Below are 57,020 nucleotides of genomic sequence, written 5' to 3'. Positions count from 1 at the left end.
TCCACGGCCGCGAGAGCGCGCCCGAGCCCGCGTCCGCCCCGGCGGCGGTCAACGGCTCCGCCGACCTGCTGAAGAAGCCGGACACGCGGGACGACCGGGGCCCGGTCGAGCGCCCTCCGTACGACTCGGACGCCACCTGACGACGGCCTGTCACCGCCTCGCTCCTCAGCGGTGGCTATCCTCCCTCTGTTGACGGAACGAGGAGGCGGCCGAGATGAAGACGACGAGTCGGGTGGAAGCCGATGGCTTTCTGCGCGCACCCTTCGCCTGGTACGGGCTGGACGAGGCGTTCACCGGTCCTCGCCGGCTGATGCAGATCGGCACGGCGGCGGACGGCACCGTCCAGCACGGATCGATGGGACACGGTGACGAGCCGTCGATAAGGTCCGAGGCCGCGGGCGCGGAGAAGGAGCGCTTCACCGTCGTCGTGACGGTCGCCGCGCACCCCGTGCGCCGCACCGGGGACGGCACCGGCGTCCTGGACGCCACGACGGTCTCCTCCGCCGCCTGGCTGGCCGGCTCCGGGCTCCTCGCCCACACCTGGCCCGCCTCGCTCGACCACGCGCGGCGGGACCACTGGCTGGACCAGCAGACGGAGACGGCGTTCGAGCTCGCCGACGACCTCGACGGGCCGGACTGGGCGGCCCTGTCGCTGCCGGTGGACGGCGTGCCGGTGCCGTTCCACTACCGGGAGTCCGAGTTCGGCTGGGTCCTCGCCGGCTCCGCCGGGGACGTCCACATCGGGGCGTACGGGCGGGGGATGAGCGCGTACGGGCTCGGGTTCTCGCAGGTGAAGGACCTCGGCGTCTACGGCGCCTAGCGGCCGGGCGGCCGCCGGCCCGCGAACACCGGAGGGCGCGCCCGCACCGGAGAACGCCGAAGGGCGCCCCCACCGGGGGCGCCCTTCGTACTGCCTCAGAACTTGTTGCGCGGCGTGATGCCCAGGCTCATGCCCGACAGGCCCCGCTGGCGGCCGCCCAGCTTGCCGGCGATCGCGCGGAGGGCCGCGCCCGCCGGGGAGTCCGGGTCGGAGAGCACGACCGGCCGGCCGTCGTCGCCGCCCTCGCGGAGCCGTACGTCGATCGGGATCGAGCCGAGGACCGGGACCGTCGCGCCCGTGGTCTGCGTCAGCCCGTCCGCGACCTTCTGGCCGCCGCCCGAGCCGAAGACGTCGACCATCTCGTCGCAGTGCGGACACGGCAGGCCCGCCATGTTCTCCACGACGCCGACGATCTTCTGGTGCGTCTGGACCGCGATCGAGCCGGCCCGCTCGGCCACCTCGGCCGCCGCCTGCTGCGGGGTGGTGACGACGAGGATCTCCGCGTTCGGGACGAGCTGCGCCACCGAGATCGCGATGTCGCCGGTGCCCGGGGGCAGGTCGAGCAGGAGGACGTCCAGGTCGCCCCAGTACACGTCCGCGAGGAACTGCTGGAGCGCGCGGTGCAGCATCGGGCCGCGCCAGACCACCGGCGCGTTGCCCGGGGTGAACATGCCGATCGAGATGACCTTCACGCCGTTCGCCGACGGCGGCATGATCATGTTCTCGACCTGGGTCGGACGGCCGTCCGCGCCCAGCATCCGCGGCACGCTGTGGCCGTAGATGTCGGCGTCGACGACACCGACCTTCAGACCGTCGGCGGCCATCGCCGCGGCCAGGTTCACGGTCACGGACGACTTGCCGACGCCGCCCTTGCCGGACGCCACCGCGTACACCCGGGTCAGCGACCCCGGCTGCGCGAAGGGCACCTCGCGCTCGGCGCCCGTGCCGCGCAGCGCCGCCGCCAGCTCCTTGCGCTGCTCGTCGCTCATGACGTCCAGCGAGACGTCGACGCCGGAGACGCCCTCGACCCGGGAGACGGCCTCGGTCACGCGCTGCGTGATGGTGTCGCGCATCGGGCAGCCGGAGACCGTCAGGTAGACCGTGACGGCCACCCTGCCGTCCGGGTCGATCTCCACCGACTTGACCATGCCGAGCTCAGTGATCGGCTTGTTGATCTCAGGGTCGTTCACCGTCGCCAGTGCTTCGAGCACCGCGTCTTCCGTAGCCATACCGACGATGGTACGGCGCGGACCACCGGCCCATGAAAGGGCTGTCAACGGTCGGGTACGTCACGTCCCCGGTCGTCGCCGGACGGGAATAGATCCCGCCGCTCCTCCAGCTCCTTGATCAGGTCCTGGAGCTCCGAGCGGATCCAGTCGCGGGTCGCCACCTCGCCGAGGCCCATCCGCAGCGCCGCGATCTCCCGGGTCAGGTACTCGGTGTCCGCGATCGACCGCTCGTTCTGCTTCCGGTCCTGTTCGAGGTTGACCCGGTCCCGGTCGTCCTGCCGGTTCTGGGCGAGCAGGATCAGCGGCGCCGCGTACGAGGCCTGGAGGGACAGCGCCAGCGTCAGGAAGATGAACGGGTACTCGTCGAACCTCAGCGACGAAGGCGCGAAGATGTTCCACCCGATCCAGACGACGACGGTCAGCGTCATCCAGACGAGGAAGCGCCCCGTCCCCAGGAAGCGAGCGATCCGCTCCGAGAGCCGGCCGAAGGCCTCCGGGTCGTACTCCGGCAGCAGCCGGGCCCGCCGCTCGCGCGGCTGGTCGAGCCTGATGCGGGGCACCGACCGCTCGCGCTCCCGGTCCTGCGTGCGCTCAGCGGCCATGCCGCGCCCCCTCCTCGTGGAACTCGGTCTCCCGCCAGTCGTCCGGCAGCAGGTGGTCGAGCACGTCGTCGACGGTGACCGCGCCGAGCAGCGAGCCGCTCTCGTCCACCACCGGCGCGGCGACCATGTTGTACGCGGCGAGGTAGCTGGTGACCGCCGGCAGCGGGGTGTCCGGGCCGAGCGGCGGCAGGTCGCTGTCCACGATCGAGCTGACCAGCGTGAACGGCGGGTCGCGCAGCAGCCGCTGGAAGTGCACCGTCCCCAGGTACTTGCCGGTCGGCGTCTCGTCCGGCGGCCGGCACACGTACACCTGCGCGGCGAGCGCCGGCGACAGGTCCTGCTGGCGGACCCGGGCGAGGGCGTCCGCGACGGTGGCGTCCGGCCGCAGCACGATCGGCTCGGTCGTCATCAGGCCGCCCGCCGTGCGCTCCTCGTACGCCAGGAGCCGGCGCACGTCGGCCGCGTCGTCCGGCTGCATCAGGGTCAGCAGCCGCTCCTGGTCCTCCTCGGGCAGCTCGGACAGCAGGTCGGCGGCGTCGTCCGGGTCCATCGCCTCCAGGACGTCGGCGGCCCGCTCCTCCTTCAGCTTGCCGAGGATCTCGACCTGGTCGTCCTCCGGCAGCTCCTCCAGGACGTCGGCGAGCCGGTCGTCGTCGAGGGCGGCGGCCACCTCGACGCGCCGCTTGGGGGAGAGGTGGTGCAGGGCGTTGGCGAGGTCGGCGGGCCGCAGCTTCTCGAAGGTCGCGAGCAGGCTCTCGGCGCCCTGCCCGTGCTCCTCCAGGGAGAAGCCGGTCACGGCCGACCACTCGACGGTCAGCGTCTCGCCCTTGCGGCTCAGCACCCCGCCCTTCCCCTTGCGGACGAAGACCTTGTCGATCTCCCAGTCGCGGCGGGCGGGCAGCTGCTGGATGGCGACGTCGAGGACGGTGACCTGCTCGTCCGACTCCACCAGGGTCACGCGCCGGTCGAGGAGCTCGCCGAGGACGAGCCGCTCGGTGGGGCGCCGCTCGAAGCGCCGCATGTTGACGACGCCGGTGGTGATGACCTGGCCGGAGGCGACCCCGGTGATCCGGGTCATGGGCACGAAGACCCGGCGGCGGCTCAGCACCTCCACGACCATGCCGAGCAGCCGGGGCGGCCGGCGGCCGACGCGGAGCATGGCGACGAGGTCGCTGACCCGGCCGACCTGGTCACCGACGGGGTCGAAGACGGGGACTCCGGCGAGATGGGAGACGAAGATCCGGGGGGCGCCTGCCGCCATGCCACGCGCCTCCTCGGTGCCGCACGATTCGAGTCGTCCATGCGAGTCGTCACGGAGCTCCGCCGTCGGATGCGGAGCGATGCCGGGTTCAGGCTAGCCCGTGCCGTTCCGCACCGCCCCGGCAGGGACTCCGTACGGCTGCCTGCGGGGCCTTCCCCCTCTCCCGGGTACGCTGCGGTCTGCCGTTCCCCCCTCGGCCCCGGCACCGGACCCGGCGCTTCCGCCCGGCCCCGGACGCGGCCACCCCTCGGCATCCCGTACGGGCCAGGCCCGTCGCCCCCCTATGACACGAGAGGCAGCGCAGATGGCCGTTCGCACCCCGTCATCGCGTATCCGCAGGGCGGTCACGCCCCTGGCGCTCTGCGCCGGACTGACCGTGGGGCTCACGGCCTGCGGCGCGGATCCGGACGAGGGGACGAACGGGGTGGGGAGACTCTCCGCACCCGAGATCGAGCAGAAGGCGCAGACCGCGGCCGACGCGGCGAAGGCCGTACGGCTGTCCGGCACCCTGGTCAGCAAGGGCGGCACCTTCAAGCTCAACATGCGCCTCAAGCAGGACGGCGCCACCGGCTCGGTGACGACGAAGAACAGCACCTTCGAACTGCTGCGGGTCGGCGACGCGCTCTACCTGAAGGCCGACGCCGGCTTCTGGTCCCACGACGACAAGGCGACCGACGCGCCCACGGAGGCGGACACCGAGGCCGCCGACACGCTCGACGACAAGTACGTGAAGGTCCCGCAGGGCGACCCCTCGTACAAGCAGCTGCGCGGCTTCACCGACATGGGCTCCCTCCTCGACGGGCTGATCGGCCTGCACGGGGAGAAGGTCAAGGGCGACCGGAGCCAGATCGGCGGCGTGCGCACCGTCAAGGTCAAGGGCGGCGCCGACGGGGAGGGCGGCACCCTCGACGTGTCCCTGGACGGCGAGCCGTACCCCGTGCAGTTCGCGCGGGGCGGCGGGGCGGGCGTCCTGGTGCTCTCGGAGTGGGGCAAGGACTTCCCGCTGACGGCGCCGTCCAAGGAGGAGACCCTCGACTACGGCAAGCAGCTGCCGCGCACCTAGGGCGTGTCGTCACGCTCCCTAGCGGGTGCGCTTGCGGAACAGCAGCTTGGGCAGTGCCGCGGGGACCGGGCGGCGGGTGTTCGCCGCCGTCGGCAGCGGGACGGCCGCCAGGGAGCCGTCCGGCAGCTCCGTGGTCGAGGACCGGGGGTCCAGCCGCACCACCCGGCACTCGCGCGCCCAGCGGGCCGGCACGGCCTCGCCGTCCGGGGCGTTGAGCCGCTTGCCCTTCAGTTCGGCGACCGCCGCGTCCCACTCCTCCGTACCGGGGGCGAGTTCGCGGACGGCGGCGGTCCAGGCGACGAGCCGGCCGCCCTTGTCCTTGCTGCGGACGGTCACCTCGGCGGTCCCGCCGTCGACCAGCCCCGGCAGCGGCTGCTCGCCGGGTCCGTCGCCGACGACGTGCGCGGCGCCGTCGTGCCAGACGTGCCAGAGCGCGCGGGCGGGTCCGGTGCCGCGCACCCATACCAGGCCGGACTTCTTGGTGGCCTCCTCGACGAGGGCGGTCCCGAGCAGCTCTTCTGTCATGGCCCGAAGCCTAGCGGGCGGGTTCCTACAGCCAGCCGTTGCGCTTGAGCGTGCGGTGGATGGTGAAGCAGACCGCGATGATGCCGGTGAGCACCATCGGGTAGCCGTACTTCCAGTGCAGCTCCGGCATGTGGTCGAAGTTCATGCCGTACACGCCGCAGACCGCCGTCGGGACGGCGACGATCGCCGCCCACGAGGTGATCTTGCGCATGTCCTCGTTCTGCGCGACGGTCGCCTGCGCCAGGTTGGCCTGGAGGATCGAGTTGAGGAGCTCGTCGAAGCCGACGACCTGCTCCTGGACCCGGGCGAGGTGGTCGGCGACGTCGCGGAAGTACTTCTGGATGTCGGGGTCGACGAGCCGCATCGGCCGCTCGCTGAGCAGCTGCATCGGGCGGAGCAGCGGAGTGACGGCCCGCTTGAACTCCAGTACCTCGCGCTTGAGCTGGTAGATCCGGCCGGTGTCCGTGCCGCGCGTGGAGCCCTTCGCGGCGGGCGAGAAGACGTCGATCTCCAGCTGGTCGATGTCCAGCTCGACCGCGTCGGCGACCGCGATGTAGCCGTCGACGACGTGGTCGGCGATGGCGTGTAGGACGGCCGAGGGGCCCTTGGCGAGGAGCTCCGGCTCGCCCTGGAGGCGGTGGCGGAGGTTGCGCAGGGAGCCCTGGCCGCCGTGCCGGACCGTGATGACGAAGTCGGGGCCGGTGAAGCACATGACCTCGCCGGTCTCGACGACCTCGCTGGTCGCGGTGAGCTCGGTGTGCTCGACGTAGTGGATGGTCTTGAAGACGGTGAAGAGGGTGTCGTCGTACCGCTCCAGCTTGGGCCGCTGGTGGGCGTGGACGGCGTCCTCGACGGCGAGCGGGTGCAGTCCGAACTCGGCGGCGATGACGGCGAATTCGGCCTCGGTCGGCTCGTGCAGGCCGATCCACGCGAAGCCGCCGCTGTCCCGCACCTGGCGCATCGCGCCGCGCGGCGTGAGGCACTCGCTGTCGTCGATCCGGCGCCCGTCGCGGTAGACGGCGCAGTCGACCACGGCGCTGGCGGCCGAGGGGTCGCGGGTGGGGTCGTACGCGGTGTACGTGGTGGGGGTCTTGCGCAGGGACTGCCGCAGGCTCGGGCGGACGGCGGCGGTGAGGTCACGGATCATCGACATGGGCGTGCTCCTTCACGGATCGGCCGTCGGCGAGCGTGGCACAGCCCGGAATGGGGACGGGGAGGTACGTCGTCCACAAAGCGGGCGGCACCGAGGGATCGCGGTGACGGCGGTCGCTACAGACTGGGAAAGGCGAAGATGCTCTTCCGTCGAGCGAAACCGGAGGGCGGGTCCGAGCCGGACCCGGACGTCACCGGAAGAAGCGCACCGGGCGGGGGTGCGGAGCGGCGGAAGAGCGGCTGGTACTGCCCGACCGACTTCGGTCCATCGCAGTCCCACCTCCTCCGGCCGGTCCCCTGTCGGGGATGACGTGTGACGAGCAGTCGGGAATCCCGACCAGTGGCCAACACTATCAGCCGACAGAGGGTCAATCCCTTACTTTGCCCGTTCCATACGCGATCTATGCTCCCGGCATGGGAGAAGTTCTTGCACTGGTCGAGGCCCGGCTGCGGACGGCACTCGGCGAACCGGACGCGCGGGCCGCGGTGACCTTCCTCGGCACGGACCGGATCGAGGTGCTGCGCTTCGTCGACGGCGACCTCGTGCGGTACGCGACGCTCGGGATGTCCGCGCAGCCGATGGCCGATCCGACCTCCGCGCTCGCCGACCCGGTGAAGGGCCCGCGCGCGGAGCTCGTCCTCACGGTGCGGGCCGGGCTCGCCGACACCGACAAGGTGCTGCGCCCGCTCGCGGTCCTCGCGGCCACCCCGCAGGTCGAGGGCGTGATCGTGGCCCCCGGCGCCTCGCTCGACGTCGGCGACCCGCTCTGGCCGGGCGCCGCCTTCAGCTCGGTGCTGGTCGCCGAGTCGGGCGGCCTGGTCGAGGACCTGGAGCTCGACGCCCCGATGGATCCGGTCCGCTTCCTGCCGCTGCTGCCGATGACGTCGAACGAGGCGGCGTGGAAGCGCGTGCACGGCGCCCAGGCCCTGGAGGCGCGCTGGCTGGACCGGGGGACGGACCTCCGCGATCCGCTGCGCAGGTCGGTGGATCTGGACTGACCCCGGTCCGGCCGGTCCTCGGGGTACGGACGCCCGGCCGGGGTCCGATCCGGCTCCGGCCGGTCTGCGCGGGTGCGGACGCCGGGTCGGGGGCTGATTCGACTCCGGCCGGTCTGCGCGGGTGCGGACGCCGGGTCGGGGGCTGATTCGGCTCCGGCCGGTCCCCGCGGGGCGGACGCCCGGTCGGGGTCTGAGTCGCGTCCGGCCGGTCTCCGGTCGCACGGAAGCCCGGTCGGGCCCGGTCGAGGACCGGCCGGCTGCCCTGGGTGACGGTCCCGGGCCGGACGGGTGATCGTGTGTGACCGTCCTTGACGCGGGGCGGAAGAGCTAGGACCGTTGGGCCCTATGAGGGGCGAACCCAGTTGTCCGAAGTGCGGTGGCCGGGTCAGGGCGCCCGGTCTCTTCGCCGACTCCTGGCAGTGTGACGTGCACGGCTCGGTGCACCCGCTCCAGCCCGTGATCCCGCCCAGCGTCGAGGGCCTCGGGGTCGTGGTGCACCGGTCCCAGGTCCCCGTGTGGATGCCGTGGCCCCTGCCCGTCGGCTGGCTCTTCACCGGAGTCGCCTACGCCGGGGACGACCGCAGCGGCGGACGCGCCACCGCCGTCGCCTGCTCCGGGCCCGGCCCGCTCGGCGGCATCGGCGAGCTGCTCCTGGTCGCCGAGGAGCTCGGCGTCGGACTCGGCGCGCGGTACGCCGGCATCGACGGCCTCGATCCCGGCTCCGGCATGGCCATCGACAAACCGCCCCAGGCGAAGGTCCTCGCCGCCGGGCGGCCCACCCCCCTCTGGCACGTCACCGGCGCCCCGCAGGACCGCGCGGTCTTCGCGGGCGAGGCGCGCGGCCTGTGGCTGTGGGCGATCGTCTGGCCCGAGCAGTCCGGCCTCCTGATGTACGACGAGCTGGTCCTCACGGACCTGCGGGACGCGGGCGCCGAGGTCGACCTGCTGCCCTGCGGCGCGCTCACCCCGAGGCTGCTCGGCTAGCGGCGCGCGGTGACGTTCCGTACGGGCGTGTTCGATTCGCCCGTTATGCTGGAGCGTCCCCTGCCCGTGCCGAGCCCCTGGAGTACCGCGTCGTGCGCATCGACCTGCACACCCACTCCACGGCCTCCGACGGTACGGACTCCCCGGCCGAACTCGTCCGGAACGCGGCCGCGGCCGGACTCGACGTCGTCGCGCTGACGGACCACGACACCACCCGCGGCCACGCCGAGGCGATCGCCGCCCTGCCCGCGGGGCTGACCCTCGTCACCGGGGCCGAGCTCTCCTGCCGGATGGACGGCATCGGGCTGCACATGCTCGCGTACCTCTTCGACCCGGAGGAGCCGACGCTCCTCGCCGAGCGCGAACTGGTCCGTGACGACCGGGTGCCGCGCGCCCGCGGCATGGTCTCCAGGCTCCAGGAGCTCGGCGTCCCCGTCACCTGGGAGCAGGTCGCCCGGATCGCGGGCGACGGTTCCGTCGGCCGCCCGCACATCGCCGAGGCCCTCGTCGAGCTCGGGGTCGTCCGGGACGTGTCCGGCGCGTTCACCCCCGAGTGGCTCGCCGACGGCGGCCGGGCGTACGTCGAGAAGCACGAGCTGGACGCCCTCGAGGCGATCCGCCTCGTCAAGGCGTCCGGCGGCGTCACCGTCTTCGCGCACCCGCTCGCCGTCAAGCGCGGCCAGGTGCTGTCCGAGGCCTCGCTGGCCAGGCTGGCCGATGCCGGACTCGACGGCGTCGAGGTCGACCACATGGACCACGACGAGGCGACGCGGGCCCGGCTGCGCGGGCTCGCGAAGGAGCTGGGTCTGCTGACCACGGGCTCCAGCGACTACCACGGCAGCCGCAAGACCTGTCGCCCCGGCGAGTACACCACCGACCCCGAGATCTACGGCGAGATCACCCGCCGTGCGGCGGGTGCCTTCCCGGTCCCCGGCGCCGGGGGAGCGTTCTAGGGGTCTCCCGTCGATCCGGGGCCGGGCTCGCCGAGCCGCTCCGGCCCTGCCGACACGACGTTCCCCGTCCCTCCGGGTCCCTTCCCGCCGCCCTCGTGCCGGCGGCCGGCCGCCGTGCCCGCCGCCCGGACGGAGCGGCGTGCGTACCCACCGCCTTCCCGTCCCACGCCACCCGTGCGGCTCCCTGCCGTGCGCGGGGCGGCGTCCCTCCTGCCCCGGCGGCGGAATCCCACATTCCGCCGCGCTCGGGCAGGCCCCACCGATCCACCTCTCCCGCAAGGCACCCCACCGTGTTCGACGTCGCCGTCTTCGGCTCGCTGTTCCTCACCCTCTTCGTGATCATGGATCCCCCCGGGATCACCCCGATCTTCCTCGCGCTCACCTCCGGCCGCCCGGCCAAGGTGCAGCGCCGGATGGCCTGGCAGGCCGTCGCCGTCGCCTTCGGCGTCATCAGCGTCTTCGGCCTCCTGGGCCAGCAGATCCTGGACTACCTGCACGTCTCCGTCCCCGCGCTGATGATCGCGGGCGGTCTCCTGCTGCTGCTCATCGCGCTCGACCTGCTCACCGGCAAGACCGACGAGCCCAAGCAGACCAAGGACGTCAACGTCGCCCTCGTCCCGCTCGGCATGCCGCTGCTCGCCGGGCCGGGCGCGATCGTCTCGGTCATCCTCGCCGTGCAGAACGCCCACGGCGTGGCGTCTCAGGTCTCCGTTTGGACCGCCATCGCCGCCATGCACGTGGTGCTCTGGCTGACCATGCGGTACTCGCTGGTGATCATCCGCGTCATCAAGGACGGCGGCGTCGTCCTGGTGACCCGGCTCGCCGGCATGATGCTCTCCGCCATCGCGGTGCAGCAGATCATCAACGGCGTCACCCAGGTGATCCAGAACGCCTGAGCCCCGCGCGGGAAGCACTGCGCCCCCGTACGGATTCCGCTGTGGCGAAGTCCGTGCGGGGGCGCGGTGCGTGGTGTGGCACCCGGCCTGTTACGAGGCCGAGGTCTCGGCGGGGCGGATCCAGATGCGCTGGCCGATCGAAGCGGCCTGCTGCACGATCCGGTTGACGGAGGCGGCGTCCACGACGGTGCGGTCGACGGGCGTGCCGTCGATGTCGTCAAGTCGCAGGATTTCGAAGCGCATGGGCTTCTCCCTTCGTCTGAGTTGATCCTCCGTACGGAGAACTGCGTTACACAGGGTCCAACGACGTGCACCCTGCAAACATTCCTTACGCTAAAGAAAATTTTCGATTGTCTAACTACCGACGGGTAGGGGAGTGTGGCGGACCGACCCCCGGCGGCGGAGAATGAGCCCCGTATGAACGACGCACGCACCCCCCACGCGACCGAGACCACCCCCCGAGCGGCCGATACCGACGCGCACGCGGCCGATACCGACGCCCTCGCGGCCGACGCCCCGCTGCGCGCCCGCCTGGAGCGCACCAACGAGCTCCTCCAGCGGATGCTGGCCGAGGTGGCCAAGACCCCCTCCACCCACGCCATCTTCGTCGACGCGGGTTACGTCCATGCTGCGGCCGGGTTGCTAGTGGCGGGCACCGAGGACCGGCGCTCCTTCGACCTCGACGCCGAGGGCCTCATCGAGGCCTTCATCGACAAGGCCCGCACGATCTTCGCGGACAGCCGGCTCCTGCGCGTCTACTGGTACGACGGGGCCCGCCGCCGGATCCACACCCCCGAGCAGCAGGCCATCGCCGAGCTCCCCGACGTCAAGGTCCGCCTCGGCAACCTCAACGCCAACAACCAGCAGAAGGGCGTCGACTCCCTCATCCGCACCGACCTGGAGTCCCTCGCCCGCCACCGCGCCATCAGCGACGCCGCCCTCGTCGGCGGCGACGAGGACCTCGTCTCGGCCGTCGAGGCCGCCCAGGGCTACGGGGCCCGCGTCCACCTCTGGGGCATCGAGGCCGCCGAGGGGCGCAACCAGGCCGAGGCGCTGCTCTGGGAGGTCGACAGCCAGCGCACCTTCGAGCTCGACTTCTGCCGCCCCTACGTCACGCGCCGCCCCGTCACCACTTACGAGAACGAGGGCGAGCCGCCGCCCTCCCGCGAGGAGGTGCGCTTCGTCGGCGCCCAGATCGCCGCGACCTGGCTCGGCGAACGCGGCCGGGACCGGCTCGCCGAACTCCTGCCCGGCGCCCCCTACCTGCCCGGACCGGTGGACCAGGACCTGCTCGTCGAGGCCGAGCGCCTCCTCAGCCGCTCGCTGCGCGGCCACGCCTCCCTCCGGCGGGCGCTGCGCGACGGCTTCTGGCAGCACCTCAAGGCGCAGTACTGACCTCGGCGGGGGCCCCGGTCCGCTGCCAGAAACCCGTGAGGCGGTCCGTCAGCTCCCGGGGGTGCGACACGTTGGGGGAGTGGCCGGCGCCCGCCACCACCGTGTGGTGTGCCCCGGTGCGGGCGGCCGCCGCCGCGAGGTCCGCGGTCGCCCAGACCATCTCGTCCGAGCCGTACGCGAGGTGCACCGGTACGCGCACCGCGGCGAGCTGCTCCGTGCCGTCCTGACGGTCCAGCAACAGGCTTCCTGCGCCCGCGAGTTGGGCGATACGGGTACGCATCCAGCGCCGCCGCAGGAAGCCGGCCAGCTCCGGCGCGTCCGTCGTCTCCGGCTCCTCGCCGCGGCTGTCCAGCCAGCACATGGCCTGCCACACCCGCTCCTTCGACAGCACCATGAGCGAGACGCGCAGCACCCGGATCCGGATCCGCTGCGGCCGCGCGACCCGGCCGGGGCCGGAGGAGAGCAGGGTGAGCGAGCGGAACGCGGCCGGGGCGAGCGCGGCCGCAGCGCGGGCCACGAGGCCTCCGAAGGAGTGGCCGACCAGGTGCACCGGGCCGTCGCCGAGGGCGGCGGCCTGCGCGACCGCGTCGAGCGCGAGCGCCCTGCGGCGGTAGGCGGCCCGGCCCCGGGGGCCCGGCGTCTCGTTCTGGCCCCGGCCGTCCACGGCCACGGCCCGGTACCCCGCCTCGCTCAGCGGCCCCAGCAGGGCGAGGAAGTCCTCCTTGCTGCCCGTGTACCCGGGCAGCAGCAGCACCGTGCCCCGCCGCTCGCCGACGGCCTCCGCGTCGAGCACGGCGAACCGCCCCCGCGCGGTCTCCAGCGCGCGGGCGCGGGTGCGGGGCGGCAGCAGGAGGGAACGGGGCTTGCTCATACGTGGACTGTAGCCCCGCCGCCCTTCCGCGGCCCGCGCACGCGGTGGGGCCCACCGGTCCGCCGCGGGCCGCGCACCCGGCCCGTCATGGGCCCGCGCCCCGCCGTTGTGGGCGGCGCCCCCGCCCCGTTGTGGGCAGGCGTTCCGCAAGGGGCGGAACGGGTGGGCACAACGGACCAGCGCCCTGCCGGCGCCAGAGGCTGTAGCGCCTGAACCCGCACCACCAGGTGCAGCACATGGTGGTGCGGGCCAGGGCGCAGGACGCGGAGGCGCCGCGAAGGGCGCAGTCCCGTGTGCCCACCCGTCCCGCCCAGCGGGACGATTGCCCACACGGGCAGCGGGCGAAGGCACACGCGGGCAGCGGGCAAGCGCCCACACGGGCGTGGGCGAGACGGGCCCACACACGCAGCGGGCGCTGGCCCGCACACAGGCAGCGCGCGCGGGAGCACGCGTGGCGCGGGCGGCGGGCACCGCCCCGCCGAGGCGGCAGGCCCACACGGGCGCGGGGTGAAGGCTCACGCGGACACTGGCGCGGCCCATACGGGCGCGGGGTGAAGGCGCACTCGGGCACTGGCGCGGCCATACGGGCGCGGGGTGAAGGCTCACGTGGGCGCCGGACACCGGGTGAGGGCTCCCCGCGGGCCTCGCGGTCCCGGACGGCCGAGCGGCCGGGCCCCCACCAGGGGCCCGGCCGCTCGGGAGGTGCGGTGGGGATCAGCCCTCGGGCTGGGCCGCCGCCGCCTTCTTCGTCGTACGGCGACGCGGAGCCGCCTTCTTCGGGGCCTCCTCCGCGACCGGCGCCTCGACCTCGGCGACCGCTGCCGCGGCCTTCTTCGTCGTGCGGCGGCGGGCCGGAGCCTTCGGCGCGGACGCCTCGGGAGCCTCGGCCGCGACCGTCTTCTTGGCCGCCCGGCGGCGAGGAGCCTTGGGGGCCTCCTCGACGACCGCCACGGCCTCGACCGCCTCGACGGCCTCGGCGACCGGCTCGGCCACGGCCTTCTTCGCGGCGCGGCGGCGCGGAGCCGCCTTCTTCGGGGCCTCCTCCACCACCGGCGCCTCGACGACCGTCGCCTCGACGACCGGAGCGGGCGCGGCGGCCACGACGATGACCTCGGCCGCACCGGCGCTCACCGGGGACCCGGCGGGACGGCTGGCGGCGCGACGGCGGCGCGGCGCGGGCTCCGCCGCGACCGGCTCGGCGACCGGCTCGGCCACCGGGGCCTCGGCCACCGGCGCCTCGGCGGTCACCGGCGAACCGGCGGGCCGACGGGCGGTGCGGCGACGGCGCGGCGCGGGAACCTCCGCGACCGGGACCTCCACCGCCGGAGTCTCGACGACCGGCGTCTCGACGACCGGCGTCTCGACGACCGGAGCGGCCTCTACGACCGGAGCGGCCTCGACGACCGACTCGGTCACGACGACCGGCTCGGCCACGGCCTTCTTCGCGGTGCGGCGGCGCGGAGCCGCCTTCTTCGGCTCCTCGGCGACGACCGGAGCGGCCTCGACGACCGGCTCCACGGCGCGGCGCGCCATCAGGGCGACCGCGGCGCTCTCGGGCGTCTGGAACGACACGGTCTCCTCGACCGGACGCGCCACCCGGGCACGGCGACGGCGCGGGGCCGGAGCCGGCTCGGGGGCCGCGGGGGCGGCCGGAGCCGCGGGGGTCCGCTCGGCCGTCACGGCCTCCGGGCGGGCGGCACGGGCCCGGCGACGGGGGGCCTTCGGCTCCTCGACGACGACACGGGCGGCCTCGACGACCGGGGTCTCGACGGCGGGGGCCTCGACGACATCGACCTCGACCTTGACGGTGGCCGGGCCGGCCGACGCGGCGGCGGCGACCGGAGCGGAGCCCGGGGCACCGACGCGGGTGCGGCGACGCCGGCGCGGGGTGCGCGGGCCGGCCTCGTCCGCGGACGTCTCGACGGCCGGGGTCTCGACGGCCGGAGCCGTCGACGCCGGGGCGTCGCCGAGCTCGCCGCCGCGGGTGCGGCGGCGCTGGCGCGGGGTCCGCGTGCGGGCCGGGCGCTCCTCGGTCTTCTCGGCGGCCTTCGGCGCGCGGCCGCGGCGACCGCCGGGCTCGCCCAGGTCCTCCAGCACCTCCGCGTCCAGACCCGCGCGGGTCCGCTCGGCGCGGGGCAGGATGCCCTTGGTGCCCGCCGGGATGTCCAGCTCCTCGTAGAGGTGCGGGGAGCTGGAGTACGTCTCGACCGGCTCGTGGAAGTCGAGGCCGAGCGCCTTGTTGATGAGCTGCCAGCGCGGGATGTCGTCCCAGTCGACGAGCGTCACCGCGGTGCCCTTGGCGCCCGCGCGGCCGGTGCGGCCGACGCGGTGGAGGAAGGTCTTCTCGTCCTCGGGCGACTGGTAGTTGATGACGTGGGTGACGCCCTCGACGTCGATGCCCCGGGCGGCGACGTCGGTGCAGACGAGGACGTCGACCTTGCCGTTGCGGAAGGCGCGCAGCGCCTGCTCGCGGGCGCCCTGGCCGAGGTCGCCGTGGACCGCGCCGGAGGCGAAGCCGCGGCGCTCCAGCTGCTCGGCGATGTCGGCGGCCGTGCGCTTGGTGCGGCAGAAGATCATCGCGAGCCCGCGGCCGTTGGCCTGAAGGATGCGGGAGACCATCTCCGGCTTGTCCATGTTGTGCGCGCGGTAGACGTGCTGCTTGATGTTGGCGACGGTCACGCCCTCACCGTCGGGCGAGGTGGCCCGGATGTGGGTGGGCTGCGACATGTAGCGGCGGGCCAGGCCGATGACCGCGCCCGGCATGGTGGCCGAGAAGAGCATGGTCTGGCGCTTCGCCGGAAGCATCTTCATGATCTTCTCGACGTCGGGCAGGAAGCCCAGGTCGAGCATCTCGTCGGCCTCGTCGAGGACGAGGACCTTGACGTGCGAGAGGTCGAGCTTGCGCTGGCCGGCCAGGTCGAGCAGGCGGCCGGGGGTGCCGACGACGACGTCGACGCCCTTCTGGAGCGCCTCGACCTGCGGCTCGTACGCCCGGCCGCCGTAGATGGCGAGTACGCGGACGTTGCGCACCTTGCCGGCGGTCAGCAGGTCGTTGGTGACCTGCTGGCACAGCTCGCGGGTGGGGACGACGACGAGCGCCTGCGGGGCGTCGGTCAGCTGCTCGGGCGTCGCCCGGCCGGCCTCGACGTCCGTGGGGACGGTGACGCGCTCCAGGATGGGGAGACCGAAACCGAGGGTCTTGCCCGTGCCGGTCTTGGCCTGGCCGATGACGTCGGTGCCGGTGAGGGCGACCGGGAGGGTCATCTCCTGGATGGGGAAGGGGGTGACGATGCCGACGGCCTCAAGGGCCTCGGCCGTCTCGGGAAGGATTCCGAGTTCTCGGAAAGTCGTAGTCAGGGTGCTGCCTCTTCTGTGAGACGCGGCGCGAGGCGAACGAAGGGGGTCGTACCGTGCCGGGATCTTCCGGGGGGATCAGGGGAGATCACCGCCGGGTGGCACGGGACCACTGCCGTCGCTCGAGCGTCGAACCGCTGAGGGTGACCCTTCCGCGGGTCCGCCGGAAGGGCTGTCGGGCCGGAGCCGATCGGGCCACCGACCGGGCATCCTCATTCATGAGTCGGCCCACCGGATACGTCTGAACGTGCGAAAGCATGTCCGCATACTCAGCAGGCGCCTTATCACTGTACCCCGGATTCGCGCATGTGTGTCGGGAGAAAACGCGATGAGGGCACGGTCACACTGACTGACCAGGGCCTTACCGGGTCGCGCGGGCGGGCTATTGTGCGCTCCATGGAGACGCCTGACAACGCCACACCGACCGGGATCGCCGCCAAGGACTGGGCGGAGGCTTCCGCCGAGCCGCAGTACCGCGCCGCCGTGATCGACCTCCTCGGCGCCCTCGCCTACGGAGAGCTCGCGGCCTTCGAGCGGCTCGCCGAGGACGCCAAGCTGGCGCCGACCCTCGGGGACAAGGCGGAGCTGGCGAAGATGGCCTCGGCCGAGTTCCAGCACTTCGAGCGGCTGCGCGACCGCCTCGCGGCCGTCGACGCCGAGCCGACCTCGGCCATGGAGCCCTTCGCGAAGGCGCTCGACGAGTTCCACCGTCTGACCGCGCCGTCGGACTGGCTGGAGGGTCTGGTCAAGGCGTACGTGGGCGACTCGATCGCCAGTGACTTCTACCGGGAGGTCGCGGCGCGGCTCGACTCCGACACGCGCGGGCTCGTGCTCGGGGTGCTCGACGACACCGGCCACGGCAACTTCGCGGTGGAGAAGGTCCGTGCGGCGATCGAGGCCGACCCGCGGGTCGGCGGCCGGCTCGCGCTCTGGGCGCGCCGTCTGATGGGCGAGGCGCTCTCGCAGGCGCAGCGCGTGGTCGCCGAGCGCGACGCGCTCTCGACGATGCTGGTCGGCGGCGTGGCGGACGGCTTCGACCTCGCGGAGGTGGGCCGGATGTTCTCCCGTATCACCGAGGCGCACACCAAGCGCATGGCCGCGCTGGGCCTCGCGGCCTGATCCGACCGAAGGCGCCGAGGGCCGCGTGAGCGGCCCGGGCGCCGCGCCGGTCGGACGGGGCCGATCGGTGTGGTCCGCCCGGGTCGGGCGGCGGCTGCTCCGGCGCGGCCAGCGCGTCCGCGGTGGCCCGAGCGGCCAAGGCGTCGCGCCCGTCGCACGGCGGCCCAAGTGGCTCGTGCGTCGCGCCGATCGGCCCCGTCCGCCCCGTCAGACCGTGGCTGATCGGCGCAGTCTGCGCGAGGCCGGGCGGATCAGCAGCGAGATCAGTACCGCCGCCACCGCCACGGCGCCGATCAGGGTCGCCAGGAAGTGGCCGGGGCCGAGCGCCCCGTGGGTCACGAGGGCGCCGAAGACGCCGCCGAGCGTCCCGGTCAGGAGCACGATCGTCCGGACGGGGAGGCGGTCGGGCAGCCGGTGCGCTGCGGCCCAGGCCAGAGCGAAGCCGAGCAGGGCGGAGCCGAGGGCTTCCAGGAACACGTCGAATCACCTCGCGGGGGGTGCGGGGCGGGTGGTGCGGTCACAGCCGTACCTACCCCTGGCGTCCGGCGCGCAATCCTTCCGTACCCCCTGACGTGGCCCTATGCCGACGCGAAGGGCCCGGTGGACCGAAGTGGTCCACCGGGCCCTTCGCGTCGGATCCGGGGCTCAGAGAGCGCCGAAACCCACGCGGCGGACGGCGGGCTCGCCGAGCTCCACGTACGCGATCTTCTCGGCCGGAATGAGGACCTTGCGGCCCTTCTCGTCCGCGAGGCTGAGCAGCTGCGCCTTGCCGGCCAGCGCGTCGGCCACCGCGCGCTCGACCTCCTCGGCGGACTGCCCGCTCTCCAGAACGATCTCCCGGGGTGCGTGCTGCACGCCGATCTTGACCTCCACGGCTATGTCCCTCCGAACGGTCAGCGTTGCGCGAATACCCGCGCCGTACGCTGCACACATTAGCCCGGTGAGGGGACCCGCACGGGTCACCCGGTGCACGCCAGGAGCGAACAGCCTCCGGGAATGACGCGCGCGGGAGCGGTCAGTGGCCCTCGGCGCTCAGCTGGCCGTCCACCGGGTGCAGCGGGAAACCGGCGATGCCGCGCCAGGCGAGCGAGGTGAGGAGCCCGACGGCCTTGTCGCGGGGGATGCCCGAACCGCTCGACAGCCAGTAGCGGGCGACGACCTGGGAGACGCCGCCCAGGCCGACGGCGAGCAGCATCGACTCGTCCTTCGACAGGCCGGTGTCCTCGGCGATCACGTCCGAGATGGCCTCGGCGCACTGGAGGCTGACCCGGTCCACGCGCTCGCGCACGGCCGGCTCGTTGGTCAGGTCCGACTCGAAGACCAGCCGGAACGCGCCGCCCTCGTCCTCGACGTACGCGAAGTACGCGTCCATGGTGGCCGCGACCCGGAGCTTGTTGTCCGTGGTGGAGGCCAGCGCCGTCCGCACGGCCAGCAGGAGCGACTCGCAGTGCTGGTCCAGCAGCGCGAGGTACAGCTCCAGCTTCCCGGGGAAGTGCTGGTACAGCACCGGCTTGCTGACGCCGGCCCGCTCGGCGATGTCGTCCATGGCGGCGGAGTGGTACCCCTGCGCGACGAAGACCTCCTGGGCCGCGCCGAGCAGCTGGTTCCGTCGGGCACGTCGCGGCAGGCGCGTGCCCCGAGGGCGTGCTGCCTCTGTCTGCTCGATGGCGCTCACGCGGCCTCCCAAGAATCGATCCATGCGCGCTGTCGCGCCGCGCCGCCATCGTACTTTTGGGTAACCCGGCTGTGCGCGGTGCGGACGCAGAATTTCACGGACCGGACGCCCGGGTCGACAGTCGATTCACGATGAAACCGAACAAATCAGCGGGAGTCGTCCGCTCAGCGGTAGTCGTCCTCGTCGAGGGCGACGACGCGCGCCTGTTCGGACGCGTCGGCCTCGTTCGCCGAGTCGCGTTCGAGATGGATGGGCTGTTCGTCCTCGTGCTGCTGGAGTTCGGTGTGCTGCTCGGCGGCGTCGGCCTCCGGGATCTCCTGGTCCAGCACGACGACCTCTTCCTCGGTGAAGGTGTCCGGCTCGCTCGGATCGACAGTCATGCGGTTCCCTCCGGGGGTGCGGGTCGCGGTGTCCCGATGGCCCACCCTTCGAGCCTAGGAGCGAACGCGCCCCGCCGCACACGCACCTGTGACGGCACCCACACGCGTCCGCGCGTGATCGTCTCGTAATATTGCGCGCATGTCCTCGACCGAGCTGCCGGATTCCCGGACCGCCGCCGCACCGACCGCGTCGCGGACCCGCGCCGTACGGGTCGCCGACGGCGAGGAGCTCCACTCCGTCACGCTGCCCGGGCTCAGCCTCACCGTGCGCGCCCGGCCGGGGAACCGGCCCGGTCTGCCGCCCGCCCTCTACGTGCACGGGCTCGGCGGCTCCTCGCAGAACTGGTCGGCCCTGATGCCGCTGCTCGCCGACCTCGTCGACGGAGAGGCGGTCGACCTGCCGGGCTTCGGCGACTCCCCGCCGCCCGACGACGGCGACTACTCGGTCACCGGACACGCCCGCGCCGTCATCCGGCTCCTGGACGCCGGCGGACGCGGACCGGTCCACCTCGTCGGCAACTCGCTGGGCGGCGCGGTCGCCACCCGCGTCGCCGCCGTCCGGCCCGATCTGGTCCGCACCCTCACCCTGGTGTCCCCGGCCCTGCCCGAGCTGCGCGCCCAGCGCACCGCGTGGCCCACCGCGCTGCTCGCGGTGCCCGGCGCCGCCTCCTTCTTCGCGCGGCTCACCAAGGACTGGACGGCCGAGCAGCGGGTCAAGGGCGTCCTCGCGCTCTGTTACGGGGATCCCGGCCTGGTCTCCGAGGACGGCTTCCGGTACGCCGTCGAGGAGATGGAGCGCCGTCTGGAGCTCCCCTACTTCTGGGACGTGATGGCCCGCTCCGCGCGCGGCATCGTCGACGCGTACACCCTCGGCGGGCAGCACGGGCTCTGGCGGCAGGCCGAGCGGGTCCTCGCCCCGACGCTGCTCGTCTACGGCGGGCGCGACCGGCTCGTCTCGTACCGGATGGCCCGGCGGGCGGCCGCCGCCTTCCGCGGCTCACGGCTGCTGACCCTGCCCGACGCGGGGCACGTGGCGATGATGGAGTACCCGGAGACGATCGCCCAGGCCGTCCGGGAACTGATCGCCGACGACGGCGGGAGCTGATCCGGGGCGTGGGACGACACAGTCGCAAGGGCTCCACGCCCTCGGTGGACGACACCGGGCAGCAGGCGGGAGCGGGGACGGGGCAGACGGCGGTCCCGGTGGGATCGCCCCCGGGGACGGGACGGCGGCGCAGGAGCGGGGGAGACGGCGAGGGGGAGACCACGGGCCCGCAGGGGTACGGGACCCCCGCCCACGGCACCCCCGTGTCCGGGACCCCCGCCCACGGCACCCCCGTGTTCGGCACACCGGCCCACGGCACCCCCGTCTACGGCAGCCCCGCCTACGGCACTCCCCTCTACGGGACGCCCGCGCACGGCGCTCCCCTGGTCGCGACGCCCACGCACGGCATCCCCGTGCTCGACGGCACGCCCGCGCACGGCATCCCGGTCCGCACCGGCGCCCCCGCCTTCGCCGGTGGGGCCCCCGGCACGCCCGCGCACGGCGTCCCCCTCCTCGGGGCGACCGTACGGGGCGGTCACCCGCAGCACGACGAGACCTCCGCTCCGCGCCCCGCGCCGTCCGGCCCCCGGGGCGGTGGCACCCGGACCGCCGCGCCCGAGCAGGACGGCCCCCGGGAGCCGTTCGTCCCCGCGCCCCGCGGGGGGAGCGACGCCGACGGCCCGGAGCCGGAGACCCCGTCCGGCCGGGGCGGTCTGGGCCGGACCCTCACCGGGGTCGCGGCGGCCGCCGTCGCCACCGTCCTCGCCGTCGTCGTCGCCGGACAGGTCGCGAACCGGGACGACGGCCCGTCCGCGGCGCACGCGGCCGACACGCCCGCCGAGCGGCCCGCGGACGACAGCTCCGCGTCCCGCTCCGACGACCGGATCGTCCCGGCGAAGCCGGTGCCCGCCGCCACGCCGCCGACCTACGAGCAGCTGATGACCCGGCAGTTCCCGATCGACCCGAAGCTGAAGGGCTCCGGCGAGTTCGAGGCCGTGCCGGGCCTGGCGAAGGCGCCCGGAAAGGGCGAGCTGATCCGCTATCGGATCGACGTCGAGAAGGGCCTCGGACTCGACCCGAATCTCTTCGCGGACGCCGTGCAGAAGACGCTCAACGACAAACGCAGCTGGGCCGGCCAGGGCGAGATGACCTTCGAGCGCATTTCCAGTGGTGATCCCAAGTTCGTGATCACGCTGGCGAGTCCGGGAACCACCGGCGCGTGGTGCGCGAAGTCCGGACTCGACACGACCGTCGACAACGTCTCCTGCGACTCGGCCTCGACCCAGCGCGTGATGATCAACGCCTTCCGCTGGGCCCAGGGCTCGTCGACCTTCGGCCCGAAGGCGATGCACGCCTATCGCCAGATGCTCATCAACCACGAGGTCGGACACCGGCTCGGTCACGGACACGTGAGCTGCCGGACCAAGGGCGCGCTCGCCCCCGTGATGCAGCAGCAGACGAAGTCGCTGAACATCGACGGGATCCCCTGCCGCCCCAACCCCTGGGTGTATCCCACGCGTTGACGACGGGCCCGGACCGGGCCCGTCCACATTCCGAGACGCCGGTCTCGGAATGGCGCATATGCGCGTTGACATCGCTCACGCGTTCGTCCATATTTCTCGGCATGTCGCACCGTCACGCCGCTTCCGAAAGCGCCGCCCTTGAGCTGGCGCTCTTCGGCGTGACCGGACACACCGTCGCCGACATTCTCTGTAGCTGACGCAGCCCGCGCGCTCGTCGGCCTTTCGTCTTTCTCGCCGCGCCCGGGTTCTCCCTTCCCGCAGGCGCGCACCGTCCTCCCTTTCGGGCTGTTTCCCCGTGCCTGCGGAATTCCCTTTCCTTTTCCCGCAGTTCACCCCCGAGAGGTCTCCTTCCGATGCGTTCATCCGTCATCTCGCGCCGCGTGGCAGCGGCCGCCGTCAGTGTCGTCCTGGCCTCTGGCGCCGCCGCCTGCGGCCCCGAGGACGCCGGCGCCGAGGGCGGTACCTCCGGCAAGGCCGCGGGCGGCCCGCAGAAGGGCGGCACGCTCAGCGTCCTCAACACCGAGCCCCAGAGCGACTTCGACCCGGCCCGCCTCTACACGTCCGGCGGCGGCAACGTCCCCTCCCTCGTCTTCCGGACGCTCACCACCCGCAACCGCGAGGCGGGCGCGGCCGGCACCCAGGTCGTCCCCGACCTCGCCACCGACACCGGCCGCCCCAACAAGGACGCCACCGAGTGGACGTACACGCTGAAGGAGGGCCTGAAGTTCGAGGACGGCACGGCCATCACCAGCGCCGACATCAAGTACGGCATCGAGCGCTCCTTCGCGGCCGAGCTCTCCGGCGGCGCCCCCTATCTGCGCGACTGGCTCATCGGCGGCGACACCTACCAGGGCCCCTACAAGGCCGGATCCGACGGCAAGAAGGGGAAGGGCCTCGCGTCGATCGTCACCCCCGACGCCCGCACCATCGTCTTCAAGCTGAAGAAGCCCGAGGGCGAGTTCCCCTTCGTCGCCACCCAGACCCAGTTCGCCCCCGTCCCCAGGGCCAAGGACACCGGCGCGAGGTACGAGGAGCACCCGGTCTCCTCCGGCCCGTACAAGGTCGTCACGAACGAGAACGACGGCGAGCGCCTCGTCCTGGAACGCAACCCGCACTGGGACCCGAAGACCGACGAGGAGCGCAAGGCCTACCCGGACCGGGTCGACGTCAGGTCCGGGCTCGACGAGGCGGTCATCAACCAGCGCCTCGCCACCTCCTCTGGCGCCGACGCCGCCGCCGTCACCACCGACACCAACCTGGGCCCCGCCGAACTCGCCCAGATCGGCTCCGACAAGGCGCTCGCCGCCCGCGTCGGCACCGGCCGCTTCGGCTTCACCAACTACATCGCCTTCAACCCGAAGGTGAAGCCCTTCGACAACCCGAAGGTCCGCCAGGCGATCTCGTACGCCGTCAACCGCACCAGCGTCGTCAACGCCGCCGGCGGCTCCGCGCTCGCCGAGCCCGCCACCACCTTCCTGCCCGAGCAGAAGGCCTTCGGGTTCACGGCGTACGACCACTTCCCGGCCGGGCGGACGGGCGACCCGCAGAAGGCGAAGCAGCTGCTCAAGGAGGCCGGCTTCCCGAACGGCCTGACGGTCACCCTGCTGCACTCCACCGCCCAGAACCGCACCACCAGCCCCGAGATCGCCACCGCCGTCCAGGAGGCCCTCGGCAAGGCCGGCATCACCGTCAAGCTCGACGGACAGGAGCCCAACTCCTTCAACGAGAAGCGCTGGAGCGTCAAGGACGCCCCCGGCTTCTTCCTCTCCCGCTGGGGTGCCGACTGGCCGGCCGGCGGCCCGTTCCTCGCGCCGATCTTCGACGGCCGCCAGATCGTCGCCGACGGCTCCAACTACAACCACGCGCAGCTGAACGACCCGGCGGTCAACCAGGAGATCGACGAGATCAACAAGCTGACCGACCTGAAGGCCGCCGCGGCCCGCTGGGGCGCCCTCGACAAGAAGATCGGCGAGCAGGCCCTCGACGTGCCGCTCTTCCACCCGGTCTACAAGCGGCTCGTCGGCAAGGACGTCAAGAACGTCGTCATCGGCGACTGGACCGGCGTCCTCGACATCTCGCAGGTCGCGGTCAAGTGACCGCGGTGACCGACGCTCCGGCGCCCGTGGCGGGCCTCCCCGCCACGGGCGCCGCCCGGCAGGTGTGGCGACGGCTGCGCACCCGCCCGGCCGCCCTCGTCTCCGCCGCCGTCCTCCTGCTGCTCGTCCTGCTCGCCCTCGCCGCGCCGCTGCTCGCCGCCCTGGAGGGCCAGGACCCGCACGCGTACCACGACGACCTCGTCGACTCGGCCCGCGGCGGCGTCCCGTACGGCGCCTTCGGCGGCGCGAGCGCCGACCACTGGCTCGGCGTCGAACCCGGCACCGGGCGCGACCTGTTCGTCCGGCTGCTGTACGGCGCCCGGATCTCGCTCCTCGTCGCCGTCGGCGCCACCGCCGTGCAGCTCCTCATCGGGGTCCTCGTCGGCCTCGCCGCGGGCCTCGGCAACCGCTGGATCGACGGCGTCCTCGGGCGGGTCACCGACGTCCTCGTCGCCCTCCCGATGCTGGTCCTCGCGGTCGCCCTGACCGCCGTCGTACCGCGCGACTTCCCCCGCCCGCTGCTGCTGGTCCTCGTCATCGGCTTCCTCGGCTGGGCCGGGACCTCCCGGATCGTGCGGGCCCAGACCCTCACCCTGAGGAGCCTCGACTTCGTCGCGGCCTCGCGCCTCGCGGGCTCCGGGCCGTGGCGGACCGCCCGCCGCGAGCTGCTGCCCTCGCTCGCGGCCCCCGTCATCACCTACGCGGCGATCCTCGTCCCCACCAACATCGTCGTCGAGGCCTCGCTGTCCTTCCTCGGTGTGGGCGTCACCCCGCCCACACCCTCCTGGGGGCAGATGCTGTCGACCGCGCAGACCTGGTTCCGGGCCGATCCCGCCTACGTCCTGCTGCCCGCCGGACTGCTCTTCGTCACCGTGCTCGCCTTCACCGTCCTCGGCGACGCCGTCCGCACGGCCCTCGACCCCCGCGAGGCGAGCCGGCTGCGCGTGGGCACCCGTAAGGAGTCCTCCCGATGACCCGCTTCGTCCTCAAGCGGCTCGCGGGTGCCGTGCTCGTCCTGCTGGCGCTCTCGGTCCTCGTGTACGCCCTCTTCTACCTGGCGCCCGGCGACCCCGCCCGGCTGGCCTGCGGCGAGCGCTGCAACCCCCAGCAGATCGCCCAGGTCCGCGAGCAACTCGGCCTGAACGAAAGCGTGTTCAGTCAGTACCTGCACTTCCTCCAGGGCGTCCTCGCCGGCCGCGACTACTCCACCGGCACCGGCGTCACCCACTGCGACGCGCCGTGCCTCGGGCTCTCCTACCAGAACGACCAGCAGGTCACCCGGCTCGTCCTGGAGCGCCTCCCGGCCACCGCCTCCCTCGCCCTGGGCGCCATGGTCGTCTGGCTCGTCGTCGGCGTCGGCACCGGACTCCTCTCGGCGCTCCGCCGGGGCGGCGCCACCGAGCGCGTCCTCACCGTCCTCACCCTCGCCGGGACCGGCACGCCCGTCTTCATCCTCGGGCTGCTGCTGCTCATGGCCGTCTGCGCCTACCTCCAGTGGCTGCCCTTCCCCTCGTACGTCCCCCTCGGCGAGGACCCCGAGCAGTGGGCCTGGAACATGCTGCTGCCCTGGCTCACGCTCGGCTTCTTCGAGTCGGCCAAGTACGCCCGGCTGACCCGGAGCTCCACCCTGGAGACGCTCGCCGAGGACCACATCCGCACCTTCCGGGCGTACGGAGTGGGGGAGCGGGCCGTCGTCACCCGGCACGCCCTGCGCGGCGCCGTCCCGCCCGTCATCGCGGTCAGCGCCGTCGACATCGGCTCGATGTTCGGCGGCGCCGTGCTCACCGAGTCCCTCTTCGGCATCCCCGGGCTCGGCAAGACCCTCCTCGACGGGGTCCGCACGATCGACCTGCCCGTGGTGGTCGGCGTCGTCCTGGTGATGGGCGCCGCCGTCGTCCTCGCCAACGTCCTCGCGGACCTGCTGTACGCGGCCGCCGACCGAAGGGTGGTCCTCACGTGACCGCGCCCCCGCTGGTGGAAGTCAGCGACCTGACCGTCGAGTTCGCGCGCGAGACCGGACCCGTACGGGCCGTCGACGGACTCTCCTTCACCCTCGGGGAGGGCCGCGCGCTCGCCCTCGTCGGAGAGTCCGGCAGCGGCAAGTCCACCGTCGCCGGCGCGCTCCTCGGCCTCCACCGGGGCACCGGCGCCCGGGTCGGCGGCACCGTCCGCGTCGGCGGCGTCGACGTCGCCACCGCGGGCCCCGCCGCCCTGCGGCGGCTGCGCGGCGGGATCGCCGCCATGGTCTTCCAGGACCCGCTGTCCGCCCTCGACCCGTACCACGCCGTCGGCGACCAGATCGCGGAAGTCCACCGGATCCACCACCCGGTGACCCGGAAGGCCGCCCGGGCGCGCGCCGTCGAGGTCCTCGGCCGGGTCGGCATCCCCGACGCGGCGCGCCGGTCCCGCTCGCGCCCGCACGAGTTCAGCGGCGGCATGCGGCAGCGGGCCCTCCTCGCGATGGCCCTCGCCTGCGAGCCGAAGCTCCTCGTCGCCGACGAACCGACCACCGCCCTCGACGTCACCGTCCAGGCCCAGATCCTCGATCTGCTGCACGAGCTGCGGCGGGAGACCGGCACCGCGCTGCTCCTGGTCACCCACGACGTGGGCGTGGCCGCCGAGAGCGTGGACGAGGTGCTCGTCATGCGCGACGGACGCGCGGTCGAGCGCGGCCCCGTCGCCGGAGTGCTCGGCGCGCCCTCGGCGCCGTACACCCGCGCGCTGCTCTCCGCCGTGCCCCGGCTCGACGGCCCGGCCAGGACCGTCACGGCCAAGGGCGAGGTCCTCCTCGAAGCGGTCGGACTGCGAAAGGAGTTCGGCCGGGGGAGGAGCGCCGTGACCGCCGTCGAGGAGGCCTCCCTCACGGTCCGCGCCGGCGAGACCCTCGGCGTCGTCGGCGAGTCCGGCAGCGGCAAGACGACCCTCGGCCGGATGCTCGTCCGGCTCCTCGACCCGACCGCCGGCGAACTCCGCTACGCGGGCACGGAGATCGGCGCCCTTCCGGAGCGCGAGCTGCGTCCGGTCCGCCGCGAGCTCCAGATGGTCTTCCAGGACCCGGTCGCCTCCCTCAACCCCCGCCGCTCGGTCGGCGAGTCGATCGCCGACCCGCTGCGCGTCGCGGGGGAGCGGGACGAGAGCGGGATCCGGGGCCGGGTGCGCGAGCTGCTCGACCGCGTCGGGCTCGACCCCGACCGGTACGGGGCCTACCCGCACGAGTTCAGCGGAGGACAGCGCCAGCGCGTCGGCATCGCCCGCGCGCTCGCCGCCGAACCCCGCCTCCTCGTCTGCGACGAACCCGTCTCCGCGCTCGACGTCACCACCCAGGCCCAGGTGACCGCGCTGCTCGCCGAGCTCCAGGCCGAACTCGGCCTCGGACTCGTCTTCATCGCCCACGACCTCGCCGTGGTCCGGCAGGTCAGCGACCGGGTCGCCGTCATGCGCGCGGGCCGGATCGTCGAGCAGGGCACAGTTGCGGAGGTGTACGGCACACCCCGCGACCCGTACACCCGGCAGCTGCTCGCGGCGGTCCCCTCGCTCGACCCGGCCCACGCGGCGGAGCGCCGGGAACGGCGCCAGGAGCTGGCCGTCGCCTGACCCTCCGTGACCTTTCCGACGCCTACCGCGACAGAACGCGACCGGGCTGCGAAAGTTACGTGCATTCACCCCTTCCGGTGGTGCGACGGACAACCGTCCGTCGCACCACCGGTGTCTCCGCTTACGTTCTTCCCGCTGCGAGTCACCGGGCCGACGGTGGCCGCCGTCAAGGGAGATCGGGGGTGCGCGCGTGCGGATCGGACTGCTGACGGAGGATGGCTACCCGTACGCCACCGGCGAGTCCGGACGCTGGTGCGAGCGGCTCGTACGCGGGCTCGGACAGCACCAGTTCGACCTCTACGCGCTCGGCCGGACCGGCACCCCGCCGCCCCTCCCGCCGAACGCCCGGGTCGCCCGCGCCGCCGACCCCGGACCCGAGCCGGACCCGGCGCACCGGGCCGGGCGCACCGGCCTCCGCGAGCCCCGCGCCGCCCGCCGGGCCTACGGGCGCCACGAGCGGCGCCGCTTCACCGAGGCCTACCACCGGCTCGCCGGCGGACTCTGCGCCGAGGACGGTGCGACCTCCTTCGCGGACGGGCTCTACGCCCTCGCCGAACTCGCCCGCGAGCACGGCGGACTGCCCGGCGCTCTCCGCTCCGACGACGCCGTACGCGCCCTGGAGGCCGCCTGCCGGGCCCCCGGCGCGCGCCGGGGCGCGGCGGCCGCCGGACTCCCCGACCACCTGGCCTTCGCCGAGCACCTGGAGCGGGCCCTCCGCCCGCTCTCCCTCGACTGGTACGGGGACGACGCGCTCGGCGCGGCCGACCTCTGCCACGCCGCCGCCGGGGGCACGACGGCGCTCCCCGGCCTGCTGGCCAAACGCTTCTTCGGAACGCCGCTGCTCGTCACCGAGTACGGCGCACCGCTGCGCGCCCACTACCTCTCCGCCGCCGGCGCCGACCGCTCCGCGCCCCTCCGCGCCCTCCTCGCCGCCCTCCACGGCCGCCTCGCCGGCGAGATCTACCGGCAGGCCTCCCTCCTCACCCCCGGCAACGCCCACACCCGCCGCTGGCAGGAGAGGTGCGGCGCCGACCGGGCCCGCATCCGCACCGTCCACCCCGGCATGGCCGCCGAACGCTTCGCCGAGGTCGGCGAGGACGAGGAGAGCGGCGACCCCGCCACCCTCGTCTGGGTCGGCCGGGTGGAACCGGCCAAGGACCTCGTCGGCCTCCTGCACGCCTTCGCCGAGATCCGGGCCCGGCAGCCGGACGCCCGCCTGCGGATCGTCGCCGTGCCCGCCCGGGAACCCGGCGCGTACCTCATGTACTGCAAGGGCCTCGCCGCGCAGCTGTTCCCCGACGAGGCCGCCGGGGCGCACGCCGTCGGCGAGAACCCCGTCACCTTCGAGGAGCTCGGCGGCCCCGAGGCGCCCACCCTGGAGGACACCTACGCCTCCGGTGCGCTCGTGGTCATGTCCAGCCTGGTCGAGGGCTTCCCCGCGAGTCTCGTCGAGGCGATGTTCTGCGCCCGGGCCACCGTCTCCACCGACGTCGGCGCCGTCGTCGAGATCATCGGCGGCACCGGCCTCGTCGTCCCGCCGCGCAACCCCCGGGCCCTCGCCGACGCCTGCCTCGCGCTGCTCCGCGACCCCGGGCGCCGCCACCGGCTCGGCGCCGCCGCCCGCGCCCGCGCGCTCGAACTCTTCACGGTCGACCAGAACCTCGCCGCGTTCCGCGGCATCTACCTCGAACTCCTCTCCCACGCGCCGGTCCGCCACCGCCCCGGGGACGGCGTCCCCTTCGCCCACCCGGCCGAGGCCCATGTGCCGGGCAGCTGGGCGCACAAGGCCGTGACCGCGGGGACAGGAGCCCCCGATGCCTGAAGGAGGCACCCCCATGCGCGGCCCCGCCGCACCGACGAGCCCCGGAGCCTGGGACGCCCGCTCCGAAGCCCTCCTCGGCACCCCCGCCCTCACCGCAGCCGCCACCCTCGACCTGCGCGCCCCCGCCCCCGAGGACCCCGTCGACGCCGCACCCTCCGGGATAGCCCCGGACCCGGCACGGCCCACCCGGGCCCCGGAGGAGACCACGGCCGACGCCGCACCGGAGGCGGACGGAGCACTGAAGGCGTACGGAGTCCAGGAGTCGCATGGAGTCACGGGAGCGGACCGAGTCCCGGAGATGCACGGCGCCCCTGAGGCGCGTGGAGTCCCGGAAGCGGACGGATTCCAGGAGGCCGCGCCCACCACACCGCCGCCCGGACCCGCCCCCGCGGCGACGGCCCCCGCCGCCCCCCGTCCCCGGCGAGGGCACGCCGACCCCGTGAAGGTCCTCATGCACCGGCACCGGGAGCTCTGCGAGCGGGCCGTCGACCCGCTGGAGATCGCCGCCGGGCTCGAAGCGCAGGGCTTCACCGACCGGACCGCCGCCCGCTTCCGGCACCGGGACGTGTTCTCGCTCGCCGAGGAGCTGTACGCGCGCGTGCCCCGCGGCCAGGACGCGCCCGCGCCCGCCGCCGAGCCGGAGCGGCCCCGGGCGCCCTGGGCCCTCGCCGCCCTCGCCCCCGGCGGCGTCGCGGGACTCACCGGACTCGGGCTCACCTTCGCGTACGGGCCGGTGCGCACCGCCATCGGCGCCGTGGGGGCCGTCGCCCTCGCCGGAGCGCTGCTGCTCGCCGTCCGGCGCGGTCCCCTCCGCGCCCCCGACGGAGGCTCCGTGCCCGCCGCCCGGCTCTGGACCCTCTGGCTCCTGGCGTACGCGGCCGGCGGCGACGGCCTCCTGGCCGCGGTCCTCGGCGGCGGCCCCGACGGGCCCTGGGAGCTCGCCCCCGCGCCCCTCCTGGGCCTCGCCCTCGCCGTCGCCCCCGCCGCCTGGACCGCCCACCTCTTCGCGACCCGGGCCCGCCGCCGGATCGCCGACAGCCGCGGCCTCGCCGACTTCGCCGCCGCCACCCGGCCGCTGCTCCTCGGGACGGTGACGCTCCAGCTCCTCGCCCTCACCGCCCTGCTCGTCCTCACCCGGTTCAGCGCCGGAGCCCTCGCCCTCGGCGCCCTCCTGCTGCTCGCCCGGCTCCTCACCGTGCACGGCCACCCCGAGACGGCCGCCGCCGCCCTCGCCTCGGCCGCCGCCGCCGAGGCACTCGCCCTCGCGAGCGTCCTCGCCGCCCGTGTCCCCCTCCCCGGCTTCGACGCGCTCGCCACCCCGGTGCGCGCCCTCGCCGGGGCCTGGAGCCCCGGGGCCGTACCCGCCCTCGTCTGCGGCGCCGCCGCGCTCGGCCTGCTGGCCCACGCGACCGGCACGCTCACGCGGGCCTCCGCCCACGCCGCCCGATGAACACCCCCGGACGGCCCGGCGACCACCGTGACCCCCACCCCGCCGGTCCCCGTCCGCCGAGACCCCTTCGCACCCGCGGAGCCGACGCCGCGGGCGCGACCCGCCACCTCTCTCATCACCCCGCAAGGAGAACGACGATCATGACCCCTCCACCCCAGGCACCGGCCGGTCGGCACGTAGGGGCCGCACGATGAGGGTGCTACTGCTCGGAGCCAACGGCTTCATCGGCCGCTTCGTCGCCGACCGGCTGCTCGCCGACCCGGCCGTCCACCTCACCGCGCTCGGCCGGGGCGACGACGCCGACGTGCGCTTCGACCTCGCCTCCGGCAGCCCCGGCGCGCTCACCCGCTTCCTGGACGCCGTCCACCCCGGGGTCGTCGTCAACTGCGCCGGAGCCACCCGCGGCGGCGCCCGCGACCTGACCCGGCACAACACCGTCGCCGTCGCCACCGTCTGCGAGGCCCTGCGCCGCAGCGGCTGCGGGGCCCGGCTCGTCCAGGTCGGGTGCGCGTCCGAGTACGGGCCGAGCCAGCCCGGCTCCTCGACCGCCGAGGACGCCGTCCCGCGCCCCGGCGGCCCGTACGGCGTCTCCAAGCTCGCCGCGACCGAACTCGTCCTCGGCTCCGGGCTCGACGCCGTCGTCCTGCGCGTCTTCTCACCGGTCGGACCCGGGACGCCCGCCGGCTCCCCGCTCGGCCGCCTCGCCGAGGCGATGCGCCGCGCCATGCAGGCCGGGGACGGCGAGCTCAAGCTCAGCGGCCTCGGCGTGCAGCGGGACTTCGTCGACGTACGGGACGTGGCACGGGCCGTGCACGCCGCCTCCCTCTCCGCCGCCCAGGGCGTCGTCAACATCGGCACCGGGCGCGCCGTGAAGCTCCGCGACGCCGCCGCCGTCCTCGCCCGGGTCGCCGGCTACTCCGGCAACCTGCACGAACTGGACGTCCCGCACGGCATCCCGCAGCGGCCCATGATCGGCGCCCCCCGCACCGAGGGGACCATCGCCGACCAACTGGCTTCCGCCCCCTACCCGTACCCCGACGGCTGCGGGCCCTGGCAGCAGGCCGACGTCCGGACCGCCCGCGACCGGCTCGGCTGGCGGCCCCGGATCAACCTGGAGGAGTCCCTCGCCGACATCTGGATGGAGGCGGCGTGTCGCATCTGACGACCACGGCCACCGGCGCCGTCCAGGCGCTCGGCTTCGGCGTCCCCGGCTACGCCCATCCGCTGCTCGCCCCCGTCGAATGGGCCGAGCTGACCCGCCCCGGGACCCCGCTGCACTGGGCGGTGCTCAACGTGTCGGAGGGCCCGGGCACCCGTCCGGACCCGCACTGCCTGGAGGCCGCCGGGAAGCTCCGCAACGCCGGGGTCAGGGTCCTCGGGCACCTGGACCTGGCGCACGGCTCCCGGCCCTTCGGCGAGCTGGTCTCGGACGCCCACCGCTACCTCGACTGGTACCGGGTCGGCGGCTTCTACCTGGACCGCGCCCCCGCCGACCGGGCGGACCTGGCCGGGACCCGGCGGCTCACCGCGACCCTGGAGGCCGTGCTCGGGGGCGAGGCCCACCTCGTCCTCGGCCACGGCACCCACCCGCACCCGGGGTACGCCGAGGCGGCCGACCAGCTGGTGACCTTCGCCGGGTCCTGGGTGGACTACCGCTGGTCGCAGGTGGCGGAGTGGACCGCCGAGTACACCGAGACGAAGTTCGTCCACCTCGTCCACGGCGTGCCGCGCACCCACCTGGACGAGGCCCTGCGGATCGCCCGCTGGCAGGGGGCGGGGACGATCTTCTTCACGGACCGGGCCGGCGGCTCGGGACAAAGTGCGCCATTCCACTCGCTGCCCGGCTACTGGGACGAAATCGTCTCGCGGATCGGACCGGGTGTCTCGGAATGAGAAGGGGCGTGGCAGTGTTACGGGGAGAACAACCGTACTGACATACCGACAACCGGAGTCCCCGTGTCGCTGCCACCCCTGGTCGAGCCCGCTGCCGAGCTCACCGTAGACGAGGTCCGCAGGTACTCCCGCCACCTGATCATCCCGGACGTCGGGATGGACGGGCAGAAGCGGCTGAAGAACGCCAAGGTGCTGTGTGTCGGAGCCGGCGGTCTCGGCTCCCCGGCGCTGATGTACCTGGCCGCCGCCGGCGTGGGCACGCTCGGCATCGTGGAGTTCGACGAGGTCGACGAGTCGAATCTCCAGCGCCAGATCATCCACAGCCAGGCCGACATCGGCCGCTCCAAGGCCGCCTCGGCGCGCGACAGCGTGCTCGGCATCAACCCGTACGTGAACGTGATCCTTCACGAGGAGCGGCTCGAGGCCGACAACGTGATGGACATCTTCGGCCAGTACGACCTGATCGTCGACGGCACCGACAACTTCGCCACGCGCTACCTGGTGAACGACGCCTGCGTGCTGCTGAACAAGCCGTACGTCTGGGGCTCGATCTACCGCTTCGACGGCCAGGCGTCCGTGTTCTGGTCCGAGTACGGCCCCTGCTACCGCTGCCTCTACCCGGAGCCCCCGCCGCCGGGCATGGTCCCGTCCTGCGCCGAGGGCGGCGTCCTGGGCGTGCTCTGCGCGTCCATCGGCTCCATCCAGGTCACCGAGGCCATCAAGGTCCTGGCCGGCGTGGGCGACCCGCTGGTCGGCCGTCTGATGATCTACGACGCCCTGGAGATGCAGTACCGCCAGGTCAAGGTCCGCAAGGACCCGAACTGCGCGGTCTGCGGCGAGAACCCGACCGTCACCGAGCTCATCGACTACGAGGCCTTCTGCGGCGTCGTGTCCGAGGAGGCCCAGGAGGCGGCGCTCGGCTCCACGATCACTCCCAAGCAGCTCAAGGAGTGGATCGACGGCGGCGAGAAGATCGACATCATCGACGTCCGCGAGCCGAACGAGTACGAGATCGTCTCCATCCCGGGCGCGCGGCTCATCCCGAAGAACGAGTTCCTCATGGGCACCGCCCTCCAGGACCTCCCGCAGGACAAGCGGATCGTCCTGCACTGCAAGACGGGTGTCCGCAGTGCGGAAGTCCTCGCCGTGCTCAAGTCCGCGGGCTTCGCGGACGCGGTCCACGTCGGCGGCGGCGTGATCGGCTGGGTCCACCAGATCGAGCCCGAGAAGCCGGTCTACTAGGACGGCACGCGGAAGGCCCCGGACCCGAGGTCCGGGGCCTTCCGCGCGTCGGGGGCTACTTGCAGACCGTGCCCGAGGCCGGGACCTTCCCCGCCAGCAGGTAGTCGTCCACGGTCTTCTTCACGCACTTGCTGCCGCCGTTGTAGGCGCCGTGGCCCTCGCCCTCGTACGTCACCTCGACCCCGACGCCCTTGCCGAGCGCGTTCACCATCGACCGGGCGCCCTCGTACGGCGTCGCGGGGTCGCCGGTGTTCCCGACCACGAGGATCGGCGCCGCCCCCGGAGCCGAGACGTCCGGGTGCTCCCAGAGACCGGGCACCGGCCACTGCGAGCAGCTCGCCAGCGACCAGCCCATGAAGTCGCCGAAGACGGGCGAGGCCTCGCGGAACTGACCGAGCCGCTCCTTCGCCTGCCCGAGCGTGTAGCGCTCCTTGAAGTCGACGCAGTTGATGGCGGCGTTCGCGGCCTGGATGTTGCTGTACGAGCCGTCCTGGCTGCGCCCGTTCATCGCGTCGGACAGGGAGAGGAGCAGGGCCCCGTCGCCGCCGTCGGCCGCGTCGAGGCCCTGCTCCAGATACGGCCAGAACTCCTTCGAGTACAGCGCCTGCGCGATGCCGTTGGTGGCCTGCGTCTGCGTCAGCTTCCGGTCCCCGATGCCGGGGATCGGCTTCTTGTCGAGCTGCGCCAGGAGGTCCGTGATCCCCGCCTCGATCTCGGAGACGCTGCTGCCGGGCAGCGCGCACGCGTCGCCGCGGTCCACGCAGTCCTGGGCGAAGTTGTCCAGCGCGAGCTGGAAGCCCCTGGCCTGGCCGAGGGCACCGTCCTCGACGCCCGCGTCCGGGTCGACGACCGCGTCGAACACGGCCCGGCCCACGTTCTTCGGGAACATGTGGGCGTAGACGCCGCCGAGCTCGGTCCCGTACGAGATGCCGAAGTAGTGCAGCTTGTCGTCGCCCAGCACCTGGCGCATCAGGTCCATGTCCCGGGCCGCGTTCTCGGTGCCGACGTGCGGCAGGGCCGCGCCCGCGTCGCGCTCGCAGCCCCGCGCGTACCGCTTCTGCGCGTCGGACAGCGTCCGCTCCTCGGCGGTGTCGTCCGGCGTGAAGTCGAGGGCGTAGTAGGCGTCCAGCTCCTTGTCGGTGGCGCACTCGACGGGGTCGCTGCGGCCGACCCCGCGCGGGTCGAAGGAGACCAGGTCGTAGCGGGAGCGCAGCGACTCGTAGTCGGTCGCGAAGCCGGGCAGGGCGGTGACGCCGGAGCCGCCGGGTCCGCCGAAGTTGAAGACCAGGGAGCCGATCCGGCGGGCGCTGTCCCGGGCCTTGGCCCGGATGAGGGCCAGCTCGATGGTCTCGCCCTCCGGTTCCGCCCAGTCGAGCGGCACCTGGAGGAAGGAGCACTCCCAGGTGGCGCCCCCGGGCAGCGGGGAGGGCGCGGGTCCGCCGCCCTCGGCGGCCGACGGCGGCGGGCACGGCGCCCACGCGAGCTTCTGCGAGGTCAGCGCCGAGAGCCCGGTGGCGCTGCCGGACGGCGTCACCGGGTCCGCCGCCTGGTCTCCCCCGTCGGAGCAGCCGGCGGCGAGCAGCACGGTGGTGGCGGTGAGCAGGGCGGCGCGCTGGGCGGCGGAGATCGGCATAGGCCCATCGTGGGCCGCCGCCCCCGCCCCCGCGCGGGACGGGGGTCCAAGCGGGTGGCGGGGGCGGCGGACCTCGCGGACCGGCGGGCGGGGACCGGCTACAGGGCTTCCCGCCTGGTCAGCCAGTTGAAGCAGATCCACCCCGGCAGCACCGGGATCCACAGCGTCAGCAGGCGGTACAGGAGCACCGCGGGGGTCGCGACCTCGATCGGCAGGCCGCCGACCGTGACCAGGCCGAAGGCGAGCGCGCCCTCGACCGCGCCGACGCCGCCCGGGGTGGGGGCCGCCGAGCCGAGCGCGTTGCCCGCGAGGAAGACGACGGCCACGGTCGCGTAGCTGATCGTCTGGTTCCCGTGGGTGAACGCCCGGATCGAGGCGTCCAGACAGAGGACGAACACGATGGTCAGGAGCAGCATCCCGCCGATGCCCGTCGCCAGCTTCACGGGCCGCTGGAGCACGTCCAGCATGCGCGGCACCACACCGGCGAAGAGCGAGCGCAGCCGCGTCGACACGAACTTGCGCATGAAGGGGATGGCCGTGACGACCAGGACGAGCACCGCGACCGTCAGGAGTCCGGCGATCACCGTCCTCGACGGGCTGAAGGACTGCGTCTTCTCCGTGCCCGTCAGATAGCCGAAGGAGAGCAGGAGCAGGATGTGCGCCCCGAGCCCGAAGAGCTGCGAGGCGCCCACGCTCGCCACCGCGAGACCCGGGCGGACGCCCGCGCGCTGGAGGAAGCGGGTGTTCAGGGCGACGCCGCCGACCGCCGGCGGAGCGACGATCTTCACGAACGAGCCGGCGACCTGAGCCACCACCGTCCGCCAGAAACCGACCCGCTCGGGCACGAAGCCCAGCAGGCTCATCGCCGCCGCCACGTAACTGACCGCCGAGAACAGCACCGCGGCCGCCACCCAGCGCCAGTCCGCCTCGCTGACCGTCGACAGCGGCGTACGGGCGATCTGCGACAGCAGGAAGTACGCGGCGACCGCGCCCGCGATCATGCTGACCAGGGTCCGCGGCTTGATCCGCTCCAGGCGGACCGGCTCCACCGGGGCCTGCGGGCGGATGAGCAGCACCTGCTGCCGGATCTGCGCGAGCAGGTCCTCCTCGCGGGCCTCGTCGAGGGCGGTGTCCAGGGCCCGCTTCTCGGCCTTCTTGTCCGCCTTCTTCTCGGCCTTCGTCTCCGCCGGGACGGCCCCCTTGTCCGCCGCGGCCTCGGCCTTGGCGAGCGCCCGCTCGTGCTTGGCGGCCTCCGAGGCCGCGAGCACGGCCTCCCGCTCCCGGGCGGACCGCTCCCGGGCCAGTCTCCGCAGCGTCGCGCGCGTGGAGCGGCTCAGCGCGATCGGCTGGAGCAGCGGCAGACAGTCGGCGACGGTGTCGGGGCCGAGGACCTCGACGGCCGCGGCGACCGCGCGCTCCGCCCCGACCCGCAGGCCGAGGGTGGTGAGCAGCTGGGCGATGTCCATCCGCAGGATCAGATCGCCGGCCGCGATCTCGCCGCCGCGCAGATCCGTGAGGATCACCCTGCCGGAACGATCCACCAGGATCGCGTCCCCGGAGAGCCGGCGGTGCGCGATCCGGCGCGACTGGAGCGCCCGGACCTGCCGCCAGGAGCTGCGGACCAGCTCGTCGGTGATCTCCTCGTCGTCGAGCGAGTCCAGGGTGCGGCCGCCGATGTGCTCGTACACGAGCATCACGGCGTCCGGACCGAGCTCGGAGGTGGCGATCAGCTTCGGCGCGTTCGCCCCGGCGGCGATGGCCGCGTAGGCGAGGAGCGCCTCCTGCTCCAGGGCCTGGCGCAGCGAGACGATGGAGCGGCGGGTGGTGATCGTCCGCAGGGTGATCCGCCGCCACGCCCGGTAGAAGAAGCCGTGCGCCTGCTGCTCCCGGTCGACGACGGTGACGTCGAGCGGAGGCCCGTCCTCCAGGGTCACGATGTACCGGCGGCCCCGGTCCGCGCTGTCGGCCGCGTCGGGCACGTCCTCGGCGCGCAGCGCGGTCACCGGCCGGAAGCCGACCCGGCGCAGGCCCGCGAGGAGGGTCTGCCCGGTGGGCCGGACGTTCGGCGAGCCGACGGCGTACAGCGTGCCGTACGCGACGGTCCAGCCGATCAGGACGGTCAGGACGATCGAGAGCGCGGTGGTGTACCCGGCCACCAGCATGGTGAAGGCGTCGAGCAGCAGCACCACCCAGAGCGACACCCGCCAGCGGGGCCTGCGGGCCATGCCGACGGCGGTCATGTACGCGATGACCGGCGCGAGGTAGTTGTGCACCGGGTCCGTGAGGCCGCCGCCGGACTGCGGCTGGGTCAGCGCGTCCTGGATGGTGCCGGGCGCGGCCTGGGCGACCCAGAGGTCGGTGGCGAGGGTGACGCCGTGCGCCAGGACGGCGGCGAGGACGCCGTCCGCGATGCGCAGCCCGTCGCGTTTGATCAGCCGTTCGATGGCGAAGGCGACCGGGACGAGCAGGACCGCGATGGAGGAGACGAGACCGGCGATCTTGACGAAGACGTCCGGGGCCCCGACCGCGCCCTTGTTGATGTCCTGCTCCAGGCCCGAGGTCGTGCCGTGGGCGAAGGCGGCGACCGCGATGACGAGTCCGATGGCGAGCAGGCCGACGAGCAGCCGCATGAGGTCGGAGGGCCGGTGGACGCGGGCGGCGAGCAGCGGCTCGTCACCGGAGAGCCGCTCGGGCACGTCGGGCTGAGCCCCCTCGGGAGGCCGCGTGTCCTGCCCCATCACCATGTCCGTCTCTGCCCGTGTGTCCCGTGGGTCGCGTCCGCGATCATGCTCGCGATCACCTGCGCGATCCTGCTCGTCTTCTTGTCTTTGTTCTTGTACTTGTCGCTCTTGATCTCGTATCACCAGTCACCGCCCGGACGATGGTGGCACGAAGAGCCGCCGGGCGGAGGCATCAGGGCCATGTCGGTGCGGTGAGGCAGGATGGTCCGGATGAGCGTGGAGGAGCCTGTGGGGGAGACCGGAGAACTGCCCGAGTACGCGGAGCGGGTGCTCGACGTGGCCGACGCCATCCCGCCCGGCCGCGTCATGACCTACGGCGACGTGGCCGAGTGGCTGGGCGAGGGCGGGCCGCGCCAGGTCGGCCGTGTCATGGCACTGTACGGCGGTTCGGCCCCCTGGTGGCGGGTGGTCCGCGCCGACGGCACCCTGCTGCCGGGCCACGAGCTCCGGGCCCTCGGGCACTACCGCGAGGAGGGCACGCCGCTGCGGGCGGCGGGCCCGTCGGCCGAGGGGCACGTGCCGAGGATCGACATGCGCCGGGCCCGCTGGGACGGAACTCACACCTGAGGGTCCCGCCCCGGCCGGCCGGGGCGGGAGCGGCCCGCGGGGGTGGACGCGGTGCGGACCACGGCTCGTCGGCGGCACGCTTCGCGTAACGTCGACGTCCGCGTCTCCCGAGGCGGCGGCCACGGCACACGGCCGCCTCACCCGCACCACCACACCCACCAGGACCGGCGATCCACGTGAGCTCCTCCTCCACCACCCGGCGTACGCCGCCGCACCAGGGACAGCCGTACCCGGGGCCGGGACGGCAGCGGACCCCGGGCGCGTACCGGCTGGTGCGCACCACGCCGGCCCCGCTGGATCCCCCTCAGCTGGACGCAGTCCAGCGGGAAGTGGTTGACCACGCCGACGGACCTCTCCTCGTCCTCGCCGGACCCGGCACCGGCAAGACGACCACGCTGGTGGAGGCGGTCGCCGCCCGCATGGAGAAGGGCGCCGACCCCGAGCGTCTCCTCGTCCTCACCTTCAGCCGCAAGGCCGCCGTCGAACTCCGCGACCGGATGGCCGCCCGGCTCGGCGGCCGCCGCCCGCCGCAGGCGACGACCTTCCACTCGTACTGCTACGCCCTCATCCGCGCCCACCAGGACGCCGAACTCTTCGCCGAACCGCTGCGGCTGCTGTCCGGACCCGAGCAGGACCTCGCCGTCCGCGAGCTGCTCGCCGGCCAGATCGACCTGCGGAAGGCGGGCCTCGGGCACGTCCGCTGGCCCGACGAGCTCCGCGCCTGCCTCACCACCCGCGGCTTCGCCGACGAGGTGCGGGCCGTCCTCGCGCGCTCCCGCGAGCTGGGCCTCGGACCCGACGCGCTGGCCCGCTTCGCGGACCGGGTCGGCCGCCCCGACTGGAAGGCCGCGGCCGGCTTCCTCGCCGAGTACCTCGACGTCCTCGACCTCCAGGGCGTCCTCGACTACGCCGAGCTCGTCCACCGGGCCGTGCCGCTCGCCCGGGACACCCGCCTGCCCGGATACGACGCGATCTACGTCGACGAGTACCAGGACACCGACCCCGCCCAGGTCCGGCTCCTGCACGCGCTCGCCGGCGACGGGCGCGGCACGGTCGTCGCCTTCGGCGACCCCGACCAGTCCATCTACGCCTTCCGGGGCGCCGACGTGAACGGCATCCTCGACTTCCCGTCCGCCTTCGGCGGTGCCGACGTCCGCGTCCTCGGCGCCTCGCGCCGCTCCGGCGCCGACCTGCTCGGGGCGACCCGGCTGCTCGCCCAGCGGATGCCGATGCCCCGGCTCCCCGCCGACAAGGTCCGCGCCCACCGCGACCTCGCCCCCACCCGGGACGGCGGCCGGGCGGAGGCGTACACGTACCCCACGGCCTCGGCGGAGGCCGAGAACATCGCCGACCTGCTGCGCCGCGCGCACCTGGAGGACGGCGTGCCCTGGCAGGACATGGCCGTCCTCACCCGCGCCGCCGCCTCCCTGCCGTCCCTCCGCCGCGCCCTCACCTCGGCGGGCGTCCCGGTCGAGACGGACGCGGCGGACACCCCCCTGCGCCACGAACCGGCCGTGACCCCGCTCCTGCTGGCACTGAGGGCGGTGGCCCGGGTGGTGGGCACGCGTGCCGCCGCGCCGGACCAGGTGGTGGGCACGCGTGCCGCCGGGGCGGAAGGGGTGGGCACCACCCACGACGGCGCCGCACCCGCTCCGGACGGTGAGCCCCGGGACGCCGAGGCCACGCCGGACGGCGACCCGGCGGAGGCCGACGCCCCGGCCGAGCCGGTGCCCGACCCGTCGCCACTCGCCCCGTCGCCGACGGACGCCGAGCCGGTGCCCGACCCGTCGCAGGCGGGCGACGAGACCGTGCCCGGCCTGCCGCAGGCCGACGCCGAGCCGGTGCCCGACCAGCCGCCGCCGGGCGCCGGGCCCACCGCCCCGGAGCCGCCCGCCACCGCCGCATGGCTCTCCGTGGAGACCGCCCTGGAGCTGCTCGCCTCGCCCCTCGCCGGAGTGGACCCCGCCGACCTCCGGAGGCTCGGCCGCGCCCTGAGGGACGAGGAACGCGCCGCCGGCAACAAGATCCCGCCGCCCTCCGACGTCCTCCTGGCGAAGGCCCTCGCCGAACCCGAGCGCCTCGTCGCCCACGACCCCGCGTACGCCAAGGGCGCGCAGCGGCTCGGCCTGCTCCTCCAGGAGACCCGCGCCCTCCTCGCCGCCGGCGGCACCGCCGAGGAGGCCCTCTGGGTGCTGTGGAAGGGCACCCCGTGGCCCGGCCGCCTGGAGCGCGCCGCTCTGCGCGGCGGCCCCGCCGGACGCAACGCCGACCGCGACCTCGACGCCGTCTGCGCGCTCTTCGAGACCGCCGCCCGCGCCGAGGAGCGCGTCGGCGGCCGGGGCGTCCTCAACTTCCTGGAGGAGCTCGACGCCCAGGACATCGCCGCCGACACCCTCACCCGCCGGCACACCCGCCCCGACGCCGTCCGCCTGATGACCGCCCACCGCTCCAAGGGCCTGGAGTGGGGCTTCGTGGTCGTCGCGGCCCTCCAGGAGGGCCTCTGGCCGGACCTCCGCCGCCGCGGCTCGCTCCTGGAGGCCGACCGCATCGGGCGCGACGGCCTCGCCGAACCGCTCAGCCCCGGCGCCCTCCTCGCCGAGGAGCGCCGCCTCTTCTACGTCGCCGCCACCCGCGCACGGGACCGGCTCGTCGTCACCGCGGTGAAGGCCGCGGCCGAGGACGGCGACCAGCCGTCCCGCTTCCTCACCGAGCTCGGCGCCGAACCGAAGGACGTGCCCGGCCGCCCCCGCCGCCCGCTCGCGGTCTCCGCCCTGGTCGCCGAGCTCCGCGCCACCACCGTCGACCCGGAGGCCTCGCCCGAGCTCCGCGAGGCCGCCGCGGACCGGCTCGCCCAGCTGGCCGCGCTCACCGACGACGACGGCCAGCCGCTCGTCCCGGCCGCCCACCCCGACCGCTGGTGGGGGCTCTTCGAGCCGACCCGGAGCCCGGAGCCGCTGCGCGACCGCGACCGGCCGGTGGCCCTGTCGCCGAGCGCCCTGGAGAACCTCGTCGGCACCTGCTCCCTCCAGTGGTTCCTGGGCCGCGAGGTCAAGGCGGCGGCCCCCGCCACCGCCGCCCAGGGCTTCGGGAACGTCGTGCACGTCCTCGCCGACGAGGTCGCCTCCGGCCGCACCCCGGCCGACCTCGACGTCCTCATGGCCCGGCTGGACTCCGTCTGGGACGCCCTCGCCTTCGACGCGCCCTGGAAGTCGGCGCAGGAGAAGCAGCACGCGCGCGTGGCCCTGGAACGCTTCCTGAGCTGGCACGTCATGGACCGCGGCGGCCGCACCCCCGCCGCGTCCGAGCACGGCTTCGACGTGACGCTGGAGGCGGGGGAGTACCAGGTCCGCATCCGCGGCTCCATGGACCGCGTCGAGACCGACGAGCACGGGCGCGCGTACGTCGTCGACTTCAAGACCGGCAAGTCCGCGCCCACCAAGGACGAGGTCGCCCACCACCCGCAGCTCGCCGTCTACCAGCTCGCCGTGCGGGAGGGCGCCCTCGACGAGGTCTTCGGCGGCGACCGCCCGGAGCCCGGCGGCGCCGAGCTCGTCCAGCTGCGGCAGGCCGCCGCCAAGAAGGAGGGCGGCGACGCCCTGCCCAAGGTCCAGGCGCAGGAGCCCCTGACCGGGGAGTGGGTCGGCGAGCTGCTCGCCACCGCGGCCGGCCGGGTCCTCGACGAGCGGTTCGCGCCGAGCACCGGCCAGCACTGCACGACCTGCTCCTTCCGGGCCTCGTGCAGCGCCCGGCCGGAGGGCCGCCAGGTCGTCGACTGACCCGGCACCGGCCCGGGCCTCGCCCGCGCGGAGTAGCGGGCACGCGGGCGCGGGGCGACCCTGGTGGACAGGGGTGTCCGGGAACGCGAGGAGGCTCGCATGGCGTCCCACCGAAAGCTCCGCGCCGCGGCGGTCGTCTGCGCCGTCGTCGTCGCCGGACCCGCGCCCGCCGCGGCCTGGGCGGCGACCACCGCGCCCGCCGCCCCCACAGGCGCCGCGGCCCCCGCACCCGCCGTCCCACCCGGCGCCCGGGCCGCCGCGCCCGCCCCCTCCCCGGATCCCTTCGCACACCTCACCGCCGACGAGATCGGGCAGCGCGCCGTGACGGCCACCCGGTCCGCGACCTCCCTGCGCATGACCGGCCGGGTCGTCAGCGACGGACAGCCGCTCGACATCGACTTCGCGGTCAACGACCGCGACGAGTGCACCGGCCTGATGAGGATCAAGGGCGGCACCGCCGAACTGCGCAGGGCCGACCACGTCACCTACATGAAGGGCGACGAGGCGTTCTGGCGGGTCTCCATGGGCTCCCAGGGCATCCCGGAGCCGCAGATCTCGGCCACCCTCGAACTGATCAAGGGCCGCTGGCTGAAGATCGCCCCGGGACAGGCGGGCAGCGAGGCCCTCAGCGGCGTCTGCGACCTGAAGTCCCTCCTCGACGACCTGGACAAGGACAAGCAGCAGCGCAGCGGACTGACCCGGGGCCCGGACGGCAGCGTGGCCGGAACGCCCGTCGCGACCCTGGTGAAGAAGCGGACCGACGGCGGGACGACCACGGTGTCCGTCGCCGAGCGGGGCAAGCCGTACATCCTGAAGATCGTGAAGGCGGGCGGCGACGAGCCCGGCACGATGCTCTTCCGCGACTACGACAAGCCGGTCGTGGTGAAGACCCCACCGGCCGACCAGACCGTGGACCTCTCGAAGCTGGACGGCGGGGTCCCCGCGTAACAGCGCAGGTCAGCGGCGTACGAGGGCGGAATGTCGGTCGGCCCCGTTAGCCTCGTCCGAGTGACCGCACACCTCACCGACCCCGAGCAGCTCAAGGAGCTCCTCGGCATCCCGTTCACCCCGGAGCAGACGGCCTGCATCACCGCGCCGCTCGCCCCGCAGGTCGTCGTGGCCGGAGCCGGGTCCGGCAAGACGACCGTGATGGCCGCCCGGGTGGTCTGGCTGGTCGGCACGGGCCAGGTCGCCCCCGAGCAGGTCCTGGGTCTCACCTTCACCAACAAGGCGGCGGGCGAGCTCGCCGAGCGCGTCCGCACCGCCCTCGTCCGCGCCGGCGTCACCGACCCCGACGTCATCGACCCGGACGACCCTCCCGGCGAGCCCCGCATCTCCACCTACCACGCCTTCGCCGGACAGCTCCTGACCGACCACGGCCTGCGCATCGGCCTGGAGCCCACCTCCCGGCTCCTCGCCGACGCCACCCGCTACCAGCTCGCCGCGCGCGTGCTGCGCGAGGCCCCCGGCCCGTACCCCGCGCTCACCCGGTCCTTCCCGACGCTCATCACCGACCTGCTCGCCCTCGACGCCGAGCTCGCCGAGCACCTCGTGCCGCCGGAGCGGCTCCGGGCGTACGACTCCGAGCTCCTCGACGCCCTCGCCGGCGCCCGGCTCAGCAACGCCGAGCTGCGCAAGATCCCCGAGGCCGCCGCCGCCCGCCGCGAGCTCCTCGACCTCGTCGTCCGCTACCGCGCCGCCAAGCGCTCCCGCGACCTGCTCGACTTCGGCGACCAGATCGCCCGCTCCGCCGAGCTCGCCACCACCCGGCCCGAGGTCGGCGCGATCCTCCGCGAGGAGTTCCGGGTCGTCCTCCTCGACGAGTACCAGGACACCTCCGTCGCCCAGCGGCTGCTGCTCTCCGGCCTCTTCGGCCAGGGCCCTTCCGGCGCCGCCACCGGACACGCCGTGACCGCCGTCGGCGACCCCTGCCAGGCCATCTACGGCTGGCGCGGCGCCTCCGTCGCGAACCTGGACGACTTCCCCGAGCACTTCCCGCACGCCGACGGCCGCCCCGCCAACCGCTTCTCCCTCTCCGAGAACCGGCGCAGCGGCGGCCGCCTCCTGGACCTCGCCAACGGTCTCGCCGCCCCCCTCCGCGCCCTGCACGAGGGCGTGGAGGCGCTGCGCCCCGCGCCCGGCGCCGAGGCCGACGGCACCGTACGGATCGCGCTGCTGCCCACCCACGCCGAGGAGATCGACTGGATCGCCGACTCCCTCGCCCACCTCGTACGGACCGGCCGGGAGCCCGGCGAGATCGCCGTCCTGTGCCGGACCGCCGGCGACTTCCCCGCCCTCCACGCGGCCCTCGTCGCCCGTGACGTGCCCGTCGAGGTCGTGGGCCTCTCCGGCCTCCTCCACCTGCCCGAGATCGCCGACCTCGTCGCCGTCTGCGAGGTCCTCCAGGACCCGGGGGCCAACGCCGCCCTCGTCCGCCTCCTCACGGGCCCCCGCTGGCGCATCGGCGCCCGCGACCTCGCCCTCCTCGGCCGGCGCGCCCGCCTCCTGGTCCACCGGGGCGGCGAGGACGCGGACCCCGACCAGCGGCTCGCCGCCGCCGTCGAGGGCGTCGACCCGGCCGAGGTCGTCTCCCTCGCCGACGCCCTCGACACCTTCCTCGACTCCGGCGGCGCCGACGACGGCCTGGCCTTCTCCGCCGAGGCCCGGGTCCGCTTCGCGCGCCTCGCCGCCGAGCTGCGCGCCCTGCGCGGCTCGCTCGCCGACCCCCTGATGGACGTGCTGCACCGGGTCCTCGGCGCGACCGGCCTGGAGGTCGAGCTCTCGGCCTCCCCGCACGCGCTCGCGGCCCGCCGCCGCGAGACCCTCGGCCACTTCCTCGACGTCGCCGCCGGCTTCGCCTCCCTCGACGGCGAGGCGAGCCTCCTCGCCTTCCTGGGCTTCCTGCGGACCGCCGTCCAGTTCGAGAAGGGCCTCGACAGCGCGCTGCCGGGCGGCGAGAACACCGTCAAGGTCCTCACCGCCCACAAGTCCAAGGGCCTCGAATGGGACGTCGTCGCCGTCCCCGGCCTGGTCACCGGCCAGTTCCCGAGCGCCCGCGCCCGCGAGTCCTGGACCTCGCAGCCCCAGGTGCTCCCGCACGCCCTGCGCGGCGACGCGGCCACCCTGCCGGACCTCGGCACCTGGGACGCCAAGGCCCTGACGGCCTTCAAGAACGAGATGCGGGACCACCAGCACACCGAGGAGCTCCGCCTCGGTTACGTCACCTTCACCCGCCCCCGCTCCCTGCTCCTCGGATCCGCCCACTGGTGGGGCCCGGCCCAGAAGAAGCCCCGCGGCCCCTCGGACTTCCTCCGGGAGCTGTACGACCACTGCGCGGCCGGGCACGGCGAGATCGAGGCCTGGGCGGACGAACCGGAGCAGGACGCGGAGAACCCGTCCCTCGCCGCCGGAGGCGCGGACCTGGCCTGGCCGCTTCCCCTGGACGACGAGGCGCTGGCCCGCAGGAGGAAGGCGGCGGAACGGGTCAAGGACCGGCTGTGGGCGCACGCCCCGCGGCACGGGACCGAGGAGCCCCGCCCCGGGGGCACGGCACCCGGCCGCGCCGACGCCGACCCCGAGGACCTCTGGCCGGACGAGCCCGACGACCTCCACGAGCCCACCGACCTCGACGAGCCCGAGGAGCCCGACGAGCCGCACGAGCCCGAGGAGCCCGACGAGGACGAACCCGTCTGGGACGAGGAGGCGCTCCCCGAGGACACCCACAAGGACGCGGTCCCGCCGCCCCGCGCGCGGGGCCGGTCGCTCACCCCCGAGGACACCAGGACCGTCGCCTCCTGGGACCGCGACCTCGCGGCCCTCACCGCCGAGCTCCGCCGCGCCCGCGCGACCACCCGGGACGTCGTGCTGCCCGCGTACCTCTCCGCCTCCCAGGTGCTGCGCCTCGCCGCCGACCCCGACGGCTTCGCCCAGGAGCTGGCCCGGCCCATGCCCAAGGCGCCGCAGCCCGCCGCCCGCCGGGGCACCCGCTTCCACGCGTGGGTGGAGTCCCGCTTCGAGGAGCTCCCGCTGCCGTTCCTCGGACCGGAGGAGCTGCCCGGCGGCGAGGACTTCGCGGGGGAGCCGGAGATCCTCGACGAGCGGGACCTCGACGAGCTCAAGGAGGCCTTCGCCCGCACCCCGTACGCCCACCGGACCCCGTACCGCGTCGAGGTCCCCGTGCACCTGTCCCTCGCGGGCCGGGTCGTCCGGGGCAGGATCGACGCCGTCTACCGGGACCCGGACTCCGGCGCGTACGAGATCGTCGACTGGAAAACCAGCCGGGAGCGCTCCGCGGACCCCCTCCAGCTGGCGATCTACCGGCTCGCCTGGGCCGAGCAGCACGGCCTCGCACCGGAGGAGGTGGCCGCCGCCTTCGTGTACGTCCGGACGGGTGAGGTCGCCCGCCCCGCCCGCCTGCCCGGCCGGGCCGGTCTCGAGGCCATCCTGCTGGGCGGGGCACCCCCGGACGCCGGATAGGCTCGGGGCATGAGCGAGACCCCGGACAGCGCCGTCCGCACCGTACGCGCGTACGTCGAGCAGCACCGCGCCGCCTTCCTCGGCGACCTGGCCGCATGGCTGCGCATCCCCTCCGTGTCCGCCCAGCCGGAGCGGGCCGGAGACGTGCGGCGCAGCGCCGAGTGGCTCGCCGCCAAGCTCACGGAGACCGGGTTCACCACGGTCGAGGTCTGGGAGACGCCCGGCGCCCCCGCCGTCTTCGCCGAGTGGCCCTCCGGCGACCCGGACGCCCCGACCGTCCTCGTCTACGGCCACCACGACGTGCAGCCCGCCGCCCGCGAGGACGGCTGGCGCACGGACCCGTTCGAGCCGACCGTGGTCGACGGCCGGATGTACGCGCGCGGGGCGGCCGACGACAAGGGGCAGGTCCTCTTCCACACCCTCGGGGTCCGCGCCCACCTCGCCGCCACGGGCCGCACCGCGCCCGCCGTGAACCTCAAGCTGATCGTCGAGGGCGAGGAGGAGTCCGGCTCCCCGCACTTCCGCGCGCTCGTCGAGGAGCACGCCGGACGGCTCACCGCCGACGCCGTGATCGTCTCCGACACCGGCATGTGGTCCGAGACCACCCCCACCGTCTGCACCGGGATGCGCGGCGTCGCCGACTGCGAGATCGAGCTGTACGGCCCCGACCAGGACATCCACTCCGGCTCCTTCGGCGGCGCCGTGCCGAACCCGGCCACCGTCGCGGGACGCGTCGTCGCCGCCCTCCACGACGAGCACGAGCGCGTCGCGATCCCCGGCTTCTACGACGGCGTGACCGAACTCACCGACGCCGAGCGCGCCCTCGTCGCCGAGCTGCCCTTCGACGAGGCCGCCTGGCTGCGCACCGCCAAGTCCCACGGCACGCTCGGCGAGGCCGGCTTCACGACCCTGGAGCGGGTCTGGGCCCGGCCCACCGCCGAGGTCAACGGCATCGGCGGCGGCTACCAGGGCCCCGGCGGCAAGACGATCGTCCCCGCCTCCGCCCAGCTGAAGCTGTCCTTCCGGCTGGTCGCGGGCCAGGACCCGGCCAAGATCGAGCTCGCGGTCCGCGACTGGCTCGCCGGACTCGTGCCCGCCGGCATCCGGTACGAGATCGTCTTCGGCGCCCCGACCCGCCCCTGCCTCACCCCCCTCGACCACCCCGCCCTCAAGGCGGTGGCCGGGGCGATGAGCCGGGCCTTCGACGGCGCCAAGGTCCGCTACACCCGAGAGGGCGGCTCCGGGCCGGCCGCCGACCTCCAGGACGTCCTGGAGGCACCCGTCCTGTTCCTCGGCATCTCCGTCCCGTCCGACGGCTGGCACGCACCCGACGAGAAGATCGAGCTCGATCTCCTCATGAAGGGCGTCGAGACGACCGCGCTCCTGTGGGGCGACCTGCCCGCCGCCCTCCACACCAGCGCCCGCTGAACCCACACACCGATCCGGGGGAGTTGGAAGCACCTGTGAGCACCTTGAAGAACGCGTCAGCGGACCGCCCGATCTCGCTCACCGCCCCGAGCGGCATCGACCGCGCCGCGCACCACCGCCTCGACGAGGCGTGGCTGGCGGCCGCCTGGAGCCACCCCACCACCCGGGTCTTCGTGGTCTCCGGGGGCCAGGTGCTCATCGACGACCGCCCCGACGGCACCACCGAGCTCGTGATGACCCCGGCCTTCGAGGCCCCGGTCACCGAGACCCACCGCTACTTCCTGGGCACGGACGCCGACGGCGTCTCGTACTTCGCGCTCCAGAAGGACTCGCTGCCGGGCCGCATGGACCAGTCCGCCCGCCCCGCCGGGCTGCGCGAGGCCGGTCTGCTGCTCTCCGACCGGGACGCGGGCCTCATGGTGCACGCGGTGGCGCTGGAGAACTGGCAGCGCCTCCACCGCTTCTGCTCCCGCTGCGGCGAGCGCACGGTCGTCGCGGCCGCCGGTCACGTCCGCCGCTGCCAGGCCTGCGGCGCCGAGCACTACCCGCGCACCGACCCCGCGGTGATCATGCTGGTCACCGACGACCAGGACCGGGCGCTGCTCGGCCGGCAGGTGCACTGGCCGGAGGGACGCTTCTCGACCCTCGCCGGCTTCGTGGAGCCGGGCGAGTCCATCGAGGCGTCGGTGGCCCGCGAGGTCTTCGAGGAGGCCGGCGTCACGGTCGGCGAGGTCGAGTACATCGCCAGCCAGCCGTGGCCCTTCCCCTCCAGCCTGATGCTGGGCTTCTTCGCCCGCGCCACGTCCTCGGAGATACAGGTGGACGGCGAGGAGATCCACGAGGCCCGCTGGTTCTCCCGCGACGACCTGGCCGCCGGCTTCGAGTCCGGCGAGGTGCTGCCCCCGTACGGCATCTCGATCGCCTCCCGTCTGATCGAGCGCTGGTACGGCAAGCCGCTGCCGAAGCCCGGCGACGTGGTCTGAGCCGGTCCCGCACCTGAGGAAGGTCCCCGCCCGGACGGCCGGACGGGGACTGCTCAGCGGCTCACCGGCCGAGCAGGTGCCGCCTGAGGCTCCGGCCCAGCGGCCGCTCGACGAGACGGTGCACCAGGTACGACAGCACGAGCATCCCGAGCAGCACGGCGGAGAGCAGCACCCAGGGGGAGACCCGCCCCCCGAAGCGCGCGAAGAACTCCCAGCCGATGACCTCGTGCAGCAGGTACAGGGGATAGGTCAGCGCCCCGGCCACCGGCAGCCACCGCCACTGGACGCCGGAGAGCCTGCCGGTCGCGACGAGCGCCATCACGCCGAAGAAGGCGGCGAGCACGACGAGCACGGGCCACGCCGGCCGGTCGCCGAGGAAGGTGAGCCCCTTGAACTTCTCGATGGACGGCGCGAGCGAGGCGCAGTAGCAGACCCCGACGACGCCGAAGAGCATCAGGTTCGGGCGGAACCGGTACATCAGGTAGAAGGCCATGCCCGCGATGAAGAACCAGCTGTACTCGGGCATCAGCAGCAGCCGCAGGGGGCCGGGCGCGGCCGGGGCGACCAGGGCGCTCGCCGCGCCCCACACGCAGCAGAAGAGCAGCACCCGGCGGTAGGTCAGGCCCCACCAGGCGAGCACCGTGAAGAGCAGGTAGAAGCGGAGCTCGGCGAAGAGGGTCCAGTAGACCGCGTCGACGGAGTCGGCGCCCAGCGGCTCCTGGAGCATCGTCAGATTGGTGAGGATGTCGTTCCAGGGCAGGTGGTCCCGCCCGCCGGGGATCACCGCGACGGTGACCGACGTGGCGACGACGGCGAACCAGTACGCCGGGTACAGACGCGCCACACGGGAGACGAAGAAGTCCTTCACCGGCCTGCCCCAGCCGCTCATGCAGATGACGAAGCCGCTGATGAGGAAGAAGAACTCCACGCCGAGATAGCCGTACGAGGCCACGGCGTAGGTGTCGGGGAAGAGCCGCTCGACCGGCGCGGGCCAGCCCGCCCCGAAGGCGAGGTAGTGGTAGCCGACCACCATGAGGGCGGCGACGAGACGCAGGCCGTCGAGGACGTGGAGACGTCCGCGGCCTCGGCCCGCCGCGTCCGGCCTGGTGCCCGGCACGCGGCTCCAGGACACGGGCGCGGCCGGCGGAGCAGGGGCTGTCTGGTTGAGCACGAGGTATCCCACCTGGATATGCAGTCGCAAATCTCGGTCGGGACGAGAGCATAGGCGTGCTCTCGGAAGCCGCACAAAGAAAGGGCACTGTGTGACGCGCTTCACGGCGAAAGGCTTCTCGCGGAGTTCGCGCGGGCGAAACCCCGGTCACACCGTACCTCCCGACTGCCTGCCGTCCCCCCGGTCCGCCGCCACTCCTCGCGGTCTCCGCAGAGACGTTTCGCGATCTTCACCCGAACCCCCAGGGATCTCCCCGCCGCCCCGGACCTGGCCCCGACCGCGCCCCGGACGCACGGAACCCCCGGCCGGTCGTGTCACCGGTCGGGGGTTCCGTGCGGGGAGCCGCGGAAGGGCTCAGACGCCGATCTTCTGCTTGACCTGCGCGAGGCTCGGGTTCGTCAGGGTCGAACCGTCGGCGAAGAGCACGGTCGGCACCGTCTGGTTGCCGCCGTTGGCCTTCTCGACGAACGCGGCCGAGTCCGGGTCCTGCTCGATGTTGATCTCCGTGTACGCGATGCCCTCGCGCTCCATCTGGCTCTTCAGCCGACGGCAGTAGCCGCACCACGTGGTGCTGTACATCGTCACAGTGCCCTGCATGACCTGGCGCTCCTCTTGGTTCGCTGACGGGTGCCGAGAAGGAGAACGTCCCCGTTCACCGCCCCATTCCCGCAGATCGTACGACCGGCGTCCCCCGCCTGTGGACGAGCCGCCGCACCGGCCCCGGCGACCTGGCAGCATGGCGGGGTGACAGCAGCAACGCACTCCACTCTCTTCCCACAGGTCCCGGAGACGGCCGACGCGGTGCTCGACGGGCTCGACCCCGAGCAGCGCGAGGTCGCCCTTGCCCTGAGCGGGCCGGTGTGCGTCCTCGCGGGGGCCGGGACGGGCAAGACGCGCGCCCTCACCCACCGCATCGCGTACGGGGTGCGGGCGGGCGTCCTACAGCCCGCCAGTGTGCTGGCCGTCACCTTCACGAACCGTGCCGCGGGCGAGATGCGCGGCCGTCTCCGGCAGCTCGGCGCCGGCGGCGTCCAGGCCCGCACCTTCCACTCCGCGGCCCTCCGCCAGCTCCAGTTCTTCTGGCCGAAAGCAGTCGGCGGCGACCTGCCCCGGCTCCTGGAGCGGAAGATCCAGCTCGTCGCGGACGCCGCGGCCCGCTGCCGGATCCGGCTCGACCGGAACGAGCTCAGGGACGTGACCAGCGAGATCGAGTGGGCCAAGGTCACCCAGACCGTCCCCGCCGACTATCCGGCGGCGGTCGCCAAGTCCGTCAGGGAGGCCCCCCGCGACCCGGCCGAGATCGGCCAGATCTATGCCATGTACGAGCAGCTGAAGCGCGACCGCTCGGTGATCGACTTCGAGGACGTGCTGCTGCTCACCGTCGGCATCCTCCAGGACCGCCACGACATCGCCGACCAGATCCGCCGCCAGTACCAGCACTTCGTCGTGGACGAGTACCAGGACGTCTCCCCGCTCCAGCAGCGGCTGCTCGACCTGTGGCTCGGCGACCGGGACAACCTCTGCGTCGTCGGCGACGCCAGCCAGACGATCTACTCCTTCACCGGAGCCACCCCCGACCACCTCCTGAACTTCCGCACCCGGCACCCGGCCGCCACGGTCGTCAAGCTGGTCCGCGACTACCGCTCCACCCCGCAGGTCGTCCACCTGGCGAACGGGCTGCTGAGCCAGGCCCGCGGCCGGGCCGCCGAGCACCGCCTGGAGCTGATCTCCCAGCGCGGGACCGGACCCGAGCCGGTGTACACGGAGTACGCCGACGAGCCCGCCGAGGCCGAGGGCACCGCGCGCCGCATCCGCGACCTGATCGCCGCCGGCGTCCCGGCCGGAGAGATCGCCGTCCTCTACCGGATCAACGCCCAGTCCGAGGTCTACGAGCAGGCCCTCGCCGACGCGGGAGTGCCCTACCAGCTCCGCGGCGCCGAGCGCTTCTTCGAGCGCCAGGAGGTGCGGGAGGCGGGGATCGCCCTGCGCGGCGCCGCCCGCGCCGGGGGCAACGACTCGCTCCTCGACGACGTCGAGGACCTCCCCGCGCAGGTCAGGGCCGTCCTGTCCACCAAGGGCTGGACCAGCGCGGCGCCCGCCGGATCCGGCGCCGTCCGCGACCGCTGGGAGTCCCTCGCCGCCCTCGTCCGGCTCGCCGAGGACTTCGCCCGCGCCCGGCCCGGAGCGACCCTCTCCGACCTGGTCGCCGAGCTCGACGAGCGGGCCGCCGCCCAGCACGCCCCGACCGTCCAGGGCGTCACCCTGGCCTCGCTGCACGCGGCCAAGGGCCTCGAATGGGACGCCGTCTTCCTGGTCGGCCTCACCGAGGGCATGATGCCGATCACCTACGCCAGGACCGACGAGCAGGTCGAGGAGGAGCGCCGCCTGCTGTACGTGGGCGTCACCCGGGCCCGGGTCCACCTCACGCTCTCCTGGGGACTCTCCCGCTCGCCCGGGGGCCGTGCCAACCGGCGCCCCAGCCGCTTCCTCAAGGGGCTGCGTCCCGGCTCCGGCTCCCTCGGCACCATCGGCTCCGCCGGGGGCGGCTCCGTCGAGCGGGGGAGCGGCCCCGTCCGGCGCAGGCCGCGCGGCCCGGTCCTGTGCCGGGTCTGCGGCGCGACCCTCACCGAGGCGGGCGCCATGAAGCTGATGCGCTGCGAGGACTGCCCCTCGGACATGGACGAGGCCCTGTACGAGCGGCTCCGGGACTGGCGGTCGGAACAGGCCAGGGAGCTCGGCCAGCCGCCCTATTGCGTGTTCACCGACAAGACGCTCATGGCGATCGCGGAGCGCGTCCCCGCCACCGACGGGGAGCTCGCCTCGATCGCCGGCGTCGGCGCCCGCAAGCTCGACCGCTTCGGAGCCGAGGTCCTGGCCATCTGCGCAGGTGAGGAGGGTGGGGCGGGCCCGGACGAGACCTGATGAAAACTCGTCGGAAAAATAGTTTGCGCCCGCCCCGTCAAGCCCCATAGGTTCTTAACCACGGAAACAGCGCTTCTTCGAAGCCCTGTCTTCGTGCTGTACTTGTCCAAATAAACATGAGGGTCCGGCTCGCACCCGAGCCCTCCGAGACGCCGAGAGGAGGCGATTCCAGTGATCAGCTACACCATCCAGACCAGCACCGTCAGCACGGCCGGCTTTGTCAGCAGCGCCAAAATGACCGATCGCTCGGCCGTCTCCACCTGCTCGCTCGGCTTCTCCGCCTCGGCTCTCATTGGCACCGGTCTGCCCGTCGCCGGCCTGCCCGTCACCGGTCTTTCCGGTCTCGGCACGGTCGCCGTGGCCCCGCGCAATGAGCGACCGACCAAGGCACTGGAAGCAGGAGCAGCAGGCAAGGCCAAGGCCTATGACTTTGCGGCGACCGGTGCCGGAACCGAGCAGCAGACGACGACGCATGACCACATGATGTGGGCCTTCCGTGGGCTCGAACCCTGGAGTGATCCAGTCTGATCCATGATCAGACCGGCGCCTTCAGGGCCGCGGAACCCCACCCGGGATCCGCGGCCCTTCTGTTTGTCCCCGAACGGGGACGACAGCGCGAAGGGGCCTCGGGAAAGACACCACCCGGTACCAGCCGAGACCCCGGCCAACAGGCCGGAACGACCAGACGAGGAAAGACCACCGTGCAACTCGAAGCGCACGCCCCGTCCGTACCGCATTCCGAATCGATCCCCCTGCCCGGCCTCACGGAGGACCCCGCTTTGACCCCCCTCACCGCGCTCACCGCGCTCGACGACGCCATCGAGAACCTCGGCGTCCCCGTCCCGTGTCGCGCCTACGACCCCGAGGTCTTCTTCGCGGAGTCCCCGACCGACGTCGAGTACGCGAAGTCCCTCTGCCGGACCTGCCCGCTCGTGGCCGCCTGCCTCGCCGGCGCCAAGGAGCGCCGCGAGCCCTGGGGCGTCTGGGGCGGCGAGCTCTTCGTCCAGGGCGTGGTCGTCGCCCGCAAGCGGCCCCGTGGCCGTCCGCGCAAGAACCCGGTCGTCGCGGCATGAGCGCCACCGGAACCATCGACCGCCCCCTCACGCACGATCCCCAGAAGCAGGCCCCGATGACCTCTTCCACCAGCGAGCCCGCCGGCTCCGCGACCCCAGTCTTCTCCCCCGCCGCCGCGTTCACCGCGCGTCAGAACAGGACCCGTGAAATGCAACTCATCCCAGAAGCCCTGGCCCGTGCCCATATGCACGAGCGTCAGCGTGAGGCCGACGCGGAACGCCAGGCCGTGCGCCTGGTCGCCGCCCGGCGCATGCAGCGCCGCGCCGAGCGCGTCTCGCTGCGCGCCCGCCGCGCGCTCGCCATGGCCGTCATGCACTGAGCATCGCCGTGATGCCCCGGCCCCGTCCTCCTGACGGGGCCTCGCGGGGGCCGGTCCGAACGGACCGGCCCCCGCGGTGCGTTGCCCCCGCCGGGGCCCCGCGCCGGGTTATCGTCACCAGGGTGACTGAAGCTCTCGACCCCGAGGAGCCCGTCTCCTGCGCCCGCTGCGGCAGGACCGCCGACCCGCTCCCGATGACCTGGACCTGCTCCGTCGAGAACGGCCGCCGGGAGTACTTCTGCGAGGAGTGCGCCCGTGCCAACCTCCGGGCCATCGAAGGACGCCTCGACTCCGCCTGGTGGTGAGCCGCACGCCCCGTGATCGACTGCCGCGATGACAGCCCTCACGGATCGCGCCCTGCGCGCCCTCGGACGGTTCAACGCCGCCCACCCCTGGGACCACAACGCCCACTACCACCGGTGGATCCTGCGGCGGCTTCCCCGTCGGCCGGACCGGGCCCTGGACATCGGCTGCGGCAGCGGCGACCTCGCCCGGCTGCTCGCCACCCGGGCCGCGGCCGTCCGGGCCGTCGACGCCGACCCGGCGATCGTCGCCCGCGCCCGTGAGCTGACCGCCCCGGCCGCCCCGGTGACCTTCGCCGTCGAGGACGCCCTCGCGGACACCGGGGACGACGGCGCGTACGCCGCCGTCACCTGCCTCGCGACCCTGCACCACCTGCCGCTCGCCCCGGCCCTCCTGCGCTTCCGGGAGCGGCTGGCCCCGGGCGGGACCCTCGTCGTGCTGGGCCTGTCCCGCCCCGCCACGCCGGCGGACCACCTCCTCGGCCTGCTCTCGATCCCCCTGAACGCCGCCACCGGCTGGCTCAGGAACCGGGGCCGCCCGGCGCCCCGGCCCGTGGCGATGACCGCCGCGACCCGCGACGCCGAGGAGACCCTGGCCGAGATCGCCCTGGTCGCCGAGCGGATCCTGCCCGGCGCCCGGATCCGCCGCCGCCTCTTCTGGCGCTACACCCTCGTCTGGCACAAGCCGGCCACACCCTAGACCGGGTCGGAGCGCGCGGGATCGGGCAGCGCGGGGTCCGGCTCCTCGGGATCCGGTTCCTCGAAGCCGGGGAGCCACTCGGTGAGCTCGTCCCGCAGCCGTACCGTCGCGTTCAGCTGGCACAGCACACCGATCGTGCTCAGCGTCACCCGGTGTATCAGCAGGTACGACGGCGGCAGGTTCAACTGCTTGCCCAACTGGTGGGCGGGGGAGCGGGGGTCCGCGATCCGCGCCGCCTGGGTGCGCAGCCAGGCGCGCGTGAAGACGAACTCCTCCGCCTCGGCCGGCTCGATGATCGGCAGCAGGTACTCCAGGACCGCGTCCGGGTCCAGCACGACGGACTCCTTGACGAAGCCCTCCGCGCACAGCAGCTCGTAGACCGTCTCGGCCTCGCCCTCGACGGTCATCCGCAGACAGGTGCCGATCGTCTCCGGCAGCCCGCCCGGCAACCGGTCCACGGTGCCGAAGTCGAGGACCCCGAGCCGCCACCCCTCCGGACCCTCCCCGTCCGCGCCGGGCAGCAGCCGGAAGTTCCCCGGGTGGGGGTCGGCGTGCAGCAGCCCCGTGCGCGCGGGCCCGGAGAAGAGGAAGCGGGCCAGCAGCTGCCCGGCCCGGTCCCGCTGGGCCTCCGTGCCGTCCGCGATCACCTCCGCGAGCGGCACCCCGTCCATCCACTCGGTCACCAGGATCTGCTCCGACTGGTGCACCACCGCGGGCACCATCACACCGGGATCGTCCGCGAACTCCTCCGCGTGGATCCGCTGCGCCTCCGCCTCCAGGGCGTAGTCCAGCTCCTCCGAGACCCGGTCCCGCATCTCGGCGATCAGCGGCTTGATGTCCATGCCCGGGATGAGCGGCCCGAGCAGCCGGGCGAACCGGCTCAGCTGCGTCAGGTCCGAGAGCAGTGCCTCCCCGGCGCCCGGGTACTGCACCTTCACCGCGACCTCGCGCCCGTCGTGCCACACGGCCCGGTGCACCTGTCCGA

General features: G+C 73.9%; 50 protein-coding genes (2 of these 50 only partly in view). 33 read left to right on the top strand and 17 right to left on the bottom strand.

What is annotated here, in order from left to right:
* A protein-coding gene (locus tag ACFYXU_RS02670; protein ID WP_376516207.1) for a sec-independent translocase crosses the window boundary here: on the top strand, positions 1–140 show its 3' end. 316 nt of this gene lie to the left of the window's left edge; only the last 140 of its 456 coding nucleotides appear in the window; its start codon lies off the left edge, out of view; it ends in the stop codon at positions 138–140.
* 74 nt (positions 141–214) lie between these two features.
* Positions 215–820, top strand: a complete 606-nt coding sequence (locus ACFYXU_RS02665; protein ID WP_361395832.1) for a hypothetical protein — start codon at positions 215–217, stop codon at positions 818–820.
* Between the two features lie 95 nt (positions 821–915).
* Here ACFYXU_RS02665 and ACFYXU_RS02660 read toward each other — a convergent pair whose 3' ends face one another.
* Genes ACFYXU_RS02660 through ACFYXU_RS02650 form a run of 3 tightly spaced genes read right to left on the bottom strand, consistent with a single transcriptional unit; the run spans position 916 to position 3,912 of the window.
* Positions 916–2,049: an Mrp/NBP35 family ATP-binding protein gene (locus ACFYXU_RS02660; protein ID WP_376516211.1), complete on the bottom strand. Its 1,134-nt coding sequence runs from the start codon at positions 2,047–2,049 to the stop codon at positions 916–918.
* 44 nt (positions 2,050–2,093) lie between these two features.
* Positions 2,094–2,651, bottom strand: coding sequence for a DUF1003 domain-containing protein (locus tag ACFYXU_RS02655; RefSeq protein ID WP_389407995.1), 558 nt, complete (start codon positions 2,649–2,651; stop codon positions 2,094–2,096).
* Complete coding sequence (locus tag ACFYXU_RS02650; RefSeq protein WP_361395823.1) at positions 2,641–3,912, bottom strand: magnesium transporter MgtE N-terminal domain-containing protein; 1,272 nt, start codon at positions 3,910–3,912, stop codon at positions 2,641–2,643. Before ACFYXU_RS02650 ends, ACFYXU_RS02655 begins: the two co-directional genes overlap by 11 nt.
* Positions 3,913–4,216: 304 nt before the next feature.
* On the opposite strand from ACFYXU_RS02650, the gene ACFYXU_RS02645 reads away from it, so the two are divergent.
* Positions 4,217–4,975: a hypothetical protein gene (locus ACFYXU_RS02645; RefSeq protein ID WP_329853981.1), complete on the top strand. Its 759-nt coding sequence runs from the start codon at positions 4,217–4,219 to the stop codon at positions 4,973–4,975.
* Positions 4,976–4,993: 18 nt separating this feature from the next.
* Here ACFYXU_RS02645 and ACFYXU_RS02640 read toward each other — a convergent pair whose 3' ends face one another.
* A complete protein-coding gene (locus ACFYXU_RS02640; RefSeq protein ID WP_389456270.1) occupies positions 4,994–5,500 on the bottom strand; it encodes a hypothetical protein in 507 nt (168 codons plus the stop codon).
* A 25-nt stretch (positions 5,501–5,525) separates the two neighbouring features.
* Complete coding sequence (locus ACFYXU_RS02635) at positions 5,526–6,653, bottom strand: magnesium and cobalt transport protein CorA (RefSeq protein WP_389456268.1); 1,128 nt, start codon at positions 6,651–6,653, stop codon at positions 5,526–5,528.
* 413 nt (positions 6,654–7,066) lie between these two features.
* Between ACFYXU_RS02635 and ACFYXU_RS02630 the strand changes: the two genes are divergently transcribed.
* The 4 genes from ACFYXU_RS02630 to ACFYXU_RS02615 all read left to right on the top strand — a co-directional run bounded on the left by ACFYXU_RS02630 (position 7,067) and on the right by ACFYXU_RS02615 (position 10,484).
* Positions 7,067–7,651 carry a suppressor of fused domain protein gene (locus tag ACFYXU_RS02630; RefSeq protein ID WP_361395817.1) on the top strand — a complete coding sequence of 195 codons (585 nt, stop codon included), beginning with the start codon at positions 7,067–7,069 and terminating at the stop codon, positions 7,649–7,651.
* 345 nt (positions 7,652–7,996) lie between these two features.
* Positions 7,997–8,635: a DUF6758 family protein gene (locus ACFYXU_RS02625; protein WP_361395814.1), complete on the top strand. Its 639-nt coding sequence runs from the start codon at positions 7,997–7,999 to the stop codon at positions 8,633–8,635.
* Positions 8,636–8,727: 92 nt separating this feature from the next.
* Positions 8,728–9,588 carry a PHP domain-containing protein gene (locus ACFYXU_RS02620; RefSeq protein ID WP_389456266.1) on the top strand — a complete coding sequence of 287 codons (861 nt, stop codon included), beginning with the start codon at positions 8,728–8,730 and terminating at the stop codon, positions 9,586–9,588.
* A gap of 290 nt (positions 9,589–9,878) precedes the next feature.
* A complete protein-coding gene (locus tag ACFYXU_RS02615; RefSeq protein WP_376516222.1) occupies positions 9,879–10,484 on the top strand; it encodes a MarC family protein in 606 nt (201 codons plus the stop codon).
* A gap of 90 nt (positions 10,485–10,574) precedes the next feature.
* Here ACFYXU_RS02615 and ACFYXU_RS02610 read toward each other — a convergent pair whose 3' ends face one another.
* On the bottom strand, positions 10,575–10,727 hold the full coding sequence (locus ACFYXU_RS02610; RefSeq protein WP_086024648.1) for a hypothetical protein: 153 nt from the start codon (positions 10,725–10,727) through the stop codon (positions 10,575–10,577).
* A 318-nt stretch (positions 10,728–11,045) separates the two neighbouring features.
* Between ACFYXU_RS02610 and ACFYXU_RS02605 the strand changes: the two genes are divergently transcribed.
* On the top strand, positions 11,046–11,879 hold the full coding sequence (locus tag ACFYXU_RS02605) for an NYN domain-containing protein (RefSeq protein WP_389408170.1): 834 nt from the start codon (positions 11,046–11,048) through the stop codon (positions 11,877–11,879).
* On the opposite strand, the gene ACFYXU_RS02600 is transcribed toward ACFYXU_RS02605, so the two are convergent.
* Both ACFYXU_RS02600 and ACFYXU_RS02595 read right to left on the bottom strand, forming a co-directional pair.
* Positions 11,863–12,750, bottom strand: coding sequence for an alpha/beta fold hydrolase (locus ACFYXU_RS02600; protein WP_389407999.1), 888 nt, complete (start codon positions 12,748–12,750; stop codon positions 11,863–11,865). The two genes, ACFYXU_RS02605 and ACFYXU_RS02600, sit on opposite strands and share 17 nt — an antisense overlap.
* A 714-nt stretch (positions 12,751–13,464) precedes the next feature.
* Positions 13,465–16,014 (bottom strand): DEAD/DEAH box helicase, encoded by a 2,550-nt coding sequence (locus tag ACFYXU_RS02595; RefSeq protein WP_389408000.1) that lies wholly within the window; start codon positions 16,012–16,014, stop codon positions 13,465–13,467.
* A 486-nt stretch (positions 16,015–16,500) separates the two neighbouring features.
* Between ACFYXU_RS02595 and ACFYXU_RS02590 the strand changes: the two genes are divergently transcribed.
* Positions 16,501–17,223: a ferritin-like fold-containing protein gene (locus ACFYXU_RS02590; RefSeq protein WP_329851791.1), complete on the top strand. Its 723-nt coding sequence runs from the start codon at positions 16,501–16,503 to the stop codon at positions 17,221–17,223.
* 207 nt (positions 17,224–17,430) lie between these two features.
* On the opposite strand, the gene ACFYXU_RS02585 is transcribed toward ACFYXU_RS02590, so the two are convergent.
* From ACFYXU_RS02585 to ACFYXU_RS02570, 4 genes are all read right to left on the bottom strand, one after another.
* Positions 17,431–17,700, bottom strand: coding sequence for a hypothetical protein (locus tag ACFYXU_RS02585; protein WP_329851790.1), 270 nt, complete (start codon positions 17,698–17,700; stop codon positions 17,431–17,433).
* Positions 17,701–17,868: 168 nt separating this feature from the next.
* On the bottom strand, positions 17,869–18,096 hold the full coding sequence (locus tag ACFYXU_RS02580; protein WP_361401857.1) for a DUF3107 domain-containing protein: 228 nt from the start codon (positions 18,094–18,096) through the stop codon (positions 17,869–17,871).
* 142 nt (positions 18,097–18,238) lie between these two features.
* Entirely contained in the window at positions 18,239–18,898 is a 660-nt protein-coding gene (locus ACFYXU_RS02575) for a TetR/AcrR family transcriptional regulator (RefSeq protein WP_041131117.1), read from the bottom strand.
* 164 nt (positions 18,899–19,062) lie between these two features.
* Positions 19,063–19,278, bottom strand: a complete 216-nt coding sequence (locus ACFYXU_RS02570; protein ID WP_361401860.1) for a hypothetical protein — start codon at positions 19,276–19,278, stop codon at positions 19,063–19,065.
* A 139-nt stretch (positions 19,279–19,417) separates the two neighbouring features.
* Here ACFYXU_RS02570 and ACFYXU_RS02565 point away from each other — a divergent pair, with 139 nt between their 5' ends.
* From ACFYXU_RS02565 to moeZ, 12 genes are all read left to right on the top strand, one after another.
* Positions 19,418–20,383 (top strand): alpha/beta fold hydrolase, encoded by a 966-nt coding sequence (locus ACFYXU_RS02565; protein WP_376516649.1) that lies wholly within the window; start codon positions 19,418–19,420, stop codon positions 20,381–20,383.
* 8 nt (positions 20,384–20,391) lie between these two features.
* A complete protein-coding gene (locus tag ACFYXU_RS02560) occupies positions 20,392–21,846 on the top strand; it encodes a DUF3152 domain-containing protein (protein ID WP_389408001.1) in 1,455 nt (484 codons plus the stop codon).
* A 101-nt stretch (positions 21,847–21,947) separates the two neighbouring features.
* Positions 21,948–22,043, top strand: coding sequence for an Ms4533A family Cys-rich leader peptide (locus ACFYXU_RS02555; protein WP_329851783.1), 96 nt, complete (start codon positions 21,948–21,950; stop codon positions 22,041–22,043).
* Between the two features lie 156 nt (positions 22,044–22,199).
* A complete protein-coding gene (locus tag ACFYXU_RS02550) occupies positions 22,200–23,942 on the top strand; it encodes an ABC transporter substrate-binding protein (protein ID WP_376516653.1) in 1,743 nt (580 codons plus the stop codon).
* On the top strand, positions 23,939–24,916 hold the full coding sequence (locus ACFYXU_RS02545; protein WP_389408002.1) for an ABC transporter permease: 978 nt from the start codon (positions 23,939–23,941) through the stop codon (positions 24,914–24,916). The genes ACFYXU_RS02550 and ACFYXU_RS02545 overlap by 4 nt, the downstream gene beginning before the upstream one ends.
* Positions 24,913–25,902 (top strand): ABC transporter permease, encoded by a 990-nt coding sequence (locus ACFYXU_RS02540; protein ID WP_376516656.1) that lies wholly within the window; start codon positions 24,913–24,915, stop codon positions 25,900–25,902. Before ACFYXU_RS02545 ends, ACFYXU_RS02540 begins: the two co-directional genes overlap by 4 nt.
* A complete protein-coding gene (locus ACFYXU_RS02535; protein ID WP_389408003.1) occupies positions 25,899–27,536 on the top strand; it encodes a dipeptide ABC transporter ATP-binding protein in 1,638 nt (545 codons plus the stop codon). Before ACFYXU_RS02540 ends, ACFYXU_RS02535 begins: the two co-directional genes overlap by 4 nt.
* Before the next feature lie 190 nt (positions 27,537–27,726).
* Positions 27,727–29,358, top strand: a complete 1,632-nt coding sequence (locus ACFYXU_RS02530) for a glycosyltransferase (protein ID WP_376516660.1) — start codon at positions 27,727–27,729, stop codon at positions 29,356–29,358.
* 13 nt (positions 29,359–29,371) lie between these two features.
* Positions 29,372–30,808, top strand: a complete 1,437-nt coding sequence (locus ACFYXU_RS02525; protein WP_389456264.1) for a hypothetical protein — start codon at positions 29,372–29,374, stop codon at positions 30,806–30,808.
* Positions 30,809–30,998: 190 nt separating this feature from the next.
* Positions 30,999–31,970, top strand: a complete 972-nt coding sequence (locus tag ACFYXU_RS02520) for an NAD-dependent epimerase/dehydratase family protein (RefSeq protein ID WP_329851775.1) — start codon at positions 30,999–31,001, stop codon at positions 31,968–31,970.
* Entirely contained in the window at positions 31,958–32,701 is a 744-nt protein-coding gene (locus tag ACFYXU_RS02515) for a spherulation-specific family 4 protein (protein ID WP_389408005.1), read from the top strand. Before ACFYXU_RS02520 ends, ACFYXU_RS02515 begins: the two co-directional genes overlap by 13 nt.
* A 63-nt stretch (positions 32,702–32,764) precedes the next feature.
* Positions 32,765–33,943 (top strand): adenylyltransferase/sulfurtransferase MoeZ, encoded by a 1,179-nt coding sequence (gene moeZ, locus ACFYXU_RS02510; RefSeq protein ID WP_361401884.1) that lies wholly within the window; start codon positions 32,765–32,767, stop codon positions 33,941–33,943.
* A 55-nt stretch (positions 33,944–33,998) separates the two neighbouring features.
* Here moeZ and ACFYXU_RS02505 read toward each other — a convergent pair whose 3' ends face one another.
* Positions 33,999–35,576, bottom strand: a complete 1,578-nt coding sequence (locus ACFYXU_RS02505; RefSeq protein ID WP_361401887.1) for an alpha/beta hydrolase — start codon at positions 35,574–35,576, stop codon at positions 33,999–34,001.
* Positions 35,577–35,674: 98 nt separating this feature from the next.
* Positions 35,675–38,320 (bottom strand): lysylphosphatidylglycerol synthase domain-containing protein, encoded by a 2,646-nt coding sequence (locus ACFYXU_RS02500; RefSeq protein ID WP_389408006.1) that lies wholly within the window; start codon positions 38,318–38,320, stop codon positions 35,675–35,677.
* A 198-nt stretch (positions 38,321–38,518) separates the two neighbouring features.
* Here ACFYXU_RS02500 and ACFYXU_RS02495 point away from each other — a divergent pair, with 198 nt between their 5' ends.
* From ACFYXU_RS02495 to nudC, 6 genes are all read left to right on the top strand, one after another.
* The gene (locus ACFYXU_RS02495; protein WP_329851769.1) at positions 38,519–38,884 is read left to right on the top strand and encodes an MGMT family protein; all 366 of its coding nucleotides are present in this window, start codon (positions 38,519–38,521) and stop codon (positions 38,882–38,884) included.
* Between the two features lie 176 nt (positions 38,885–39,060).
* Positions 39,061–42,660: a UvrD-helicase domain-containing protein gene (locus tag ACFYXU_RS02490; RefSeq protein WP_389408007.1), complete on the top strand. Its 3,600-nt coding sequence runs from the start codon at positions 39,061–39,063 to the stop codon at positions 42,658–42,660.
* Between the two features lie 99 nt (positions 42,661–42,759).
* A complete protein-coding gene (locus tag ACFYXU_RS02485) occupies positions 42,760–43,608 on the top strand; it encodes a hypothetical protein (RefSeq protein WP_389408008.1) in 849 nt (282 codons plus the stop codon).
* 60 nt (positions 43,609–43,668) lie between these two features.
* Complete coding sequence (locus ACFYXU_RS02480; RefSeq protein WP_389408009.1) at positions 43,669–47,136, top strand: UvrD-helicase domain-containing protein; 3,468 nt, start codon at positions 43,669–43,671, stop codon at positions 47,134–47,136.
* 9 nt (positions 47,137–47,145) lie between these two features.
* On the top strand, positions 47,146–48,564 hold the full coding sequence (locus tag ACFYXU_RS02475) for a dipeptidase (RefSeq protein WP_361401904.1): 1,419 nt from the start codon (positions 47,146–47,148) through the stop codon (positions 48,562–48,564).
* 35 nt (positions 48,565–48,599) lie between these two features.
* A complete protein-coding gene (gene nudC, locus ACFYXU_RS02470) occupies positions 48,600–49,547 on the top strand; it encodes an NAD(+) diphosphatase (RefSeq protein WP_329851762.1) in 948 nt (315 codons plus the stop codon).
* Positions 49,548–49,608: 61 nt separating this feature from the next.
* Here the strand turns inward: nudC and ACFYXU_RS02465 are convergent, their stop codons facing one another.
* Both ACFYXU_RS02465 and ACFYXU_RS02460 read right to left on the bottom strand, forming a co-directional pair.
* On the bottom strand, positions 49,609–50,664 hold the full coding sequence (locus ACFYXU_RS02465; RefSeq protein WP_376516670.1) for an acyltransferase family protein: 1,056 nt from the start codon (positions 50,662–50,664) through the stop codon (positions 49,609–49,611).
* Between the two features lie 408 nt (positions 50,665–51,072).
* Positions 51,073–51,315, bottom strand: a complete 243-nt coding sequence (locus ACFYXU_RS02460; RefSeq protein WP_329851758.1) for a mycoredoxin — start codon at positions 51,313–51,315, stop codon at positions 51,073–51,075.
* Positions 51,316–51,462: 147 nt separating this feature from the next.
* Here ACFYXU_RS02460 and ACFYXU_RS02455 point away from each other — a divergent pair, with 147 nt between their 5' ends.
* The 6 genes from ACFYXU_RS02455 (at position 51,463) to ACFYXU_RS02430 (ending at position 56,035) form a co-directional block, all read left to right on the top strand.
* Positions 51,463–53,640, top strand: coding sequence for an ATP-dependent DNA helicase UvrD2 (locus ACFYXU_RS02455; RefSeq protein WP_389408010.1), 2,178 nt, complete (start codon positions 51,463–51,465; stop codon positions 53,638–53,640).
* Positions 53,641–53,811: 171 nt separating this feature from the next.
* Positions 53,812–54,168 (top strand): hypothetical protein, encoded by a 357-nt coding sequence (locus ACFYXU_RS02450; RefSeq protein ID WP_361401916.1) that lies wholly within the window; start codon positions 53,812–53,814, stop codon positions 54,166–54,168.
* Between the two features lie 173 nt (positions 54,169–54,341).
* On the top strand, positions 54,342–54,713 hold the full coding sequence (locus tag ACFYXU_RS02445; RefSeq protein WP_389456263.1) for a WhiB family transcriptional regulator: 372 nt from the start codon (positions 54,342–54,344) through the stop codon (positions 54,711–54,713).
* Entirely contained in the window at positions 54,710–55,033 is a 324-nt protein-coding gene (locus ACFYXU_RS02440) for a hypothetical protein (protein ID WP_329851751.1), read from the top strand. Before ACFYXU_RS02445 ends, ACFYXU_RS02440 begins: the two co-directional genes overlap by 4 nt.
* 122 nt (positions 55,034–55,155) lie before the next feature.
* A complete protein-coding gene (locus ACFYXU_RS02435) occupies positions 55,156–55,338 on the top strand; it encodes a hypothetical protein (protein WP_389408011.1) in 183 nt (60 codons plus the stop codon).
* Positions 55,339–55,366: 28 nt separating this feature from the next.
* Complete coding sequence (locus ACFYXU_RS02430) at positions 55,367–56,035, top strand: class I SAM-dependent methyltransferase (protein ID WP_389408012.1); 669 nt, start codon at positions 55,367–55,369, stop codon at positions 56,033–56,035.
* Here the strand turns inward: ACFYXU_RS02430 and ACFYXU_RS02425 are convergent.
* On the bottom strand, positions 56,032–57,020 hold the 3' portion of the coding sequence (locus ACFYXU_RS02425; RefSeq protein ID WP_389408013.1) for an ABC1 kinase family protein. The gene runs 403 nt beyond the window's last position; the window shows 989 of its 1,392 coding nt (coding positions 404–1,392); the start codon falls outside the window, past its right edge; the stop codon is at positions 56,032–56,034. The two genes, ACFYXU_RS02430 and ACFYXU_RS02425, sit on opposite strands and share 4 nt — an antisense overlap.

Source organism: Streptomyces sp. NPDC002232 (assembly GCF_042890295.1).
Lineage (GTDB): Bacteria > Actinomycetota > Actinomycetes > Streptomycetales > Streptomycetaceae > Streptomyces.
The sequence above is the reverse complement of the archived record's forward strand: the minus strand, read 5'-3'. Positions and strand labels throughout refer to the sequence as shown.

Excerpts from the sequence above, each read along its gene's own strand:
- ACFYXU_RS02645 (WP_329853981.1), top strand. The coding sequence starts at position 4,217 with ATGGCCGTTCGCACCCCGTCATCGCGTATCCGCAGGGCGGTCACGCCC.
- ACFYXU_RS02430 (WP_389408012.1), top strand. The coding sequence starts at position 55,367 with ATGACAGCCCTCACGGATCGCGCCCTGCGCGCCCTCGGACGGTTCAAC.
- ACFYXU_RS02625 (WP_361395814.1), top strand. The coding sequence starts at position 7,997 with ATGAGGGGCGAACCCAGTTGTCCGAAGTGCGGTGGCCGGGTCAGGGCG.
- ACFYXU_RS02540 (WP_376516656.1), top strand. The coding sequence starts at position 24,913 with ATGACCCGCTTCGTCCTCAAGCGGCTCGCGGGTGCCGTGCTCGTCCTG.
- ACFYXU_RS02600 (WP_389407999.1), bottom strand. The coding sequence starts at position 12,750 with ATGAGCAAGCCCCGTTCCCTCCTGCTGCCGCCCCGCACCCGCGCCCGC.
- ACFYXU_RS02640 (WP_389456270.1), bottom strand. The coding sequence starts at position 5,500 with ATGACAGAAGAGCTGCTCGGGACCGCCCTCGTCGAGGAGGCCACCAAG.
- ACFYXU_RS02595 (WP_389408000.1), bottom strand. The coding sequence starts at position 16,014 with ATGACCCTCCCGGTCGCCCTCACCGGCACCGACGTCATCGGCCAGGCC.
- ACFYXU_RS02460 (WP_329851758.1), bottom strand. The coding sequence starts at position 51,315 with ATGCAGGGCACTGTGACGATGTACAGCACCACGTGGTGCGGCTACTGC.
- ACFYXU_RS02555 (WP_329851783.1), top strand. The coding sequence starts at position 21,948 with ATGTCGCACCGTCACGCCGCTTCCGAAAGCGCCGCCCTTGAGCTGGCG.
- ACFYXU_RS02525 (WP_389456264.1), top strand. The coding sequence starts at position 29,372 with ATGCGCGGCCCCGCCGCACCGACGAGCCCCGGAGCCTGGGACGCCCGC.
- ACFYXU_RS02605 (WP_389408170.1), top strand. The coding sequence starts at position 11,046 with ATGCTGGCCGAGGTGGCCAAGACCCCCTCCACCCACGCCATCTTCGTC.
- ACFYXU_RS02660 (WP_376516211.1), bottom strand. The coding sequence starts at position 2,049 with ATGGCTACGGAAGACGCGGTGCTCGAAGCACTGGCGACGGTGAACGAC.
- ACFYXU_RS02440 (WP_329851751.1), top strand. The coding sequence starts at position 54,710 with ATGAGCGCCACCGGAACCATCGACCGCCCCCTCACGCACGATCCCCAG.
- ACFYXU_RS02665 (WP_361395832.1), top strand. The coding sequence starts at position 215 with ATGAAGACGACGAGTCGGGTGGAAGCCGATGGCTTTCTGCGCGCACCC.
- ACFYXU_RS02500 (WP_389408006.1), bottom strand. The coding sequence starts at position 38,320 with ATGGTGATGGGGCAGGACACGCGGCCTCCCGAGGGGGCTCAGCCCGAC.
- ACFYXU_RS02655 (WP_389407995.1), bottom strand. The coding sequence starts at position 2,651 with ATGGCCGCTGAGCGCACGCAGGACCGGGAGCGCGAGCGGTCGGTGCCC.
- ACFYXU_RS02635 (WP_389456268.1), bottom strand. The coding sequence starts at position 6,653 with ATGTCGATGATCCGTGACCTCACCGCCGCCGTCCGCCCGAGCCTGCGG.
- ACFYXU_RS02485 (WP_389408008.1), top strand. The coding sequence starts at position 42,760 with ATGGCGTCCCACCGAAAGCTCCGCGCCGCGGCGGTCGTCTGCGCCGTC.
- ACFYXU_RS02565 (WP_376516649.1), top strand. The coding sequence starts at position 19,418 with ATGTCCTCGACCGAGCTGCCGGATTCCCGGACCGCCGCCGCACCGACC.
- ACFYXU_RS02520 (WP_329851775.1), top strand. The coding sequence starts at position 30,999 with ATGAGGGTGCTACTGCTCGGAGCCAACGGCTTCATCGGCCGCTTCGTC.
- ACFYXU_RS02590 (WP_329851791.1), top strand. The coding sequence starts at position 16,501 with ATGGAGACGCCTGACAACGCCACACCGACCGGGATCGCCGCCAAGGAC.
- ACFYXU_RS02505 (WP_361401887.1), bottom strand. The coding sequence starts at position 35,576 with ATGCCGATCTCCGCCGCCCAGCGCGCCGCCCTGCTCACCGCCACCACC.
- ACFYXU_RS02550 (WP_376516653.1), top strand. The coding sequence starts at position 22,200 with ATGCGTTCATCCGTCATCTCGCGCCGCGTGGCAGCGGCCGCCGTCAGT.
- ACFYXU_RS02475 (WP_361401904.1), top strand. The coding sequence starts at position 47,146 with ATGAGCGAGACCCCGGACAGCGCCGTCCGCACCGTACGCGCGTACGTC.
- ACFYXU_RS02630 (WP_361395817.1), top strand. The coding sequence starts at position 7,067 with ATGGGAGAAGTTCTTGCACTGGTCGAGGCCCGGCTGCGGACGGCACTC.
- ACFYXU_RS02650 (WP_361395823.1), bottom strand. The coding sequence starts at position 3,912 with ATGGCGGCAGGCGCCCCCCGGATCTTCGTCTCCCATCTCGCCGGAGTC.
- ACFYXU_RS02610 (WP_086024648.1), bottom strand. The coding sequence starts at position 10,727 with ATGCGCTTCGAAATCCTGCGACTTGACGACATCGACGGCACGCCCGTC.
- ACFYXU_RS02495 (WP_329851769.1), top strand. The coding sequence starts at position 38,519 with ATGGTCCGGATGAGCGTGGAGGAGCCTGTGGGGGAGACCGGAGAACTG.
- ACFYXU_RS02570 (WP_361401860.1), bottom strand. The coding sequence starts at position 19,278 with ATGACTGTCGATCCGAGCGAGCCGGACACCTTCACCGAGGAAGAGGTC.